The following is a 51,938-nucleotide window of genomic DNA, read 5'->3' as shown; positions in this document are numbered from 1 at the left end:
TGCGTTCTCCCGATCTTCGGCTGACGAAGGGCGGGGGGGGGGGGTGTCCACCTTTTCCCCGCGCGGTGGGGGACCGCCCCGCTCCGTGCCCGGCGGTGGGGGCCCCCCCCCCCCCCCCCGACCGGCCCGCTCCGCGGCCCGCCCCCCCAGGGCCCACCCCGCCGCTCCGCGGCGGACACCCGAAGACCGCCCCCGGGCGCTGCGCGCCCTGAGCAAGCGCCGCCGCCCGGCCCGCGCACCTGGTGCGGGCTGTTCTGATCCGCGCAGGCTATGACACTCGTTATGTCGCAGTGCAGGCTCGATTTATAACAGTCGTCATAAGGAGAGTCATGGCCGTCATCGCCGTGAACAGTTCGAAGGGCCGCCTGAGCCCGGAGCAGCGCCGCAAGCTGGCCGCGACACTGGCGGACGCCGTGCTCGTGCCCGAAGGCCGGCCAGTTCGCCCCGGCTGCGCGGGTCGGGTTCCAGGTGCACTTCACCGAGCGTGAGCCCGACGTGATGGCCATCGGCGGCCGACTGCTGGCGGATGCGGATGCGGATGCGGATGCGGATGCGGGGCCGGGCGCCGACGCGATGGTGATCGACGTGACGGTCATGGACGGCGACTGGCGCCAGGACGTCCGTACCAGGGCCATCGAGCGCGTCCTGGCCGCCATGGCCGACGCCTGCGGTGTGGCGGAGCCGTGGCCGACCTGGTGGGTGACCTTCCGCGTGATCGACGAGGGCAGCTGGGGTTCGCGCGGCGCCGTCCTGTCGGTCCTTTCCCTCCTCGACACCGGCGTGTTCACCGAGGAGAAGGCCAAGGCCGTCCGCGCCGCGCTCGGCGCATGGGAAAGCCGCCGGCGCCCCACCTCGGGGCGCCGGCGGCGCCGCGACGACTGGGGCCGACGGCCGCTCGGTCAGGTTCTGATCGTGGCGGCGATGAGGGTTTGAAGCTGTGCCGCAGTGCGGTCCAGGGGTTCGGTGCATCGACCCGCCGTTCGCCCTCGGCCACGAATGTGTCGCCCGCGTCACCGACATAGGCGACCACGTCACCGGTGTGGCCCCCCGGCGACCTGGTCGTGGTGCCCTGGTCCATCAACTGCGGCACCTGCGAACACTGCCGCGGCGGGCTGACCGCCCACTGCACCTCGGTCCCGCACATGGCCGTGTACGGCGCGCCGATCGGCGGCAACTGGGGCGGACTCTTCTCCGACCCGGTCCGCGTCCCCTACGCGGACGCCATGCTGGTCCCGCTGCCGGCCGGCCTCGACCCGGTCGCCATGGCCGCGGCCAGCGACAACTGGTCCCTTTCCTGGCGCCTGGTCGCCCCACACCTCCGGACCCGGCGGGGCGCCCGGGTCCTGGTCATCGCCCGCGGCAGCATCGGCCTGTACGTGTGCGACATCGCCCGCGACAACGTACGCGCGCACATCCGCGACGCCCTGGACCTCGCCGCCTCCGGGAAGGTCTCACCCGAACGCGTCGTCTCGCACGTCCTGGACTGGGAGCAACTGCCCGACGCGCTGCCGGAGCAGCACCTCAAACCCGTCTTCGTACGCGGCGCTCAGCTGCGGCCCGGGGCGCGGCGGTAGGGGGAGGAGCGGCGGGTGTGCAGGGCGCGGCGGACGAAGTGGGCCGTCGTCAGGGAGACGCCGTACAGGCGGGCGATCTCCGGTGCGGAGGGGACGGGAGCGCGCAGGCGGGCGATGGCGTCGGCGATCGTCAAGTAGCGCGGGGCGGTGCCCTCGTGGGGCGTCCTGCGCGGGACGGCGGGCCGCCGGGGGACGGGGGGTGTGGGCACGGTCCTCCTCCGGGGCTCGTTGGGCGTGTCTCATTGCGGGTGCGACGTTCCTGTTCACTCGCAGCCTCGCGTCGGGCGTGCGGCGGTCGACAGGGCCTTTGGTCCTTTGTGGGCGGGTCGAACGGTCCTCCGGGCGCGGGCCGGCTGGAAATGCAGACACCGTGCGCGCGGGCAAGGGCCGTTGGGCCCGTGCACGGGGATTTCGTAGGTCCTCATTCCTCTGGCCGATATTGGCTGTGGGATTCGTTGCGAAGCGGAGGGATCCAGGCTCGTTGGTTCCTCTGAATGACCTGCTCTGACCAGGGATGTCACACCCTTCGCTCGTCTCCTGCGGGTGCTGTGGGGTACTTCAGGAGTGCTGTTATCGTCCTGCTTGACATTCCCGCGTCACTCGAACATCCGTGGACATTCGCCCCCTCCGGGTCGTCGAAAGTCCCGGAATCGGGCCGCGGTCGGCGATCGTTGCCCCGGTGGTGCTCTTGTGACAGGAGAGCGCCGGGGGCGGCGTCAGACACTCGAGGGCGCCCGTGAAGATCATTGCTGTTGCGACGCAGAAGGGAGGCGTCGGCAAGACCAGTTCCACCGTCAACATCGGCGCGGCCCTGGCCCTGGCGGGGCAGCGCGTGCTCATCGTGGACCTCGACCCCCAGGCGCAGGCCGGCACGGCCCTGGGGCTGAACCTCTCCAGCGAGGACCAATTGGCGCGCTCCCTCGGCTGGGTCATCCAGGGCCGGCTCCAGGGCATGCGGATGGACCTGGCGTCGATCTGGTTCGACCGCAGCGAACTCGTCGCCGAGTTCGACGGCGCGGGCTCCGTGCACCTGCTCGCCTGCGAGGAGTCGACGATGACGGCGGCTCAGGACCTGATCCACAAGAAGGGCTACCAGGCCACCCCGGTGCTGCGGCGGATGTTGCTGGAGGTGGCCTCCGAGTTCGATTTCGTGGTCATCGACACCCCGCCGGCCGTGTCCTCCATGTCGGCCACCGCACTCGCGGCCGCCGACCACGTGCTGACCGTGTGCGTGCCGGAGTACCCCTCGCTCAAGGGGGCCGCCGCGACGCGCGGCACCGTGCGGTACGTCAAGGACCGCACGGGCGGGGAGTGCGACCCGCAGTACCTGGGCGCGATCGTCAACCGCTCCAATCCGCCGTCCAAGTGGCGCATGCAGGAGGTCAACATCCGCAACGGAATGCTCGACGCGGACCTCGCGCCCTTCCGGACCGACATACGCCTGGACAACCGCATCAGCGACTCCTTCGCCTTCGGGGTCCCGGCGGTCGTCCGCTTCGCCAGCCACGCCCCCGGGAAGATGTACGGCGACCTCATGTGCCAGGTACTGACCCGGATGCGCCAGCCCCGCGACGCGTGGGAGACCCCCGCGCGCATCGAGGGCGTCGAGAGCGAGGCCGCCGGTGTCTGAGAAACCCGAGCCGCAGCGGCAGGCGCCCAAGGAAGTCCGGCGCAAGACGCCGGCGCACTTCCGGATCGCCGGATCCTCGCTGGTGGCGGACCTGTTGACCGGGGCGGAGGAGGTGGCCGACCGGTCGTTCCTCGGCGCGGGCGGCGGGCAGTGCGTCGGGCCCCGGCCGGAGGGCGTGGCCGACCGAGCCGCGGATCGGGCGCCCGCGCCCGCACCGGCTCCCGTGCCTGCACCGGCACCGGCACCCGCACCCGATCCTGCCTACTCCGGGGCCTGGGCCCACGCCGCGGTGCACGAGAGCTTCGCCGATGCCAGGCTCCGCTCCGCGAAGTGGAAGTCGTACGGATTCCGGATCGCCCCGGAGGTGCTGACCCGGCTCAAGGCACGAGTGAACGCGGACCGCCGCGCGACCGGCAACGCCAACCTGGCGATCGGCCACTACGTCGACGCCGCGCTGCGGCACATGCCCCACGAGGTGTCCGAACTCATCACCATGGCAGAGGACTTCGGCGCCGGACAGCTGTGGGACTCCGAGAAGACCCAGCCCTCCACCTACCGCGTGGGCGAGTCGGCGTACGCGCTCGCCGCGGGCCTGAAGGTGATGCTCCAGGAGGCCGACTACGGGCGGCGCGGCACCCTCGTGGTCTCGGCGGGAGTGGAGGCGTTCCTCGACGGCCTGGACGCCCAGGGACCCCTGTCGAGGCCCGAGCGCCGCCGCCGCTGAATTCTCCTTCCGCGGACCGGCTGCAACGATGGATATCTCGATGGATATCCTGACGGGTATTGCGCTGAAACCAACGATGTTTCGGTCGATCTGTCGAACTATCCGTGTAACTGAATTCCGATCCTTGTAACACTAGAAAGCAGCTGCGGTGATCCCCGGAAAATGCCCGCCAAAACGGCTGTGGGGCTCTAGTGACGCGAGGTCCTTATCCTTTGCTGCGGTAATATGATCCGCGTATCGATCCGCAGACTTGTGACGGAGAAACCGCTCCATGTCCCTGCACACCGAGAAGAAACTCAGCACCAGCGCGGTCGCGGCCGCCGCCGGCCTCAGTGAGTCCTGGGCCTGGAAGGCCAGGGATCAGGGAGTGCTGAGCGAGCCCCACTTCGAAGAGGACATCGTCGCTCTTCGCGTCTACGCCTTCGTCTCACAGATCGGCTGGCCCGGCACCCGTCGGCCGCGCAGCGCCCGGCAGGACCTGGAGCTCTGGCAGCAGTCGGCCGTGGAGGCCGCGCGCCAGGCGGCCACCGACACGGGTACGACTCCCGACACCGCGCTGTGGGTGCTGGAGGACTCCGTCCACCTCATCACGACGCCCGACCAGCGGGCCGCGTTCGACCTGAAGTGCCTGGGCGGACGGGTCGCGTTCCGGATCCCGGTCGGCCTGTGGATCTCGGAACTGCCCGATGCCGTGGCCATGTTGTCCGCGCGGCGGCGCCGCAGTGCGCGCAAGCCCGGCGGTATGTCATCCCGAGGCGCCTGCAACGAGGGGTCGGGATGACATAGGCCAGGCGGCGGCAAGGCCGCCGGGGAGGTGCCGCCGGCCGGGGTGATTCGCACTCACCTCGCGCGGCAATCCCCTGACACCGGAGGGGTCCAGCCCTCCGAAGGGAACGGTCCGACCGGCTGACCGCCGGGTCCGGGCTGCTCCGTCATGCCCTCGTTCACGCAGAAGGCCTCGTCATTTTGCACTACATCCATGCCTTTTTCCAGTTTGACCTCCTATGGTCAACCCTGTTGCATGCGCCCGCGCCCGGGCGGTGCTGCCGGTGAACGCGGTCGAGGAGTTGTGGGTTCCCGAGCCGCAGCAGTGGCTCTCGGGGACCGCCGGCCGGACCGCTCCCGACGGCTATTCCTGGCTCCAGGCCGTGCACTGGGTCGCTGACTCGGGGCTCTACCGGCCCCGCCGTGCGCACGGCCCGCGCTTCGGTGAGACCACGGTGCGGATCGCCCGCGAGCTGAGCCGGCTGTCGCCCTGCCGTCCCGGAGTGGCCCATCTGGAGCGCGTGCTCGGCGTGAGCGAGCGGACCGTCCAGTACCACTTGCAGATGCTCCGTCAGGCCGGGTTGCTCGCCTACGTCCGGCGCGGCAGCCGGGTACGAGGGGTGGGTGCGCGGGCGAGCGAGTTCGCCCGGATGATCCCGGAGGGCTTCGACCGGGCGCTCGGGATCCGTACGGCCGGGGAGGGCGTCCGGCGCCGCATGGTGGGGATCGACGGAGGCGGGCCCGGGCGGGAGCGGATCGCCGTGCTCGCGCGGAAGGCGGCGCGCACGCTCAGCCGCCGGGGCGGCGGACGTCGCGGCTCCGCGCGGCGCCGGGACGCCGGCCGCCCCCGCGGAGATGTCCGTTGCACCCCAATGTGGGTAGCTTCCTCTCGTCCTTCCGGTGCGGGTGGTTCTCTCCTTCCCCCTGAGGCCGAGCTCGCGGGCGGGAAGCGGATCGGCGAACGGGCTTCGGGGCGCGGCAGCAGGCTCAACAGCGTGGGGCGCAGGCACCAGCTGGCCGGAGAGCTCATCCGTGAGATCGGCTGGCTCGGGCGCTGCCAGGTGCCCCGGATCGCCTGGATCGTGCGCCACGTCGCCGACGCCGGGTGGACGGCGGCCGAGGTGCGGGCCTGGCTGCACCTGCGCGGCGAGGCGGACGCCGTACGGCGGCCCTCCGGGCTGCTGGCGACGCTCCTGGCCGGAGCCGAGCGGCTGTTGGACACCCCGGCCAAGCGCGCGGACGCCGTGACCGCCTGGCGGGACTCGCCCGCGGCGGCCCGGCGCCGCCAGGCGTCGTGGGCGCCCGCGCCCTGCGGGCCGCGCGGGCTCGCCGTACGCCGCCTGGTGGCCGCGGCCCGCAACGGCCGGACGGCGGGCACCGCGGCCTCCGGCGCCGTGGAGGCGGCCCCCGTCGCGGGAACGCTGACAACGCTGTCAGACACCGACCGCACAGCCCTGCGGGAGACCGCTCGGGGCGAGTTCCTGCGCGGCGAGACCACCCTGATCGCCTCGGCCGTACGGGCCTGGGGGCGGGCGGCGGCCGAGGAGTTCTACGGTGCGGAGCTCGTGCACCGTGCGTCCCGGCTGGCCTCCGGAACCGGGCTGATGGCGGTGGGCAGCCGTGCCTGACAGCAGCCGCGACCTCGCCCGGGTCGTCCTCCAGGCGGCCCGCGCCGCCGCCCGGGCCGGGCGTGACCCCGAGTCGGCCGCCCGCGGTGCACGGGCGCCGGGCCGGGCGGTGCCCGGCGGCCGGGACCCGTACGAACTGGGGCTGGTCGTCGCCGTCGTGGTCGCGGAACGGGCCTGGGACACCGCGCTGCCCTCGGACTGGGTGCTCGAACGGTGGCCCGCGGTCGTCCCGGAGCTGGCCGCACACGTACGGGCGGTGGCCTTCACCGAGGCCGAGGGCCGGCTCGACCTGCTGCCCGACTCCCGGGCGTACGCGGTCCAGCTGGGTCTGACCGCGGACCAACTGGCCGTCCGCCTCAACCGGGCGCTGGGCGGCGAGGTGGTGCGGGCGATCCGCGTCCTGTTCCCGGGCCCCGAGGGAGTACGGGCGCCTCCCGAGCCTCCTCCCGAGCCCGCCGGTCCGCCGGGCCCCGCCCCGGCCGCCGAGCCGGCGCTCCGCTCGGCAGGTTACCTGCGGGCCCTGGAGGCCCATCGGGCCGCACGCGCGCGGCGCCGCCCCGGCTGATGCCCCAGGTGCCTCAGGGGCCTTCGATCTGGATCCGGGGTGCCTGGTCGTGCCAGACGCAGAACACCGAGATCTCCTGCGGCCCCTTGGTGAAGGTCACCCGTATGTACGTGCTCTGGTGCCAGGTCTGCATCTGCCAGCCCGAGGCCGGCGTCGCGGAGACCAGTGAGGCCGAGCTCTCGCCCATCTCGAACACCGCCCGGCCGCCCGCGACGCTGACGGGTTCGACCTTGCCCGTGGGCCGATCCGGCGGGGGAGTGGTGCCCGGGACCGGCTTGCCCCCGTCCCCGCCCCCGGGCGTCCGCGGCGGCGCGGCGGGCGGGGTGCCGCCGCCCGGCGGACGGGTCTGCGGAGTTCCGGACGGCGGAGGGGTGGAGTGCCCGCCGGCACCCGGGGACGGTGGCGGCGAGGAGACGGGCGGCGGCGGGCCGGAGGACTTCCCCTCCGACGGCGGCGGCGCGGGATCCTGCGAGCCGCCGAGCACGATCGCGCGCGGGGCGTCGCCGAGCGGGCCGGACATGACGCTGCGTATGCCCCACCAGGAGACGGCGACGGCGACTCCCATGGCCAGCAGCCAGACCGATCCGTGCATGAATCCTCGTCGCATTTTCTGGAGCCTATCCGCGACGGTTCACAGTCGGCAAAAGAGGATACGGGAATTCGCGCGGCCCTCCAGGAATGCGGTGCGGGAATGTCGCGTAGACTCCGGGCCATGGCAAGTGTGCTCGTAGTCGAAGACGATCCGGCAGTGCGTTCGGCGCTCATTCGGCACCTTTCCGATGCGCGGCACACCGTCCGCAGTGTCGGCACGGCATTGGAAGCACTGCGGGAAGTTTCCTCGCAATACCTCGACGTCGTCATTCTGGATCTGGGACTTCCCGATCTCGACGGATCGGAGGCCCTGAAGATGATGCGGGGCATCACCGACATCCCCGTGATCATCGCGACCGCGCGGGACGACGAGGCGGAGATCATCCGCCTGCTCAACAGCGGTGCGGACGACTACCTCACCAAGCCGTTCTCCGTCGAACAGCTCTCCGCCCGGCTCGCGGCGGTACTGCGCCGGTCCCGGCCGGTAGCGGTCGAGCAGGGCGAGGAAGGCACCGGGCTGATCCGGGTCGGAGAGCTGCGCGTCGACCCGATGCGCCGCAAGGCCGTCCTGGCCGGGACGCCCCTGGAGCTCAGCCGCCGGGAGTTCGACCTGCTGGCCTTCCTCGCGCAGCGGCCGGGCGTGGTCGTCTCCCGCCGCGCGCTGCTGTCACAGGTGTGGCAGCAGGCGTACGGCGACGACCAGACGATCGACGTCCACCTGTCCTGGCTGCGCCGCAAACTCGGGGAGACGGCGGCCAGTCCGCGCTACCTGCACACCATCCGCGGCGTGGGCATCAAGCTGGAGCCCCCCGCCCCGGACGGACCGTGCGCGGCAGCGGTGGCCCACAGCGCATGAGATGGGCGCTGGTCCGGGTGTGCCTGGCGGTGACCGTGATGGTCGTGGCGGCATTCGCCGTGCCGCTGGGCGCCGCAGTGCAACAGATGGCCCGGGACCGTGCGTTCGCCGGCGCCGAGCGGCAGGCCGCCACCATCGGACCGGTACTGACGGTCACCACCGACCGCGGACAGGTGGAGAAGGCGGTCGCCTCCACGCAGCCGGGCGCCGAGTCCCGGATGGCCGTGCACATGCCCCGCGATCCGCACGGGGCGCCCGACAGCGGCTGGGACATCGGCGAGGGCCGGGCCCCCGCCTCCGACGTGGCCGCGGTCCGCGACAACGGCCAGGTGTCCCGGGCCGCCGTGCGGGGCGGCTGGGTGGTCCTGCAGCCGACGGCCCTCGGGGCCGGCCGGATGGCGGTCGTCGAGGTGTTCGTACCGCAGGACGCGGTCGGCGAAGGCGTAGTTACCGCCTGGCTGGTGCTCGGCGCGGTGGCGACCGCCCTGCTGATCGGCTCCGTCGCCGTCGCCGACCGCCTGGGCGTACGGGTGGTCCGGCCGGCCGAGCGCCTGGCGCGGGCGGCGCACGAGCTGGGCGAGGGCAGGCTCGCCGCGCGGGTCGTGGCGGGGGGCCCGGCGGAACTGCGGGCGGCCGGGACGGCGTTCAACTCGATGGCCGACCAGGTCGTCGCGCTGCTGGAGGCCGAGCGTGAACTCGCGGCGGACCTCTCGCACCGGCTGCGCACCCCGCTGACCGTACTGCGGCTCAACGCCGCCTCCCTCGGCGACGGGCAGGCCGCCGAGCAGACCCGGGCGGCGGTGGAGCAACTGGAACGCGAGGTCGACACCATCATCCGCACCGCGCGCGAGCAGCGGCCCCGTACCAGTGCGGCGCAGAGCGGCGAGATCCCGGGCTGCGACGCGGCGGAAGTGATCCGGGAGCGGATGGAGTTCTGGTCGGCACTGGCCGAGGACGAGGGCCGCGAGGCGCGCCTGGCGGGCGCGGCCGAGCCGGTGCACCTGCCGGTGGCGCGGGCCGAACTGACGGCCTGTCTCGACGCGATGCTCGGCAACATCTTCCGCCACACCCCGCTGGGCGCGGCGTTCGCGGTGGACGTGCACCGCGGGCAGGACGCCGTCATCGTCCTGGTCTCGGACGCGGGAGGGGGGATCGCCGAGCCGGACGCGGCGCTGAGCCGCGGCAACGACGGGGAGCGGCAGGGTTCCACGGGACTGGGCCTGGACATCGTGCGCCGGCTCGCGGAGTCCACCGGCGGCGACGTCAGCGTCGGCCGCTCGGTCCTCGGCGGCGCGGAGATCCGTGTCCGCCTGCTGCGCGATGCGCGCCAAGCCGATCGCGCGGCGCGTCGGCGCCGCCGTGCCGCAGGGCCGTCCTCGGCCGGGGCCCCGCCGAAGGGAGCTGCCGCGGCCCGTGTGCGCCGCACCCGGTCGGAGGCCGCCAAGGAGGCGGGCCCCGCGGCCGGTTCCGGCCCCCGCCGGGGCCGCCGCCGGGCCGCCCGCCCGTAGGGGGTGTCTGGCGGATGTCCGTGGCGTCGCGACGTCCGGCACGCGCTCTCGCCGCACCGGCCGAAAGCCCGAGTACGTCCAGTACGCGGGCTTCCGGTCGGCACGCCGAGAGCACGCACCGGACGCCACTCCTTCCCCCGCGGACACCCGCCAGACACCCCCTGGCCGGTCGGGCCGGGTCCGCAGGGGCGCCCCGAGCCTTGGCGCCGCGCGGTCGGCCCGTCAGGCGGGGGTACCGGGTTCCCGGCTGCCGGGCGGCGTGTTCGGGGCCGGGTGGCCCACCAGGCCCAGGGTGTACGCCACGACCGCGGCCTGCGTGCGGTTGCCCAGTTCCAGTTTGGCCAGGGTGCGCGAGACGTAGGTCTTCACGCTCGCGCCCGCCAGGTGGAGTTCCCGGGCGATCTGCTCGTTCGTCATCCCCATGCCGATGAGCCGCAGCACCTTGTGCTCGCTCTCGCTCAGCGCCGCGACCTTCGCCTCGACCCCGTTGACCTGCACCGGCATCCGGCGCGCCGCCTGGCGGACCAGGTTGCGCAGGAGTTCGGGGGCGAAGACCCGGCCGCCGGAGGCGATGACGTGCAGTGCGGAGAAGAGCTCCTCGCAGCGCAGGTCCTTGAGGAGGAACCCGCTGGCCCCCGCGTCGAGCGCTTCGAGGACCTGACTGTCGCTGTTGTAGGTGCTGAGCACCAGGACCTTGGGCGGATCGGGGAGCTCCACCAGCTTGCGGGTGGCGCACACGCCGTCCAGGTTGGGCATGCGCAGGTCCATCAGGGCGATGTCCGGGCGGTGCAGCTTGGCCTGGATGATGGCGTCGGCGCCGTCGACGGCCTCGCCGACCACTTCGAAGTCCTCCGAGGACTCGATCATCATCCGAAGACCCGACCGTATGATCGCCTGATCGTCGACGATGATCACTCGAATGGTCACAGTGCCGGTTCCTTCAACTCGTGCGGGGGCAGCGGTATGACGGCCCGCACCTCGTAGCCCCCGCCCGGCACCGGTCCGGCCACGAAGCGGCCGCCGGCCGAGGTGAGCGCCCTGCGCAGCCCCGCGTGGCCCAGGCCGCCGGAGTCGTGGGTGAGCGGCCGCTGGAGCGGGCGGCCGTTGCGGACGACAAGATTCACCGTACCGTGCCCGTACTCCAGAGCGATCCGGACGGCGGCGCCCGGAGCGTACTTGGCCGCGTTGGTCAGCGACTCGCGGCTGACCCGGTACAGCAGCCCCTCGCCGGCCGAGCCGATGGCGCACGGGGTGCCGCCGACCTCGTACCGCGCGTCCATCCCGATCGCCCGCATGTTGCGGGTCAGTCCCTCCAGGAACTCGTGGCAGCTCAGGCGTCCGCCGAGCGGTTCCTCCTCGTCGTCACCCTCGCGCAACACGCCGATGACACCGCGCAGCTCCTGCATGACGGTGATCGCGGCCTCCTGGATCTCCTCGAAGTCCCGGGCCACCTCGGGGGGCAGGCCCTTGCGCCGCTGGGCCGCCCCGGCCCGCAGCACCAGGTACGTGGTGTGGTGGCCGACGGTGTCGTGGATCTCGAAGGCGAGCCGGGTGCGCTTCTCCATGATCGCGAACCGCGCCGCGTGATCGGTGGCGGCCTCCGCCCGCGCCAGGCGCTCGCGCAACTGCTCCCTCAGCCCGCGCTGGCGCCGCACGAAGGCACCGTAGACGGCGGGCGCGACGAAGTTCAGGACCGCGACGTAGACCCGCCAGTTCGGGTCGTCGATCAGCCCGCCGGTCAGCGACCGCGTGCTCAGGAACGCCAGCGTCGCGGCGCCCACGACCAGCGCGCGGTGGCGCCGCCCGTACAGGCCCACCGCGTACGAGGCGGCGATCATCGCGGTGCCCTCGTCGGAGGCCAGCGTCGCACCGAACGCGACGGCCACGCAGAGCTCGGGACGGGTGCGCCGCCACATCAGAGCGCCCGCGGCGAGCAGGGCACACAGGCAGCTGACCGGGTAGCTGTGGAACAGGCCGGTGCGGTAGACGGTGGACAGGGCGATCAGGGAAGCCGCGGCGACGAGGGCGGCCAGCGCGGCGTCCATGACGCGCTCCCGGTGCACGGAGGGCGTGTCGCAGAGCGTCAGGTAGCGCAGCCTGCGCCTGATGAGCCTGTAGGTGTGGGCCGTCATGGGGGTCACTCCGCGTGGACGGTGGCGGGCTCGGTCACCACGAGGTCCGCCGGGAGGGCCACGACGACGGTGGTGCCGTGCGGCGAGGAGTCGAGGTAGACGCGGGCGCCGTACAGGGCGGCCAGGCAGTTGACCACGTACAGGCCGGAGCAGTCCGAGCGGACCCAGTCCACGGGCAGCTCGCTCTGCAGGGCGACGTTGAGGGTGTCGAGCTGGCCGCCCGGGATGCCCGCGCCGAAGTCGCGTACGCGGACGACGACTCCGCCGTCGGCCGACCGCTCGGCGGACAGGTCCACGGAGCGGTCGGGGGGCGAGAACTTCAGGGCGTTCTCGATCAGCTCGGCCATCATGTGCGTCAGGCCGTGCACCGCCCGCGCCCGTACGAACACCTCCGGGACCGCCGGGTCGACGTCGGCCCGGGTGTAGTCCTCGACCTCGGCGGCCGCCGCGCGCAGGACGTCCACGAGCGGGGCGTCCTCCCGGTACATCCGCCCGGGATCCTCGCCTGCCAGGGCCAGTACGGTCTCGCCGTGGCGGCGCATCCGGGTGGCGAGGTGGTCCAGGTGGAACAGCGCCTCCAGGGCGCGGGGTTCGTGCTCGGACATCTGCAGCCACGACAACACGTCCAACTGCTGGTGGACCAGGACATGGCCGCGGCGGGACATCGAGGCCAGCTTGGCGTGGACGGCGGCGCGCAGGACCGCCTGCTGCGAGGTCTGGTGGACGGCCTCCTTGACGACGGAGTCGAAGGCGCGGGCCAGGTCGCCGACCTCGTCGTGCGCGCCGAGGTCGACGGGGGCGACGTCCAGGGTCAGCCGGGCCGGGTCATGGGTGTTCGACATGCGGCGGCCCAGTACGGGCAGTTCGTTCTGGGCCTTCAGGGCGGCCCGGCGCAGCCGGTGCAGGCGCCGTACGAGCCGGCGTGCCGCCAGCGCGGCGACCACGGCGCACACCACGAGCGCGGCGATGACCGCGGTGATGCGCGTGAGGAGTGCGCTGCGGGCGTCCGCGTGTGCGGCGGCGGCTCCGCGCAGCGCCTCGTTGAGGAGCCCGGCCTCGATCTCGTGCATCCGGTCCAGGACGCGGGAGCTGCACGGCACCCAGTCGGCGGGTGCCGGGCGGCGGCCGGCCAGTGCGCCCGCGACGGGGCCGGCCAGGCAGCCGTCGTCCAGGGTCGTGTCCGCGCCCGGGTCCGAATCGGCGGCCGCCGCGCGGTACTCGCCGAGCATGTGCCGGCGCACCCCCTCCTGACCGGTGAGGAAGGCCTTCTCCTCGTCGGTGAGCGAGGCCGTCGTCAGCGGGGAGTTGAGCAGCGAGCGCTGCGCCGACAGGGCGGAGCTCCCGGCGGCCAGGCTGTACGGGGCCCAGGACGCGCCGGAACCGCGCGCGCCCGGCCCGTCGGCCGGTACCAGCACGTCGACGGCGTCGATCACCGAGGCGTACTCCTCGATCGCGGGCAGCAGCGCGGAGCGCCGGGCCATGTCGCCGCCGCGCGCCTTCGCCAACCGCTCCAGCGCCTGACCGGCCCGCTCCAGCCGGCCCTCCAGGCGCGGGTCGGCGGCGCTGCGGGCGGAGGCCGTGCGGAAGTCGGTGAGGGCCGAGTCGGTGGCCGCCCGCCGGCTGCCCACGTCCTCGTTGGCCTTGCCGCCGGCCAGGGAGTAGGCGTCCCGCTCGTTCTCCAGGCCGCGCGCGAGACCGGCGGCCGCCACCGAGAGCAGCGCGTGCTGCTCGGCAGTGGCCGCCGCGGCGACCCGCGCCCGGCCGTCTTGCGCCTGCGGGAGGGCGAGCGCGAGGGCGAGGGTGACGGGCAGGGCCAGTACGAGGGCCAGTTGGGTGCCCAGCCGCCGGTGGCGCAGCCAGTTCATGCTCATGGGTGTGTCCGTCGGGTCATGGCGTCCGGGCTAGCCTGGCTGGAGGAAGAAGCGGCCGAGGTGCTCGCGGGTCTCGCCGTCGAGGAGGGCGGAGATCTCCGCGGCCAGCACGGCCGCGACGTACGTGATCTGGCCGGTGTCCGTACCGGAGTCGGCGAGCAGCACCAGCCCGGTGCGGTCGTCCACGGGCGCCATGCACAGGTGGTGGCGCTGCATGGTGACGACGGCGGCGCCCAGCCCGCCGCTCTCGTACGCCTGGGCGGCGGCCTTGGTGAGCGACATCAGACTGGACGACAGGGCGGCGAGCCGCTCGGCGTCGTCCTTCGGGGCGGCGGCGTCCGCGCACAGCACCAGGCCGCCGGCCGACAGCAGTACGGCGCGGCGGATGCCGGGGGTGGCGGCGCAGCGGTCCTGGATGGCGCGGGCGATGTCCGCGGCCCGGTGCGAAGCCGGCTGCATGGAGAGCGGGGGCGGCGGCGGGGCTTGAGTGACGGCCATGGGGGAGTCCCTCCGTATCGGGGGTCGGTCACAGGGTGGCGGTGGCGGTGGCGGTGGCGGTCGCGGTCAGGCGGCCCGCGGGCGCGGCGAGCCGGCGCTCCAGTGCGTGCTCGACCATCCGGATCAGCACCTCCCGCACCGCGCCCCGCTGCCGGGCGTCGGTGAGGACCACGGGCACGTCGTCACCGATCCGCAGGGCGCCGCGGACCTGCTCCGGGCTGAACGGCTGGCGCCCGTCGAAGGCGTTGAGCGCGACGACGAACGGGACACCGCACTCCTCGAAGTAGTCGACCGCCGGGAAGGAGTCCGCCAGGCGGCGGCTGTCCGCCAGGACGACCGCCCCGATCGAGCCCGTGACCACGTCGTCCCACAGGAACCAGAACCGGTCCTGTCCGGGCGTGCCGAAGAGGTAGAGGACCAGGGAGTCCTCCAGGGTCACCCGGCCGAAGTCCACGGCCACGGTGGTGGTCCGCTTGGCGGGCACCCGGGCGATGTCGTCCATGCCCTGGGCGGCTGTCGTCATCACGGCCTCGGTGCGCAGCGGCGGGATCTCGGAGATGCTGCCGATGAGCGTGGTCTTGCCGACCCCGAAGCCGCCCGCCACGACGATCTTGGCGGAGGACGGGCCGGCGGGGACGGCACCGCGGCTTCCGGTGGCGAGGACGGGCGGTGGCTCAGATGCTGTGAAGTCCACTGAGGACCCTTTCCATCAACGCGGTGGTCGGCTGTTCGCCGGCGGGATCGATGACCGAGACCAGACCCGTGCCGCACAGGTCCGACAGGAGGATGCGGGCCACCCCGAGCGGCACTTCCAGCCGTGCCGACACCTCGGCGACCGAGGTGGGCCGGGCGCACAGGGCCAGGATCCGGTCGTGCTCGGGCTGTCCGGTGCCGGCCTGCGCGCGGCGGCCGGTGACGACCAAGGCCTCCAGGGGGAGTTCCATGCGGATCACGGTGCGCCCCGCCGTGATGGTGTAGGGGCGGGGGGCGATCGGTGCGGGGCCGGCGGGTCTGTGCGGCTCATGCGGCGACCGTGGCATGGTCCCTCAGCGTGGAGCGGAGCTCGGCGGTCAGGACGTGGCCGACGCGTTGGACGAGCCGGGTCATCTCGTAGCCCAGGACGGCCCGGTCGGTGCCCTGGTCGGCCGCGACGGCCAGCAGGGAGCCGTCGGAGACCGCCACCACGGCCAGGACCCCGTGCCGCATCTCCAGGACGGTACGGCGTACCGGACCCGACCCGTGGAGCGAGGACGCGGCGAAGGCCAGCGCCGCCAGGCCGCTGGTGATCGGGGAGACCAGTTCGGGGGCGGGTGCCCGGGCGGCCGAGCACCGGGCCAGCAGCACCCCGTCGGCGGATACGACGGCCACGTCGAAGACGCCGGGCAGGTCGGTCTGGAACTTCTGGAGCAGCCATCGGAATTCGCGGACCTGGTCGGCGGCGGCGCCGCCGTGGGACTGCTGATGGGGGCGTGCGGCCTCGATCGCGTACATCGGGCTCATGGGTCTACTCCTCCTCCTTGTCGTTCTGCTTCCGCGGCCCGGTGCCGGGTTCGGCGGCCTGGGCGATGCCGTTGTCCAGCCCGCTCATCCGGCGCAGGATCTCCGCCGGGTCGGGGAACGCGGCGGCCTCCGGTGCGGGCGCGGGGGCGGTGATGCTTCCGGCGCGCGGACGGCGCCGGCGCACGGGCAGGCCCGCGCTGGTCGACTCGTGGACGCGGGGATCCTGGGACGGCTGCGGCTGCGGCTGCGGCTGCGGGGCGGCGCGGTGGGCGGTCGCGGTCGTGTCCGGGTCCACCGCCCGGATGGCCAGGGTGGGATGCTCCTCGCCCGCCTGGTGCGCATCCGGCCGCGGGGCGACGGCATGCCCGCGGACGACGCGCCGGCCCGGTGCCGGTGCCGGGCCCGGGCGGCGGCGCGGCGCGGGTGCCGGCGCCTGCTCCAGCGCCGGCGGGCCCAGCAGCGCCTCCGGCAGGACCAGCGCGGCCACCAGCCCGGCGGGGGAGTTCGGGTAGAGCCGTACGTCCACCCCGTGCTTGCGGGCCAGGGCCCCGACGACGTACAGGCCCATGGACTCGCTGAGGTCCGCCCGGCCGTCCGCCGACCGGTGCAGCACCTGCCCGGCGGCGGCGAGCTGCTCCTCGCCCATGCCGATGCCCGAGTCGCGGATCTCCAGCAGCACGCGGCCGTCGGGCATCCGCTGGCCGCTGACGACGACCCAGGTGTCGGGGCTGGAGAAGGAGGCCGCGTTGTCGAGCAGCTCGGCGATCAGGTGGACCAGGTCGTCCGCCGCGTACCCGACGATCGCCACGGGCGGCACCGTCCGGTACGTCACCCGCTGGTACTCCTCGATCTCCGAGGTCGCCGTCCGTACCAGGGGCAGTAGTTCGGTGCTCTCGCGGCGCTCGGCGGTGATCTCCGCACCGGCCAGTACCAGCAGGTTCTCGCTGTTGCGCCGGATCCGGGTGGCCAGGTGGTCGAGGTGGAAGAGGCGGGACAGCCCGTCGGGGGACTGCTCGTGGCCCTCCAGCTCGGTGATGACGGCCAGCTGGCGCTGGATGAGGCCCTGGTTGCGCCGGGAGAGGTTCTGGAAGAGCTGGTTGACCTCCTCGCGCATGGCGGCCTGCTGCCGGGCGAGCCCGACGGCCTCCAGGTAGACGCGGTCGAAGGCGCGCGCCACGTCGCCGATCTCGTCGCGGGTGCGCGGGGCGAGGACCTTGCCCTCCAGGGCGGCGGGCAGTGCGCTGCCCCGACTCAGGTGGCGGGTCACCTCCGGCAGGTGCTCGTCGGCCACCTTGGCGGCGGAGCGGCGCAGCCAGCCCAGTCCGCGTACGAGGTGCCGGGAGGTGGCGAACACCAGGGCCGAAGCCAGCAGCAGCACCAGGGCGGCGAGCACCACGTCGATGACGACCTGTTCGCGAGCGCGGTCCTTCTGCTGCGCGGCGCTGGCCAGCACGCGCCGCTCCACCTTCTCCTGAAGCTGCGTCAGCTGTTCGCTGACCCGGGTCAGGTCCTCGTACCAGGTCTTCGGCAGCGCCTTGGCCAGGTTGGTCTGGCCGGTGGAGGTGCCGAGGGCGGAGATGGCGGCGGTGAGGTTGCGGGCCGGCTCGTCGGCGAGGATCCGCTGGAAGGCCTCGGCCTCGTGCGGGTCTGCGTACAGGCCGAACTCCATGCCGGTGATGTCGCGTACGAGCTGGGAGGCGAGGATGTTGCCCTGCTGGCCCGTGCTCAGGGAGCCGGACTGCGCCGCGCTCGCCAGGACCGAGCGCTGGCTGGTGACCATCACGTTGTTCAGGGCGACCGTGTAGAGGGTCCAGCCCGCGCCGCGGGCCTCTTCGCCGATGCCGCCGACCTGGTTGTAGAGGCTGGCGATGGAGACGATGACGCCGCCGTAGTCGTGTTCGACCTCGGCGGGGGAGCCCTGTGCGTCGGCCATCCTGCGGATCTTCGCCAGTGATTCGAGGCCGGCGCCCGTCACCTTGCGCTGGCGCTCCATGCCCGAGTGGGCGGGGAGGTCCGCGAGCTCCTTCAGGAACTGCCGTGCCCTGGCGTCGGTCTCGTCGCGGCCCTTGGCGTCCGTGCCCCGGGGGTGGGCGCGCGGGTCGACCGCGAGGTCCCGTTCCTGGGCGAGCGCGGCGATGAGGGCCGTTCCCGTGCGGCTGGTCTGCGCGATCCGCTCGGTGTCGCCGTACTGACCCGCGGTGCGAAGGGCGTCGTCGATGCGCAGACCGGCGAAGCCGAGGGCCGCCAGCAGCGGGACGAGGACCACGATCAGCATGCGGGTCGGCACCCGGAGGTCGGCGAGTACGCGCTTGCGCCAGGGCAGGGGCGGACGGAGGCCGGCTGATGTCACGGGAGGACCTGGTTTCGGGGGAGTGGAATAGGGCCGTCCCAGCGTACGTAGGAGGTGTACTCCTTTTACCTGACCAAAAGGCTACCCTCGTCGGCCAAAAGTTGACTTCGGGAGCGAAGGGGGCGGCCGCACTGCCCAGTCGGAGAAGTGTGCCCGGATAACACAGACTTGGTGCAGGGACAAGGTTCTTGTGGACTGAATCGGCTGCCGGAAGTCCCGAATGGTAGAAGTCCCGAAACGGAGGCCGTGATCATTCTTTCGGCGGGGCTGCTCGCCTTCGGCCTGACCCGATGAATTCTGACGAGGGATCAGGAAAAGCTTTCCTGTGTCCTGGTGGAAGAATTCAATGGAGTCGGCCGGGTGAGATCCTTCGGCCCTGGTGGGATGGGCTAAAGTCCCCTCAGGTCGGGAGATAGCCGAGATGTTCCTCCCAGAGCAGCTCCGGGGCCTCCGGTACGACGAAGTCCGTCGTCGGAGTTCCCAGATCTGCCACCACGGCGTCGTAGACGGGGGTATCGCTCGCGGCGGCAGCGGAATGCTGTCCGCGGCCGCTGCCGCGGCCCGTCAGGCTGTGGGAAACGTGCATGGCGTCGGCTCGGCCTTCTGTCGGGGAGTGGAAAGAGGCGGCATCGCTTCTTCGGTCCACACCATAACTCGGTTGTAGGGTTAAGGTGTTTTAAGAATTCATTACGTGACTCATAAGTCGTGATGCGCGAACATACGATCATGAACTTGACGGCAGAACTCCACGGCGCGGTTACGGACGTGAGGCAGGACGAGTGCCGAAGTGCCGTTCTCATCGCGGATGGAGAAGCGGTATTCCGTACGGGACTGCGTCGCGTACTCGAAAGCCTCGGCCGGTACGAGGTGGTCGCCGAGGCCTCCACCGCCCAGGAGGTGGCGCGGCTGCTGCGCAGCACCGAGCCCGAACTCGTGGTCATGGACCTGGCTCTGGCCCGGCAGGTGGGCCTGAACTCCGACCGCTTGGGCGGACTGCTGCCCCGGCCGCCCAAGGTCGTCCTGCTCACCGGGGACGGCGGTCACGAGGGGCTGGAGGAGGCCCTGGACGCCGGTGCGCGGGGGTTCGTCACCAGGCAGTTGGACGCGGGTCTCCTCGACGCCGTCCTCGGCCACGTCCTGGCCAACGGGTGCGCCATCGCGCCCGAGGTCTTCGGCGGTCTGATGGACCGGCCGGCCGCGTCCCGGGCGCAGTTCGCCCGGTCCCACCACCGGATCGGCCTGCTCAACGACAGCGAGCGCCACGTCCTGGAACTGCTGGGCCACGGCTTCGAGAACGCGCAGATCGCCGAGGAACTCCACCTGTCCCGGGCGAGCGTGAAGACCTACGTCTCGCGGCTGCTGAGCAAACTCCACCTGGACAACCGCACTCAGGCGGCGCTCATCGCCAACGAGACCGGCCTGACGCTGGCGGGGCGGGTGTAACGCGGGTAGCGGGTAGCCTGTGCGACCGATGGCCCATTGAGACTTATTTACTGACAAAGGCGGTGATCTGACATGCCCGGCCGGCCCAGGCCCGTTCCCACGCCAACACCCGTGGTTGCGCCCGCGCCCGCTGCGCCAGCGCCCGCGGGGCCCGCGCCCGGCGACGGCGAGACGGTGGTGCTCGACCTGGGTGGGCTCACCAGCCGGCGGCGCCCCTCGCGCGCCCAGCGCTGGCGGATCCCGATGGCCGCCGCGGGCGTCCTCGCGGCCGTCGGAGCGGGCCTGCTCGTACTCGGCGGCAACGGCGACGGGCTCGCCTCCCTGATCGGCCCCGCCGGACGCGGCGCCGGCGCGCCCGACGCGCTCCCGGAGGCCGGTTCCGAGGGGCCCGGCGCCGAGCACTCCGCCGACGGCTCGCACGGGCCCGGCGCCTCGCCGTCCACCTCCGGAGGGCGCGCCGTCCCGCCCGGCAGCGCCGACCCCTCGCGGGCGCAGTCCCCGTACCCCCCGCGCACCGGCGCCGACGGCCAGGGCTCCGCGACCCCCGGCAGGCCGCCGGGCGGCGGCTCCTCCTCCACGTCCGTCCCGCCGGATCCCTTCACCCCGAGCCCGCCGCCCACCCCGGACGGCACCTTGCGCCCCGGCGACCGCGGGGCCGAAGTGCGCACGCTCCAGCAGCGCCTGCACGGGCAGGGGTTCACGTACATCACCGTCAACGGCGTCTACGACGACGAGACCCGCCGCGGCGTCGCCCAGCTCCAGAGCGACCGGGGCCTGTCCGGCGACCCCTCGGGCATCTACGGCCCGCACACCCGGGCGGCCTTCGGTCTGGGCTGACTGTTTCGCGCCACCCGCCCGGGGCGGCCGCACGCGCGGGGTCGGAGCCCCGCGAACACGCACGCCAGGGCGTGAAGAACCGTTGCCCCTTACACCGAGATGCGCGTACGGGCGTGCGAGACGCCTGGGGCGGATGAGGTCGGTAGATATGGGGGTTAAGCGCGAAAGAGTGGTATCACGACCGATTCCGCCCTTCATGGGCGGCGCGTCCTTCGAAAGGATGGACCGCGACAGCAGGCCGCCCGCCCGTCACGAGCGGGCGGCCCTCCGGTCGCCGAAGCAGAGGGGTACCACCATGTCAGTGCGCAAGACCCTGGCGATCACGGCCGCGACCGCGGCCCTGTTAGCGGGGCCCGTCCTGTCCGCCCACGCCTCGACCGCCACCGTCCCGAACGCCCAGCAGAGTGCGTACAGCACGCAAGTGCGGGCGGCTGGACTCACCGAAGTCCAGGCGGGACAACTCCAGCAGCAGGTCGACGCCGTCCTCGCCAAGGACCCGCAGGCCCGCCAGGTTTCCGCGAACAAGCTCACCACCGCCGGCGGCAGCATGGTCCTCGCCGTCCCGGGCCGCACCGAAACCCGCGACCTGGCCGCTCCGGACGCGGCCCTGGCCTGCAACAACGGCCACCTGTGCATCGTCGACGGCCGCGGCGTCAACTATGACTACTACCGGTGCGGCTACTACGACTTCGACGGCGTCGGCAACGGCACCTTCAACAACAACCAGACGTCCGGCACCCGGGCCCGCTTCTACAACTACGACGGCGGCGAACGCTGGTCGAACGTGGCCAAGGACACCGGCACGGCCAACTGGGACCCCGTCTTCCATATCCGGCCCTGCTGACACCCGCCCCACCGGCGCCCCCTCCCACCCCGGGACGGGGGCGCCCGTCGTCGCCGGACTCAGTCGGCCGGCAGGCCGAGCTCGTGCGCCAGGACGGCCGCCTGGGTGCGGTTCTCCAGGGCCAGCTTCTGCAGCACGCGCGAGACGTGCGCCTTCACGCTGGACACCGAGAGGTAGAGCCGGCCCGCGATCTGCGCGTTGCTCAGGCCCGCCCCGATCAGGGCCAGTACGCGGTGCTCGGACTCGCTGAGGCCCGCCAGGAGTTCTTGATGGCGGTGCGGCCGCGCGGCGGCGGCCGAGCCCCGGGAGGCCTGGGTGACCAGGAAGCCGAGCATTTCGGTGGAGACCAGGCTGCCCCCGTTCATGATGCTCTCCATCGCGAAGCGCAGTTCCTCGGGGCGGATGTCCTTCATCACGAACCCTCGGGCGCCCGCTTCCAGGGCCTCCAGCGCGTGCTCGTCGACGGCGAAGGTCGTCATCGCGATGACGGGCGGCGGGTCGTCCATCCCCATCAGCCGCCGGGTCGCCTCCACCCCGTCGACGCCCGGCATCCGCAGGTCCATCAGGACCAGGTCGACGTCGTGCTCCCGGACCTTCGCCACCACCTCGGTGCCGTCCTCGGCCTCGGCCACGACCCGGTACCCCGGCAGGGACTCGATGATGCAGGTGAGCCCGGAGCGGGTGATCGGCTGATCGTCGACGATGAGGACGCCTGCGCCCATGCGCGCGGTCCCTTCTGTGGGGGTCGGGGGAGGAGTAAGGAAACGGGAGGATCGGACATTCGGATCAACTGTTATCAGGATTCGGCCTCTTCGGCGAGTGTGGAGCGGCAGTTGAGAGTGACGTTGATCACCCTTTAGGCCCAGTTAAGGAACTTAAGGAGCTCATGTCCGAAAAGTACATAAATATCGGTAATTGACGTTGTGTTCGTGTGTGGGGGAGGGTCGGAGCCAACCACCCCGATCCCCCCTTCTTCCCCTGTCCGACCGGGAGTTGTCGCATGCGCACGACCGCAGTCCTCGCCGTCGTCGGAGCCGCCGCCGGTTCGCCGGCTCCGCTTCCCGCCGCACCCGCCCCCGCGGCGCCACGGTGCGGAGACGGCAACCCGCTGGGGGCCGCGGGTGCGTACGTCGAGTTCGTCGAGGGAGACTCCACCCGGTACTGCGACTCCGAGGGAGCCGTCGCCGTCGGCGGCAGGCTGAACGCCAACCAGGTCGTCATCGCCAAGGGCGAGGGCGTCTACCGGTCCTGGGCACAGGTCCAGGGCAACGGCACGGTGGCCCGCCCCGAAGGAGGCAGGGCGCTCCTGCTGACCGGCACGGACGCCGAGCTGAACGTCTTCTCCGTCAACGCCTCCGACCTCCAGCAGACCGACCGGATCTCCCTCAAGGTGCCCGCCGGCTCCACGACGCTCGTCAACGTCCTGGGCAGCTCGTACGACATGATCGACTCGCCCCTGTACGGAGTGGAGCTGTGGGACCCGCAGACCGGCAGGTTCGTGCTCGCCCCCGACGCGGCGGTGGAGCTCGGCGGCAAGGGCGCGGGGCCGGGTCACGTCAACGGCGGCGTCATCGCCAAGCGGCTGACCTCGGTGCCCGGTGCGGAGACGCACCAGATGACCTTCGCCGGCTGCCTGCCCGCCACCGGTGGTGGCGGGGGTGGTGGCGGGACCGCCCAGCCGATCCCGCCGGCGCCCAAGCCCACCCCCGTCGCGCCCCAGCCGTCCACGCCCGCGACCGGCTCGCCCGCCGGCGGGACGGGCGGCAAGGGCGGCGTCTCGGCCACGCCGTCGGTGCCGCCCGGCAAGGCCTCCTCCACGGCCCAGCCCCAGGGCGCGAGCGGTCGGCTCACCGCGACCGGCGGCGGCGCCGACTCCCGGATCGTGCTCGGCGCGGTCGCCGCCCTCGCCATCGGCGGAGCCTGCGTCGCCTCGGCCGCCGTACGCCGCCGCGCGTCCCGCCGCTGAACGGTCCTCGGCCGCCCCCTCTCCTGTTCCCACTTCCCCCGATTCCCCCCACCCCCCTCATCCGAAAGCTGAACCGCATGCGCAAGCGCACCGGCATAGCCCTCGCCACGGGACTGGCCACCGCCGGACTCATGGTCCCCGTCTCCGTCTACGCCACCGACGCCTTCACCAACGCCTCCGCCTCCTCCGGCCAGGCGGTCAAGGTGGGCCTGACCGGAACCACCTGGTGGCTCAGCGGTAGCGTCAAGATCCCCGGGGTGCAGCCCGGCTGGAAGCTGGAGTTCGAGGTCCCGTCCGGCCCGATGCCGCAGGTCTACACCGGCAAGACCGAGATCTCCGGCCGCCACGTGACGGTCACGGGCGACACTTACCAGGGCGGCGAGTTCACCTTCGGCGTCGACCTCGGCGGCAAGCAGTCCTCGTACGAGCTGAAGAACTTCAAGCTCAACGGCAAGGCCGTCGACGCCCAGGGCGCGTCATGGAAGGACGGCGACGGCGGCTCCAAGCCGCCGGTCCCGCCGACCCCGCCGACCCCCACGCCTCCGACGCCGACCCCGACCCCGACGCCGCCCACCCCTACGCCCACCCCGGACCCGGGCGGGCTGAAGCCCGGCGAGAGCTGGGTCTCGGACAAGGGGCTGAAGCTGACGGCCGAGTTCAAGGACTGGGGCACCTCCGGGCAACTGGACTTCACGATCACCAACACCGGGACCAAGGACATCGCCTCCTGGTCCGCCCTCTACGGCCTGGAGGCATGGCTGCTGCCGGGCAACTCCTGGGGTGACGGGAACGTCGCCGCGCAGAAGGAGCAGAAGCGGCTCCAGATCACCGGGAAGGGGGCCCTGAAGGCGGGCGCCTCGGCGAAGGCGTCCGTGGCCACCACCCAGCCCGGCCCCGACGGCCGCCCCCCGGTGGACGCGGGCAAGCCCGCGTCCGCATGGCGCGGCGCGAGCCCGTTCATCGACGCCGCCGCCTACCCGGTGCCCGACCTCGCGCAGATCTCCAAGGACACCGGAGTCAAGCAGTTCGTCCTCGGCTTCATCGTCGGCGACAGTCAGGGCAAGGGTCTGCCGCGCTGGGGCAGCGACGCCATCACCCCGAGCCAGCACCTGGCCAGGTCGATCGCCGACCTGCGTGCGTCGGGCGGGGACGTGGCGATCTCCTTCGGCGGCGAGAACGGCCACGAGCTGGCCGTGGACCACAAGTCCGCGCAGGAACTGGCCAAGACCTACCAGGGCGTCATCGACCGCTACGCCATCAACAAGATCGACTTCGACGTCGAGGGTTCGATCCAGACCAACGCGGCCGCCAACAAGCGGCGCGCCGAGGCCGTGAAGATCCTCCAGGAGAACGCGAAGAAGAACGGCAAGCAGCTCCACGTCTCGCTGACCCTGCCGAGCCTGGCCACGGGTCTGGTCCAGGACGGCAAGAACGTGCTCAAGTCCTTCACGGACGCGGGCGCCCAGCTCGACGTGGTCAATGTGATGGCCATGATGATGGGTCAGTCCGTGCCCGACATGGGCAAGTACGGCGACGCCGTCATCTCGGCGGGCGAGGGCCTGCACAAGCAGTTGAAGGAGTTCTTCCCGAACAAGTCCGAGGCGGACCTGTGGCGGATGGTCGGCATCACGCCGAACATCGGCAAGAACAACGGTGACGGCGGCCAGGGCGTCGGCGACAAGGGCGTGGTCACCGTCGCCGACATGAACAAGATCCAGAAGTTCGCTGCCGAGAAGAACATCGGCATGCTGTCGATGTGGTCGGTCGGCCGCGACCAGCAGTGTGCGGGCGGCGCCGTCCAGTTCGACAGCGGATGCAGCGGGGCCCAGCAGCAGAAGTACGACTTCTCCAAGGCCGTCTCCCAGTACAAGAAGGAGTGGCAGCTCGGCAAGTGACCGCCGGCGCCGCCGCGCCGTTGCCGGAGAGGACCGGGTGTCATCCATCGGGGACACCCGGTCCTCTCCGGTCCACTGGCGTTGCGTCAGGCACGGCGTACGTTCGGTCCTGACGAACCCGCACCCCAACGAGCCCAGTGAGTGAGGAGCCGCGCCCATGCCCCCAGCAGCACGAGTGGGTGACATGCACACCTGCCCCATGCAGTCGCCCGCCGTACCGCCCGTCCCCCACGTCGGCGGCCCGGTCATGCCGCCGGGCGCGGTGAACGTGCTCATCGGGGGCCTGCCCGCCGCCGCGGTCGGCAACATGTGCACCTGCGTGGGCCCGCCGGACAGCATCGTCAAGGGGAGCGCGACGGTCCTGATCGGCGGCCGGCCGGCCGCACGCATGGGGGACACCACCGCGCACGGCGGAGTCGTCGTCGCCGGCCTGCCCACGGTGATGATCGGCGGCTGACGGCCACCTCTGCCACCGCGGTCACCTCCATGCGTTGTCAACCTTCGCCGGGAACCGTCCACCCGGGCCGACGGCCGCAACACCCGCCCCTGCCTAGGGTCGAAGTGGGCCGGTCCGGCCCGCGGCCCCGGGGCGGTGCATCCCGCGCCCCGCGGCCCCGCCCCGCGCAGCGAAGGAAACCGCCCCCGTATGACGCCGACGTCCACCCCCACGCCCACGCCGCTGTTCGGGCAGCGCCTCGACGTCGTGGAGGAGCGACTGCGGCGACTCTACTTGCGCCACGAGTCCGGCGATCCGACGGACCTGGACCCGGACTACGGTCCGGACGGTCTCGAAGGCCTCGAAGGCACGGAGACGGACGACGGGCACGGTTCCCCGGACGGCCCGCGCGCCGCATCGGCCGCGCCCGGATGGCCCGACGCCGGGCAACTGGCGGAACTCGACGGCCAGGGCGACCGGCTGGCCCGACTGGTCCGCGAGTTCGGCCTCACCGAGCGCGAGACCGACATCCTGCTCACCTGCCTCCTCCCGGAGATCAACCCCGTCTGCGGCACCGCGTTCCGCTTCCTGAGCGGGCGGACCTCCTCCCGCCCCACCGTCGCCGTCGCCCTCTCCGCCCACGGCATCACCGTGCCCGAAGCCGTCGCGGCCGGCCTGCTGCGGCCCGGCTCACCCCTGCTCGACGCGGGTCTGCTCGCCTACGAGGACGCAGCCGAGGCCTTCCCCGACCGGCTGCTCAACGTCCCCGGCCGCCTCGTCGACTTCCTCGCCGGCCGCGACGGCGGCCCCGAAGCGGGCGGAGCCGCCTGGCTGCGGGTGCTGCCCCCGCACCCCGAAGCCGCGCACGGAGCCGACCCCGACCGCCTCGCCGCCCTCCACGAAGCGCTCGCCACCGACCCCGGCCGCACCCGCTACCTGCGCCAGGGCATCCGCGGCGAAGCCCTCCCCGCCGCCTGCGGAGCGCTCGCCGCGCGTGGGCTCGTACCGCTGCTCCTGGACCCCGAGGCGCTCGTCGCCGCCGCCACCGACACCGCGCCCGCGCTGCTGGCCGAACGGACCGCGCTCGAGGCCCGGCTGCTGGGCGCCGCCGTACTGCTGCCCGTACCGCCGCCCGGAACGGCGACCCCCGAACACGTCGACCTGCTGCGCCGCGTCGCCGCCCGCCTCGACGCGGCGCCGCCGCCGCTCCTGCTCTACGGGGCCCAGCCCTGGTCCGCGTACGAGTGGGACGCGCCGATGCCCGACGAGACCGACCTGCGCTCCGCCGCGGCACGCCATCCGCGCGACCAGCTCGGCTCCGCCGCCTCCGCCGCCGTGGAGCGCGTGCACCGCGGCTGCGCCCTGCGCGCCGCCACCCCCGCCATGCCCGAGGTACGGGCCGCGGCCCGGCTGCGCTCGGCCGCCGAACTCGGCGCCCTGGCCCGGCACATCGATCCCGCCGTCGGCTGGGAGGACCTGGTCCTGTCGCAGGCGGTGCGCCGCCGCCTCGACATGCTGGTCGCCCGGGTGCGCCACCGCGAGGAGGTCTTCCAGGACTGGGGCATGCGCCGGGGCGGCGGCCGCGGCCAGGGCACCGCAGCCCTCTTCGCGGGCGAGTCCGGTACCGGCAAGACCATGGCCGCCGAAGCGCTGGCCCACGAGCTGGGCCTGGACCTCTACGTCATCAGCCTGCCGTCGATCGTCTCGAAGTACATCGGCGAGACGGAGAAGAACCTCGAACGGGTCTTCTCCGCCGCCGAAACCCTCGACGCCGTCGTCCTCTTCGACGAGGCCGACTCGATGTTCGCCAAACGCGGCGAGGTCAAGGGCTCCAACGACCGGCACGCCAACATGCAGAGCGGCTACCTCCTGCAACGCCTGGAGGCCTTCAACGGGCTGGCGATCCTCACCACCAACCTCCGCTCCAACATCGACTCGGCCTTCACCCGCCGCTTCGACGAGGTCGTCCACTTCGAGAGCCCGGGCCCCGACGTCCGCGCCCGCCTGTGGCACTCCCTGCTCGGAGCCTCGGCCCCCGACGACCTCCCGATCGAGACCCTCGCCCAGGCCTACGACCTGGCGGGCGGCAGCATCCGCGCCTGCGTCGAGAGCGCCGCCTTCGAAGCGGTCGCCGCGGGCCGCAAGGTCACCGGCGAGGACCTGCTCGCCGGCATCGAAACGGAATACACCAAACTGGGCCGCCTCTTCGGCCGAACCGGCTGACGCCGAGCCGGAAACGTTCACGCCACTGCACCACCGGCCACGGGCCGGTGGTGCAGTGGGAGCTCAACGGGCGGTCGTGGCCGCGCCGCCGCTCACTACTCCTTCACATGGACCCGGACTTGAGTGCCCTTGGGCACCGTGACCGAGTGGGTGTTCGCCCAGCGGGGGTTCGCGGGCGCGGTGGCAGTCCCCTGCTCCGTTTCCTGATCTCCCAGTACCGTGGTGATGCGCAGCTTGGCCGTCTGCCAGTGGGAGACGTTGAACCGGAGCCTGTCCCCGCTGGCTTCGATCTTGGCGAGCAGGTTCCCCGAACCCTGACGGTCGTCCCATATCGCATAAAGGTTGGGTTCATCCAGCTTGACGAAGCGCAGCGCATTGGCCGCCTTGAACCGGCCCTCCCCGATGACGCTGATGCGCTCGAACATCTCGGGCGGGAGCGGAGTGGGCTGCCGCCGGTACCAGAGGGTCCGTGCCGCCCAGTCCCCCAGTTCCTGGGGTGAGAGCGCCGGGGTGTATTCCAGGCGCCCCGGCCACGGGATCAGGGCACCTGCCTGCTCCAACGCCTTGTACGCCTTCTTCGCGCTCTCGATCGCGATGTGGTAGATCTGGTGCCCGTGCAGGTACTTGGGCTGGTCGGCGTACATCCGGCCGACCGTGATGGATGAGATCCTGTCGCCCAGGTCCTTGCCGAGCGCGCGGTGCTTGTGGGCGAGGCGGACCTCCTCGGCCTGCGTGAAGGCGTAGCTCTCCTGGACGAGCCGGTTCATGACGCGCTCCTCATCACTGGTGAAGATGACGTCGCGACGCCAGGCGGTCCCGCCGAAACGCCTGTCGAGCTCTCCCCAGGACCAGTACACGGCCTCCATGAAGCCACGGGCCACCCACCGCGCCGGGTTGTAGTTCCCGGAGGGGCGGACCCGGTTGAGGTGGTCGTTCTGCCACTGCTTGATGTCGGCGAGCTTATGCGTGTCGAAACTGAAGGCCGCCGTCAGCTTCTCCACCAGTTTCGCCTCGGGAGTGTCCACGAAGCCCTGGTGGAAGGCCATCACAGGGAGCTTGAGCACGGCCGCCTTGCGCAGGACCCGCTCGGCCTCGAAGCGCTTGCTTTTCTGGAGGTCGTCGGCTGCTTCGAGGAAGCGCATGCCGATGGCGTGCTGGGTGCCTTCGACGCGCTGGTTGAAGGATCCCAGTGCCATGGTGAACTTGTGCACCACCACGGGCATTCCGGGGACGTTGCGGAAGGTGCTCTGGATCCATCCGGTGTCGACCCCCTTCAACTTCCCCGCGCTCTCGAGGTCCGCGTAGGAGGAGTTGGGGTTCCTGTTCAGGTAGTTCGAGTCCAGTCCGTTCTTCTCCGCCATCTCCGCGTGCGCGGAAACCGATCCCTGCATCAATACCGAGGCGATGTACACGGCGAGGTCCGGCGAGATCTTGAAGGTGTTCTTCAGCGCCTTCGAGAGCTCTGCCGGGTTCTTCGCATTGGCGATGACGCTCCGGAGGGCCTGCTCCTTCTGCTTCAGGGTCTCGACGACCGCGTTGAGGTCCATCGGGTCGTACCCGAGGGCGGTGGCGGCGTGCACCATCGGCTCGTTGTCCCCGGGAACCGCGGCGCCGAGACCTCCGGACAACGTGCCGAGGAGGTCCGCGCCGGCCCGCAGGGTCCCCGCTTCGGTGTTGGGCCGGCCGACCGCGTCCAGCTTCGCGGTGAAGGACTTGGGCACACGCGGAACCTTGGCGTAGTTCTCGGAGCGGTAGTCCCCGCCCGATATCTCGTTGCCGAACTCGGAGATCGCGCTGCGCTTTCCGCGGCCGCCGCGGACGGTACCCGAGGTGGATTCCGTGACGGGGGCCGTGGCAGGGGCGGTGGTCGGGGCGGCCGTGGCGGCGGCCTCCGCGGGCAGTGGTGTGTTGGTCGGGGGGTTGGTGAGGGGGCGCGCCCAAAGGCTCTTGTGGCCTTCGAGGATGGCGCCGGACCGCTTCTTGTAGGGCGTGACCTGGTGACGGTTTCCGGTCACGATGCGGGCGAGGTCGGTGAGGGACTCCCGTGCCGGCCGAGCGGCGGTGGCGGCGTCGTAGTAACTGGTGTGGGCCCGCTCCGCGTTCTCCTTCCAGCTGAGGGTGGGGTCGGGGGTGAACTCGGTCCTGAGACGGGTGACCCTGCCGGACGGGTCGTATTTGATGTGGGTGGGGTCGATGCTGAAGTAGTTGAGCTTGCTGATGGTGTCGTCTTTGTGGGAGGCGGCGAAGATGCTGGTGGCGGGGATGTTGAGGTGCTTGGCGCGGCGGCCGGTGCCGGGGCTGCCGAAGAGGACGAGGTAGTCGGCTTCTCCGCCGCCGAGGGGCTCGCTCTTGTAGCCGGCGCGGGCCTGGTTGACGGAGCGCATCACGGTTGCCTTCGCGGGGGCGTACACGTAGGCGGCAGCCGACAGGAGCGAGGGGTCGGCGGCCATCTCGGCGATGGGCAGCGTCTTCTTGACGCCTTCGGTCACCGCCTGGGTCCAGGTGCCGCCCTGCATCCGCTTCTTGGCGGCGGCGGTGAGGGGGAAGAGGGAGACGACCTGGCGAACGGTTTCGCGGGTGGTTCCGACGAGCGCGCCCTTGGCCCCGTCGGAGATGCCGCCGTGCTCGGTGCGCCGCATGAGGGCGTAGCCGGCCACGACGCTGCCGTAGCTGAACCCGTTGATGGTGATCTCGGGCTGCTGCGACAGGCCGGCGCTCTGGCGGGCGGTGCTGTTCCTCCAGAGGGCGCGCCAGTGGGCGAGGTCGATGTTGAGAAGCCTGGAGCCGTCCTTGGCGGGCTGGTCGTTGCTGACCTCGCCCTTGCCCTTGCGGATGTCGCGGGGCGCCTTGTAGCCCTGCCAGGCGATGACGGCCACCTTCGCGGCGGGGTCGACCTTGCCGCATTCGTCGTAGACGGTGCGGGCGCGGCGGACGAGTTCGTCGAAGTTCGAGGGATCGCTGCCCATGCCGGGGACCAGGACGGCGACGTGCGTGGCGGTCTCGATGTCGCCGACGGCGACGGCCATCCGGCCGACGCCCTCGAACTCCGGCTCGTAGGACAGGACGTGGCACGGCAGCCCGGCTCCGGCGGAGAGGCCCTTGACGAGGTGGTAGGCGTTGGCCCTGCGCAGGTCGCGGGGTGCCGCCTGCTGCGCCACGCCGGTCATCCGGGTCACGGCCTGGAGCGGGTCGAACTCGCCGCCCTGGAGCGCGTCGGTGATGGCGGAGCCGGCGGCCTCCGCGTCACGGCGGGAGACTTGCGGCGTGACCTGGCCGGGGCCGGCCGGGCCGGGCGCCGGCCGGTCGAGATCCGCGGCCAGCTCCTTCCTGTTGGCCGTGTCCGCCTGGTTGAAGTCGTGGGGCTGGCCGGCGTCGAGGGAGAGTTCCGGTGCCGTATCGAACTCCTCCGCCTGTGCCAGAGGTGCGCTGGGTATTCCTTGGGGCGCAGCCCAGACGCCCAGAGCCGCTTCCGCCCCTGTCGGTAGGGAACTGCTGTGGGAGGACGGGGGAACGGGTCGCTGTACGTGCCTCCGCTCTGGGCCGGGGGACGACTGCGCGGGGGCGTAGGGACCGATGGTCATGTCGTGGCTGTCCTAGCTTCGGACCGCGAAAGCGGAGGGAGGCCTATCACTTGGCGCTGCCAACCTACAAAGGGGCAGGTGCGTCGCCCCACATACTTCGAGTACAGCCATCTGCCAAAGGTCGACAGTCCGGTGTCGGCAGTCCGGTCCAGCGCTCCGCGTCACACCCGGTGCGGACCACCCGGGCGGGCCAGGTCGTGGAGGGTCTGCGCCAGCAGGAGGCGCAGGTACGTCTCCTGGCGGCGGCCCAGGCCGACCCGGTTCGCGAACTGGTGCGCGGCGCCGCCCAGCGCGTAGTGCGCGGCTATCGCCGCGTCCGGGCGGCGGCGGGGGCCCGGCCAGACCGAGTCCGGGTACAGCTCCGCCAGTCCGGCGGGCGCGTACGAGCCCTCGGCGGCCAGCGCGGTCAGCCGCGCGGCCAGGGCCCGTACCGAGTACGACCAGGCGGCGGCCGGGCCGGTGCTCCGCGGGGCGGCGTCCGGGGTCCACAGGCGGCGGGTCTGCTCGCGCAGGCTCGCGCCCCGCGCCCGGTAGGTGGCCTGGGCCTCGCTCGCGATCCGGCGCCGCTCGGACGGGCGCGGGCGCGTCAGGATCACCTGGGGATCCGTCAGCCGGGCGCAGTCGGCGATGCTCAGCCCCGACGCGGCGAGCGCCATCGTCAGGTGCGCGAGCACCACGTTCATCCGGGCCTGCCGGGCGGCGGTCCCCGCCAGCAGGGACAGCGCCAGGTTGCTGGACTGGGCGAAGTGCCGCTCGACGGCCGTGACCGCCTCGCCGTGGCCGTACCAGTCGGGCTCGCGGACGTACGGGACCTCCTCCAGGGTGTCCGCGGCCCGTACCGACCGGGCGGTGGCGTCCAGGCCGTGCGCGCGGGCGTACGCGGTGACCGAGGCGGCGTACGACGAGGCCATGACGGGCGCCGCCGTCGGATGCGCGGCCAGGTGCGCGGACAGCCGCCCCTCGGCGGCGCGGCGCACGGCGCCGCTCTGCACGGGGTGGGCGGGCAGCAGCCGCAGCCGTACGTGCGGTCCACCCTCCCAGGAGCGCTGGAAGAACCAGCCGCGCAGCAGCCCGGCCTCCTCCAGCCCGCGCACCAACGGGGTCACGGCCCGGGACAGCAGCAGGTCCTGGTCGCCCCAGTGGTAGACGTGCAGGCTCACCCAGTCGTCGGCGGCGGCCCAGCCCCGGCTGGGCAGGGGGCCCTTGTGTCCCGGGGGTCCCTTGGGACCCGTGTGTCGCCTGCTATTCACTACATCGCACCTCCGGTCCGTTGATCTCCACGTACAGCGGGCGGCTCCCCGCCTCCCCGCCGCCGCCCGGCACCACCCGGGCGAAGTCGGCACCCAATCTAGGCGCCGGATTTCTCCGGATGCGGGGCAGAAGATGACGATGTGTATCCGCCGGAGGACTTCCGGCTGCCGCCGATCTCCTCGACGTTGCGCCGGGGCCGGGCCGTGCCCCGCGGCCGGGGCGGGCGGTGCGGACGCTCCTCCCGCGCGGTCGGCGGTTCGAGCGCGGCGGCACGCAGACCGAACTCCCGGACCGGTTCGGTGGTTACCTTCGAGTCCGGCGGACCGACGGGCACGGTCACCAGCAGATCGAGCACGGGCCGCGCCGGGGTGCCCAGACCCGACCAGAGCTTCGCTGTGGGCGACTCGGCCCCCTCGGGAACCTCGCGCAGCGCGAGGATCGGCCGCTCCGTCAGCGAGCTGCCGGCGTACGCGGACGGGACGGGCGTCAGCCGCTCGGTGGCCACGCACCACTCCAGCAGCGTGCCCAGCAGACGGTGTTCGTCGCGCGGACTGTGGCCCCACACCGTCAGGGCGTACCCCAGCCGGAAGGAGCGGGCCGGCTTGCTGCGGCCGACGACGATGCCGTTCTCGTCGATGACGTTGCTGTCTCCCGACTGCCGCTTCTTGCCGTCCTCCTCGATGCTGTGCAGGAAGAGGTTCAGGCACAGCCCCGAGCGCCGGGCGGCCCAGTCGGAGTTGGGCGTCTCGAAGGCGATCTCCGCGTTCACCCCGCTCAGCGGGCCGGCGCGCAGTTCGCGCTCCAGGGTGTCGTCTACGTGCTGGACGATGCTCATAGGGCGGTCAGCTCCTCCAGGGGATCCTGCGGGACGGGCGCGGTGCGCGCGGTGGGGTCACGGCTTGGGGTCGGTCTTGACGTCTTCGGCGTTCGGGCCGGTGAGCGGGATCAGCTCGCCCACGATCAGCGCGGTCGCCGTACAGGTCGTCGGCGCGGCCGGAGGGGCGGCCGGCGGGGCGGGCGGCGCCGAAGGAGCGCCGGAGGCGGGCGGCGGGGTGACCGGGGTCCCGGAGGGCGGGGCGGGGCAGTCCAGTTCGAGGCTGAGCTTCTCCTTCTCCTTGGGCGACAGCGTGGGCGGCACGGTGACGTCCTTGACGCTGTTCACCCCGACGCTCGCCAACTGCACGCCCGCCGCCTTGAGGAAGAGGAAGCCGGTCGGCGGACCGCCCGCGGTCAGCTGCACGCTCTTGATCGCCAGCCGGTAGCCCTTGGGGATCGTGTACTCCGCGATCGGCCGGCCGGTCTTGGTGTCGGCCACCAGGGATTCCTGGAAGTCCTTCTTCTTCGGGGCCCCGGCCGAGTCCCGGTCCTTCTTCTCCTTCTCCGCCTTCTCCTCCTCCTGCTTCTTCGCGTCGGCCTCCTTCTTCTGCTCCTCCTGCACCGCCTCCACCTGCGAAGGGCCCTTGGCGGACTCGGTGTCGGCCTTCGGCTTCTTGCCGCCCACCGGGGAGATCCACAGCACCGCGAAGGCGACGAGCGCCGCCACCACCGCGATCAGTGCCTTGAGCACCGGCTTGGGCAACAGCGGGCGCTGCCGGTGGGTGAAGGAGGCGCAACCCTGCTCCGCGTGCTCCTGCTCGACGTGGATCACGACCGGCCAGTTGGCGGCCGTACCGGTGAACATCGGGTTCAGCACCCGCGTCAGCAGGCTGACCCGGGCCTGCTCCCCGGGCTTGAGCACCAGCCGCGAGCGCCGGAGCGACACCTTCAACGGCGCGTCCTTGGCCTCCGGCGCGACGCGCAGCCGCACCGTCGCCGTCGCGTTGCCGGTGTTCTCCACCACGACCAGGTTGCTGCTCCACAGGGCCCCGCCGACCCGCAGCCGGTCCGGCTCGATCTCCGCGTCGTGGAACTCACCGACCTGGATCTCCGCCTCCGGCACGGCCACCGCGGCCGGGTCCTCCACGGAGGCGACCCGCACGGCGAAGGTGAGCGGACCGGGCGCGAGTTCGCTGTCCCGGGGCAGCGAGACCGGGATATTGATCTTCTCGTGGTTGCCGGGGTAGACCGACAGCTGCCCCAGATCGGGCTCGGCGTCCGGCCACCACGCGGGCGCCCCGACCAGCCGCAGCCGGTACGCGTCCACGATCCGGCTCTCGTTCCACACCCGCAGGTGCGCCGTGAGGGCCTCGCCCGGTGTGATCACATCCTCGGGGACGGTCAGTTCGGCTCGTACGCTCATGCTTCCTGCCGGCTGAAGAACTGGATCTCGGCCATGGCGACCGGCATGTTCGGCTTGAGGCCCTTGTGCACGGCCTCGATCTTCACCTGGACCGACATCACGTTGTCGATGCCCAGGTCGAAGCGCTGGGGGCCGGGCTGGCCGCCCAGCTTGATCTCCTTCTCCACCTGGCCCTGGTCCGTGGTGGTGACCGTCACCGTGATCTTCGCGGGGCGGCCGGTCTCGTAGAACTGGCCGGGGGCCTTGGACGCGCCGTTGACGATGAGCAGCGACGTCAGCCGGAACGGCGCGTTGAACTGGGCGGTCCAGTACTGGCCCACCGCGTCCTGACCGGTGCCCTTGGGCGCCCAGGCCTTGTTGTCCACCCCGTCCGAGGCCAGGTTCGCCTCGAAACCCTTGGCCGCACTCGACGCGGACACCTTGTCCGGCGCGACCGCGTACTGGGAGAGGAACCGGTCCTTGACCAGCGGTACGGCCCGCTGCGCGGCCGCCGCCGCACTGCCCATCGACATGCCCGCCGTCAGGCACAGCGGCAGCGCCACGGCCAGGACGCCCCAGCGGCGGTCCCAGTGCCAGACGTCCGGACGCTCCAGGTACTCCTGGCGGATCCGCTGCCAGCGGGTCGGCTCCGGCGGCTCGGGCTCGGGCCGCAGCAGCGACCCGCAGGGGTGGCAGAAGGTACGGGTCTCCGCGTTGGGCTCGCGGCACTCGGGGCACAGCAGCAGGTGCGGGATCCCGCCGGCGGGAGTCGCACCGGCCGGGGGCGCCTCGGGCAGGGTGGTCCACAGCACCACCTCGCCGCTGATCACCTGGGTCCGCTCGGCGGCGGACTCGGCCGCCGGGGTCACGTACCCGACCGGGGCCGCCGGGTACCCGACCGGCGCGGCCGCGTATCCGACGGGCGCGGCGGCCGCGGCACTGGACTCCGCCGGGCGCCGCGCAGGCTGCGGCCGCGCGGGCGCGGTCGGCGCCTGTTCGAACAGCGGGTCGGGCCGGAACAGCTGCCCGGTGAGGTCGGTGGTCCGGCCGCTCCGGTCCCGGCGCAGTCCCTCGGGCCAGCCGCCCTGACCGGTCGGCGGCGCGGGCTCGTACGAGGTCCCGTACGCCGTCCCGTACGAGGGCGCGGGCTGCGGGTGCCCGGCTCCCTCGGCGGGGTACGCGGAGCCCGTACCGGCCGCAGGGCCGGGCGCGGCGGAGCCGTACGGGTCGCCACCGGCCGGAGCGGGGTCGCCGCTGCGGCCCCGGTGCGCCCCGCGACCGGCGGTACGGGCATCGCCGTCCGGGGCAGGTGTCGGGGCGGGTGCAGCAGCGGGTGCAGCAGCCGGTGCCGGAGCGGGTGCCGGTACCGGCGCCGGATCCGGCGTCCCCGGGTCCACCACCCGGTTGCCCCCGGTGAGGTCCCACCCCATGTACGCGCCGCAGGACACGCAGAACATCTCACCGGGGTAGGCCACGACCCCGCAGCCCGGGCAGATGTCCTGTTCCGTCTGCACGTGCCAGCCGCGCCGCCCCGACTGGGCCGACCCCATCAGTACGCGCCCCCCGCCGTGCCCCGCACGAGCAGCGGGTCCCCGTCGTCCTCGACCACGACCCCGGCCGCGACGTGCGCCGGGATCCACTCCCGCAGCAGCTCCGCCACGTCCTCGGCGACTGCGGCCCGGCCGCGCGACATCCCGTACGGCAGCAGTACGCGCAACTGCGCCCGGGCCGGGCCCGGTACCGGCACCGACGGGTCGTCGGGCCCGGCGGCGCAGTGCGTGCCGCCCGACTCCGTGAGCTCCATCCGCCCGCCCAGTACGTAGCGCACCAGCAGGTCGAGTCCGGTCCGGGTGCCGCGCAGCCCGTGCAGCCGGTGGCCCAGCAGCAGCGCGTTGCGCCGCCCCTGCGAGCCCACGCAGGCGGGCAGTTCGGTCAGGCTCCAGTCCAGCATCCAGGTGACGAAGGCGTCCGGCGCGGTGCGCGGGTCGAAGTACGCGTCCAGGCAGTCCAGCGCGGTGATCAGCGGCGCCAGCGCGTCGTCGAACCCGGCGAGGTACCGGTCGGCGAAATCACCCTGCCGGTAGCTCTCCGGCAGGATCGCCCGCAGCGACCTGCTCCCCGCCACCAGCGGCGGCACCGCGGCGACGGCCTCCGCGACCGCCCCGTACACCGGTGCCCCCAAGGGCAGTTGCTCCATGTGTTCAGTCCCCTCCCTTGTCCAGTTCCCGATCCTCGTGAAGACGGCTTCGACTACCGGGCGTTCTTCACGGCGACCTGGTGGCGGAAGGAGAGGAAGAGCGTCGCGGGCCCGATGTCGATCCGGTCGGAGGCCGGCATCCGCTCGCCGGTACCGATGTCGGCGGGGTACATCTCCAGCTTCACCACCGACTCCACGTCCTCGCAGCGCGCGGCCACCGCGTACAGGTCGCTCAGCCGCAGCGCCCGGCCCAGCGGCCAGCCCGACCGGCTCCCGGCGCCGGAGACGCTCCCGGTGCCGGATGCGCCGCCGGTGTCCGAGTCCGCGGCGGGCAGCGGGCTCAGGCACTCGTACAGCGCGCGCAGCACCCGCTCCTTGACCTCGGCGCGGTCCGCGCCCTTGGCCGCCTCCACCTCGGCGACGACCGTCACACCCTGGTACGCGGGCCCGCTGACCGACACCAGCACACCCAGCGGACGGGCCGCCTCCACGGCGCGCGCGGCCGCGGCCAGCATCGCCTCGGAGGGCACCAGCTCGCGCCAGCTGTCCTCCTCGCGCACGTCGCGCACCCGGGGGACGAGCAACACCCGTACCAGGCCCGCGTGTTCGGAGCCCTCGGGCTCGGCCACGCACTCGACCCGGCCCGCGTCCCGGCAGGCGGCCGCGGTGATCGACTCGTAGTCCTTCGCGGTGACCGCCCGGTCATGGGTCCGCAGCCAGTGCCCGGCCCGCTGCTTGAGGCCGTCCACCGATTCCACGTCCACGCCGCCGGTCGCCGGAATCCGGTTCTCCACCCGGGAGACCAGGGCGACCGGCGTGCGCAGCACGGTCAGCGTCGACGCCGCCACGTTGCCGCTGCGGCCGCCGCCGCGCCGGTAGCCTCCCGCGGTGATCCGGGCGCCGATCTCGGGCACGGCCCCGTACTGGCGCACCTCGCCGTCCGGCCGGCGCACCGCCGGACCGAACCGGACGGTGCCGCTCACCTCGTCGACGGTGACGTGCCGGTCGCGCGGCCCCGACTCGGCGAAGGAGGGCACCGCCTTCCACACCTGCCGTCCCGTAGCGCTCTCCACCGCCACCGCGCGCAGCGACCCGGCTACCACCGGGGTGCGGTGCACGGTGAAGGCCTGCCCGGGAGTCCCGTCGGAGACGCCCAGTTCATCGCGCGGGATGCCCTCGCCCTCCACCGCGCCCGTCGTCCCGCCCGTGGTGTAGGCCTCCAGGGCCGTCACCGTCGGGGACGAGGAGTACGACGGCCGGCCCGGGCCCGCGTCGACGATCCGGCAGCGCAGCCAGGCCGCCCGGCGGCGTCCGAGGAGCGAGGCGGTGTGCCCGTCGGGCACGTGCAGCACGATGTCGCCCGGCCGGTTCAGCCCGCCCGTGGCGTCGCTCTCCACCTCGCAGGGCACCCAGCCGTCCCCGCACCACGCCTCCCACACCCGCGGCGGCCGCCGCGGGTCCACGCCGACGCCGTCCATCCGGCACTCCACGCGCAGCGTCACCGCGCAGCGCGGGGCCGCGTTGTCCAGCCCCACCAGCAGCGCGTCGCCCGGCACCGGGGGCTGCGCGAAGCAGGTGACCGGCTCGCCCGACAGGAACCGCTCGGTCACCAGCTCGGGCGCCGCCCCGGCCCCCGCCGACCCGATGTGCGCCAGGGCGGTCGGGACGATCGTGAGCTCCCGATCGACGGTGAACACGCGCGCCGGAGTACTGCCCGTACGCACGGTGGCCACCTCGGTCCCGGGCTCGACGACGACCGCCGCGGCCTGCGGCGCGGAGAGCGTGAAGGTCAGCTCGGTCGCGGCCGCCTGAGGGGCCGTCAGCTGTACGCCGAGCAGGTCGAGGAAGCCCAGCTGGACCTTTTCGGGGATCCGGTTCACCCGGTACGAGAGCTGGTCGACCATCTGGGCGAACGCCTCGACCAGCGCCACGCCGGGGTCGGACACGTTGTGGTCGGTCCACTCCGGGCAGCGGCGCTGGATGAAGCGCATCGCGTCGTCGACGAGGTCCTGGAAGCGGCGGTCGTCCAGGTGGGGGCTAGGCAGAGACATCGCTCTCCCTCCTCTGTGGCTCGGTCTGCTGTCCCGCGGTGTCGCGAGTGGGGATCAGGTAGAAGGGGTGGACCAGGTTGCGCGGGCTGTTGGCACCGGTCAGGTGGTACGCGACGTGGATGTCGATCACCTCCTGGTGGTCGGCGGTCCGCACCACGCGCACGTCGTCCACGACGATCCGCGGCTCCCACCGCTCCAGTGCCCTGCGCACCTCCTGCGCGATGGTGGAACCGGTGGTGGAGTCGAAGGAGTCGAAGACCCGGTCGCGGATCGCGCAGCCGAACTCCGGCCGCATGGGCCGCTCACCCGGTTCGGTGGCCAGGATGAGCCGTACGGACTGCTCCACGTCGGCGGGCCCGGCGGACATCGACACACCGCCCGACGGGCTCACGCCCAGCGGGAAGGACCAGCCGCGGCCGAGGAAGAGGTCGGACACGGGATCAGCCGCCGATCTTCGGGGCGGGGAGGTGCGACACGGGTTCGGCACCTGCGCGGACCGCTGCGTGGACGGCTGCGTGGACGGCTGCGGACACGGTGTCTTCTCCTCTCGGGGAACGGAAGGGGGAAAGGGGAGCGGCCGACATCAGTTGATCTTGACCATCGGGGCCTTGAGCTCGGCCATGGCCGCACCCGAGAACTCGGCCTTGGCGCCGTGCGCCTTGAGCTGCGCCGACGCGTTCACCTCGACGGTCGCGCCCTTGACGGAGACGTCCTTGGCGGCCTTGATGACCACCGACTGACCGGACAGCTCCAGGGGCCCCGTACCGGCGTCCACCGACACTCCCTTCGCCCCCTTGATCTGGACCTTGCCCTTGCTGTCGATGGAGACGACGGTCCTGCTCGCATCGAGCTGGATCCTCAGCTCGCCCTTGCCGCCGGTGGTCAGGGTCGCGCCCATGCCGGAGCCGTCCGCGTCCTGGAGCTCCAGCCGATGGCCGTTCTTCGTGGCGAAGGTCCGCAGGTTGGCGCTGCCCTTGCCGCCGTCGACGAGGGCCATCGTGTGGCCGACCTTGTCCAGGGGGTCGTCGACGCCGCCCACCACGAGCGGACTGTCCAGGCAGCCCTGCTCGAAGACGACCGCCACCACGTCGTCCACCTCCGGCAGGACGACCCCGTGGCCGCGACTGCCGCTCAGCTGAACGGTCTCCGCCCAGGAGGTCTCGTACTCCTTGCCGAGGGACTCCAGCTTGACCCGCACCCGGCCCCGCTTCTCCGGGTCCTTGATGTCGATGACCTTGCCCCGCACGAACCCCTGGATGCGCCGCAGTCCGTCCTCCGCGTCACCGGGCTCCCCGGCCGCCGTCCGGTCGACGCCCTCGTCCACCGTCAGTTCCGTGCGGTACCCCTGCACCGGATGGAACTGGTGGCGGACCTTGGTGACGGTGAACCTGCCCTCGAACTGCGCGCCCAGGCCCGTCAGTTCGACTGCGGACCGCAGCCGCAACCGCGGCTCTCCGTGCACCACCGCGTGCAGGCGCACCAGTCCGGCCGCCACCTCCTCGGCCATGCTCTCGGCCACGGCGGCGGCCTCGGCCTGGTCCCTGCGGTGCAGCCCCGTCAGCGCCATGGGCGCGTAGTGGGAGGACGAGACGGGAGACTTCCAGTGCGAGTCCCGGCCCGGTGTGTGGACCGAGCTGATCGCCACCTTCTTGTCCCGGTTCCAGCCGCGCACCTCCACCGACGGGACTTGGTGGCCCAGCGAAGCCGCCAGCCGGACGTTCACCAGGTTCTCCCCGAACCGCAGGACCACCGAACCGCCGGCGGGCTTCCGGCGCTTGCGGAAGTGCAGCTGCCCGTCCCGGAAGTACAGGTCCCGGCCGTTCTCCCGGGCGAGGTGGCTCAGGAAGTCCCAGTCGGACATGGAAGGCTGGCTGAGGTACGCGTAGGGGAAGCGGGTGTCGTCGACGGAGCCGGCCGTCACCGCCACCCCGGCCCTCTTGGCGACCTCCTCCACGATCTTCCCGGCCGTCATGCCGGGGTACGCGGCCGTCCGCCGCCCCCGGCGCAGCCGGTGCGACAGGTCACGGGCCCTGACGACGGTCATGACCCCGCCGGTGTGCCCCGTCTGGCCCGAGGCTTCGGTGGAGGCGCGTGCCTCGCACTCGGTGACCTCGCCGGAGAAGAGGGACACGGGGCCAGACGGGGTGATCGCGGTCAGCTCGACCGGACTGCCCAGCGCGATGCGGGACTTCTTGAACAGCGACCCGTTGCGCGGATCCCGGAAGCCGATCTCGGCCTTGGCGGACGTACGCCCGTCCTCCTCCACGGTGGCCCAGGCCAGGACGTCGGCGATCTCGGGCAGGAACGGCGTGCCCGCCACCTTGATGTCGAGCCCGGCGGTGTGGCGCCCGGTCATGTGCGTGTCCTTACTCGTACGGAGTGACGTGTACGGGGGTCAGTACTCGGCAGGGCCGGGCAGCAGGAGCGTGCTGCCGGGCCGCAGCTTGGAGGGGTCGTCGATCCCGTTCAGCTCGGCGATGCGCCGCCAGTCGGTGGCCCGGCCGGTGTGTCGGGCCGCGATCGACTGGAGGGAGTCCCCCCGTACGACCATGCAGAGCTGCCGGGACGAGGGCGAACCGGGTGCCCACTGGAGCGCGGGATCGGTCGGGTGCCCGGTCAGATGCCCGGTCATGCGCCCGGTCATGCGCCGACCTCTTCCAGGACGAGCTCGCAGACCGCGCGCAGCGGCTTGCCCTGGTCGGAGAAGCGCGTGATCTGCACCGACACCTTCTTCAGGATCATCCACTCGAACGTCGGCACCTCGCCCCACAGGAGCTTGATCCAGGGGGGCGAGGACTCGTTGGCGTGGATGGTGGCCTGGTCGGGTTCGCACCAGGTCCTGAGCGTCTTGATGCGCTCGCCGACGGAGTCCTGCTGATCCTTGGCCTGGGGGTCCTTCGGAGCCTCGTCGAACACCAGGGTCATCGTCAGGGTCTGCGGCTGGCTGCCCAGGAACTCCGGTACGGAGGTGTGCCGCGCGAGGCGCGTGGGATGCCGTACCCACTGCGTCTCCTTGACCAGGCTCAGCTGGGTCGGGTTGTACTGGAGCTGCATCTTCTTCGGGTCGGACCCGGGTACCTTTTCGCTGCCGATCGGCGGCTTGTAGGCGAGCAGGGTTGCTTTCCTCACGGCTTCTGGCCCCCTGCGGAGATCGTCGGGAAGGTGAAGCCGCCGTGGACGAACTCGATCTCCTCCATGGCGGTCCGGGGCGCGTTGGTGTCGAGCTCCGGCCCCCGCCACGCGACGGGGTGCAGGCGCAACAGCTCGATCACGCTGATCGGTTTGCCCGCCGCGTCACAGAAGGTGATCTTGCCGGTGCGGGGTTTCGGATTGTTCAGACTGTCGATGACCCACTTGCAGGTCCGCGCCGTGCGCGAGGAGACCGGCCGGGAGACGACGAAGGGCTTGTACCTGATGCGAGTCGGCAGGTAGTAGGGGGAATCGTTGACGCCGCCCTCGTACAGCTCGTCGCCCTCCATCCAGAGGGAGAGCCCTGAAAGACCGGTGAAAATGGAGAGCTCACCTTCGGAATCCGGGAACGCCAGGGTGAAGTTCGCGGATGAGATGGGCTGTTCGATCACGATGATGCCTCCTCTTCGGGGGATCGGATTCCCGGCGGGATGCCCCAGGGAGGGGCGGTTCCCGCGTGCGCTGCTCCGGTGGTGTCGTGCGGCCGTGGTGCCTGCGGCGCTGGCGATGTCCGCGAGGCATGTGCGGCAGCGATCGGCCGGAACACGGCGTGCCCACCCGGGAGTTCCGCTGCCTGCGCCGCCGCTGTCATCGCGATCGGCAGGAACACGGCGTGACCCTCGGGGAGCGCCGAGGGCTCCGGGTCCGGCGCCGGCCGCATGAGCCGAGGGCGCCCCGGCGGCCCGAAGGACGTGAGGATCCACGAGCACGGGAGTGTCGGCTCGCCCACGAAGAGCGGGCCGCGGGGGCCGACGGCGCCGGGTGCGCGGAACGGGCCCGTCACGACGGACCGGAGCTTCCCCTCCGGGGCGGGGGTCTCCCGGGCGGGGGTTGCGCTCCGGGGCACGTACGAGGGCGCCGTCCCCGTACCGGTGCCTGCGGCAGCCCCGGCGAAGCGGAGCGGGGCCGCGCCGGGGGCGCTGCCCGGCCCGCCGGGGGCGGGGTGCTCGGCTCGGCGGCCCGGCTCGGCCGCCGGCAACGGCTTCGGCGCCGTGGCCGTGGCCGTACGCCACTGTGCCCGTACCGGCGGGGGAGCGGGCTCGTGGCGCTCCCGCTGGGCGGGCGAGTTTGGCGCGACGGCGGAGCCGTGGTCACGGGGCGCCCGATCGGCCGTGACCGGGTGTGCCGGGGCCCCGGCGGTGTCGGGTGTGCCGGGTCGGGCAGGTACGGCGGAGCGCGCGGGGAGGCGCGTGGTTCCGGGATACCGGCGGCCACGCGGTGCGGCGTTGCTCCCGGCACGGGGCTCGGAGTCCGCGTCCCCCGCCACGGGCCCACCGGGGTGCGATTCGGCGGCTCCGCGTCGGCGGGGCGCGGGCAGCGTGGACCGCTCGTCGGCCGTGGAGACAGAGGTCGCCGACTCGGGGTCCGCGGCGGAGGCCGCGGCACCTGGCCCGGAGGTAACGGCGACACGCTCCGGAAGCGTGCGACTGTCGGCCGACGGCTCCACGGTGGTGGACGAGTCGGCACGGGCCTGCGCCCGGCGGGGAGCGACCGGGTGACGGTGGTCTGCCGCGGCCCCGGGCCGGTCCTGCGGCATGGTCGCGCGGGGCTCCGGGCTGCCGTTCCCGGCACGGCGCGGCTCGCCGCGGAGGCGTCGCCGTACGGCGGTCACGGCTCCGGCCATCCACCGCACGGAGCGCAGCCCGTACGTGACGTCCGGGGCGTGCGTGGTCGTAGGGGCGGCCGGAGCGCTCGGGCGGGCGGGGTCGGCGACCGGACGGCTGTCCGCGTGCGCTTCCGGCCGCCCCTGCGGCGGAGCGGAGGTCCCGCCCGCACCTGACGGGCTGGTGGCTGCCGCCTGGCGCTCAGGTGCCCGTACTGGGTGGTGCGGAGCGTCTTCGGGGGCACGGTGCGGCTCGCCGCCGGTCCCGGCTCGCGCGACCTGGAGGAAGGAGCGGAGCCCGGACGGGCGGCCGGCCTCGGCCGCAGTCCCGACCGGATCCGGAGCTGCCGATGCCCGGACGGAGTCATGCGCGTCCTCGGCGGAAGCACCCGGACGGTCCCTGACGGGCACGACGGTGTCCGCACTCCGAACCACAGCGGGTTCGGAGGTCTCAGGGTGCTGCACACCGCGTACCGAGGCCATGCTCGGCGTGCCGCGCAGCGCAGCCGGCGACGCAGTACGGGCGTTGAGCGCGGGGCCGCCTTCGGCGGTGTCCTGGGCGGTGTCCGAGGGGGTCGTCCGCACGGTGCGGGGTTCGGGCTGCGAAGCAGCGGGCGCGGTCCGGGGGTTGGGGCGCGGCGCGGGAGTCGAAGGGGTGGTCTGCGCACTGTGCGGGGCAGGCTGCGTCGGGGCGCCCGCAGTGGCGCCCGGCGCGCTGGCCACGGGAGCGGTCTGCGCGGTGCGCGGGGCAGGCCGCAACGGAGCGCGCGTGCTGGACACGGTGTCCTGGGCAGTGCCCGCGCGGGCGGGCTGCGGGGTTTCCTTGCCTGCTGTCTGCGAGTTGACCGGGGTGGGGCGCGAAGTAGTGGGCGCGGGGGTCGTCGAGGTGGTCTGCGCTCCGCGCGGGTCAGGGACCGAAGCGGCGGGCGCGCTGCCGGGGTTGGGGCGCGACGTGGTGGCCGCGGTGTCCTGTGGGGATCCCGCGGCGGTGGGTGCGGGGGTCGTGGGGGTGGTCTGCGCTCCGTGCGGGTCAGGACGCGAAGTGGCGGGCGCGCTGCCGGGGTTGGGGCGCGACGTGGTGGGCGGGGTGCGGTCAGGGGTGTCCGCGCCACCACCCTGCGCGCCAGGCGCCGGGCTGGTGGGCACGCGGACGGCGGTCGCGCCCTGCGCAATGCGGGACGTCGGGTTGGCTGCGGTGGGCTGCGCGGTCTCCGGGGAGGCGGTCCGGGCGGCACGCCGGGCCGGGCGCGACGCGGTGGGCGCGGTGCCTTGCTGGGTGTCGGCCGGGGTGCTGCCCGTGGCGGTGCCCTCGGCGGTGGGCACGGGGGCCTGGGTAGTGCGGGGGGCAGACTGCAAAGCGCGGGTGCTGGGCACGGGGTCCGTGGTCGCGTCCTGGGCGGTGCCAGCGGGAGTGGTGGGCACGGGGGGCGCTGGGGTGGTCTGCGCCGCGCGGGAGCCGGGGTGCGACACGGAGGGCGCCGTACGCGGGTCGCGGCGCGACGGAGTAGACGGGGCGTCCTGCGGGGTGCCGGTAGAGGTGTCCGTGCTGGTGCCCTGTGCGGCCGACGCGGGGGCGTTGGGCACCGGGAGCTGCGCAGTGCGCGCGGCGGGGCGCGAACGCGTGGGCGCGGTGCGGGCGACGGTGCCCTGTGCGGCACGTGCCGGGGTGGTGGGCATGGGGGCCGCCGGCGCGGCAGCGGGCGCAGCGCCCTGTGGGGCACGTGTCGGGGTGGTGGGCTCGGGGGTCGCGGGCGTGTTCTGTGCGGCGCCCGGCTCAGGGCGCGAATGCGTGGGCGCGGGGTGTGTGTTGGGCTGCGACGCAATGCCCTGCGGGGTGCCGGACGAGGGGTCTGCGGCGGTGCTGTGCGGGGCGGGCGCCGGGGCGCTGGGCACGGGGGTAGCCGGAGGGGGAACGGGCGCAGCGCCCTGTCGGGTGCCGTGAGGGGTGGCCGTGGCGGTGCCCTGTGCGGCACGTGCCGGGGTGGGGGGCACGGGGGTCGCAGTGGTTGCATGGGCAGCACCCGCCGCGCTTGCCGGTGCTGGGCCTGCGGGGTTGACCTGTGCGGTGCCCGCCGGGGTGGTGGGCGATGTCGGGTCCGGCGTGGACGGCTCGGGGGCGGGAGTGGCAGGGGTGCTCTTGGGGCGGGGATGGTGAGCGGTTCGGGGCACGGTCAGCGGCGCGGTCGTAGCCGACCGCCCGTGCACCGCACCGTCTGTGCCCTGCCGCCCGTGGACTGTGTCCGTGCCTTGCCGCCTGTGCGCCGTATCTTCCGTGCCCGGCACTTCGTGCGCTGTGCCGTCCGTGCCCGGCTGTACGTGCACCGAGTCGACCGGCGTAGGCCGCCCGTGGACCGTGCCGTCCGTGCCCGGCTGTACGTGCACCGAGTCGTCCGGCGTAGGCCGCCCGTGGACCGTGTAGTCCGTGCCGGGCAGTCCGTGCGTGGTGCCGTCCGGCGTAGGCCGCCCGTGGACCGCGTAGACCGTGCCCGGCAGTCCGTGCGCGGTGCCGTCCGGCTTCGCCGGTCCGTGTGCCGTGCCGTCCCGGGTCGGCTGGACGTGCGCTACGGCGTCCGCGCTCGGCCGTACGTGTGCCGAGTTCACCGGCGTCGGCTGCACGTGGGCCATGCCGTCCGTGCCCGGCAGCCAGTGAGCCATGCCGTCCGGTGTCGGTTGGACGTGCGCCGCGCCGTCCGGCTTCGGCAGTTCGTGTGCGGTGCCGTCCGGCGTCGGCTGGACGTGTGCCATGCCGTCCGTGCTTGGCAGTTCGTGCGCCGTGCTGTCCGTGCCCGGCTGGACGTGCGCCGTGTCGTCCCGGCCCGGCCGTACGTGCGCCGTGCCGTCCGTGCCCGGCAGGTCGTGACCCTTGGCATCCGGGGTCGGCGGGACGTGCGTCGGGTCGGCCGTATTCGCGGGTGCGGGTGCGGGTGTGGGCGCCGGGGGCGGCGGCGTGGGATCCGGGGCGGTGGTCGCGGCGCGCGACCCGCGGCGGAGGCGGGCCGCGGTCCAGGCGCGGGCGAGGCGGGCGGACAACATTTCCCGCCGTGGGCCCTCCTGCTCCGGTGTCGGGTGGGCGTCCGGCGGGGACGTGGTCCGGCCTTCGGACGGGGAGGCCGTGACCACCTCCGCCGCCGACGGAGCCCCGGCCGGGGTGCTGTCCACGGTGGCCGGGGCCCGCCAGTGGAGCGGCACGGCGGCACGCTGGGCCTGCTGGGCGCCCACATGCAGCCATGCGCTCGGTTCCGCGTCGAGGCGGAAGACCAGGGGGGCTTCACGGTCGATCAGGATGGTCTGCTCGCCGACCAGCCGGTGGTCGCGGAGCGACGCCAGGCCGTCGGTCGCACGCCCGGGATCGGTGACGGTCCGCACGTCCGCCGTGATCCGGCGGATCGGCTCCGGCAGGACGACCGGCACCCGGCAGACCGCAGGCTCGGGCCCCGCGCCCGCGTCCGCGCCCGCGGACCACGGCGTCGTGCCGCTGACTCCGTCGGCCCGGTGCATGCGCTATTTCCTGTCGTCGAGAAGCTGATTGATGTCCGCGATGCTCTGGATGTACGCACGCCGCTGGACGTGGTCCATATCGAGCAGTTCGCTGTGGGACCAATGGAAGTGGTAGGCGATGTACGCGATCTCGGAGCGCAGGTCCGCCGCCGCGTACACCTTCATCCCCCCAGGCGGCTCCCCATGTCCACGTCGAATTCGTGTCGGCACTCCGGACAGGCCGTCGACGCCACCGGAGTTCCGTCGAGATTGATCTTCTCGTAGAACTTCTGCAGGAAGGCCAGGTCGACGGCGAAGAAACTCCCCACCACTTCGGGGTCGATTTTCTCCAGGGTGCCCAGGCTGGTGATGATCTGGCTGAGGAGCACCACCGACAGATACGCGGGATTCTGGCGGACCCGGATATCACTCAGTGAATCCAGCTCGTCCCGGGCGGTCGCGAGCCGCATGACGCCCGTCCGGTGGGTCTTCCCGCGCTGGTCCACGTACCCGCGGGGAAGGGTGAACGGGAACTCGGCCGGGCCCGCCGCAGGCAGGGAGTCCCTGCCTGCGGCGGCCGGTACGTCCGGGGGCGCGGGCGTCGACGAGGCGGTTCGGGCATCGGGGCCGGTGCGCCCCTCCGACAGGCGCCCCCTTCTCACTTGGGCAGCCGCTCGTCGAAGCCGAGGGTGACCTTCCCGTTGTCCTTGTCGTTCGGCGGGGTGAACTCCATCAGGACGACGCCCTTGAACTTGGCCTCGCGGTGGATCTTCCCGAGCTGGTACTCAATGATCGTGCAGTTGCCCCGCTTGGCTCCGGGGCCCTCGTCGGCCCACTTCTGCAGTGCGTCGCTGACCGGCTTCACGGTCGGAGCGTTGGGGTCGACGATGTCCCAGTATTCGAAGGTGCAGTTGTCGAGCTCCTTCGGCTTGACGGGGTGCAGGACGCTCGTGGACTTGTCCCCGACGTGGAGGTTCTTCCGCTCGTACTCGTACCCGTACGAGGGGACCGTCGGATTACCGACGATCGTCTTGATTTCGTGGCTGTCGATCTTGATCTCGTAGCCCGAGGCGTCCGCCATTTTCTCTCCTTGTTAGGCGTGTGGATGTGCGGATATACGGTCTTTGAAAATGGAATGTGAGGGCCGCTGTTCGCCGCCTATTCGCCCGACATCGAGTCCTGGGCGATCCGGAAGATGACGAACTCGGCCGGCTTGACCGGAGCGACACCGATCTCGCAGATGACCTGACCCGAGTCGATGACCTCGGGCGGGTTGGTGGTCGCGTCGCACCGGACGTAGAAGGCCTCGTCCGGCGTGCTGCCGAAGAGGGCGCCGCTCTGCCATTCGGTGGTGAGGAACGCAGCGATGTTGCGGCGGATCGTCGACCACAGGCGCTCGTCGTTCGGCTCGAAGACGGCCCACTGCGAGCCCAGGTAGATCGACTCCTCCAGGTAGTTGAAGAGGCGTCGGACGTTCAGGTAGCGCCAGGCCGGGTCGCTGGAGAGGGTGCGGGCACCCCAGATGCGGATGCCGCGGCCCGGGAAGCTGCGGATGCAGTTGATGCCCGCCGGGTTGAGCTGCTCCTGCTCGCCCTTGGTGATCTGGATGCCGAGGTCGAGCGCCCCGCGCAGCACCTCGTTGGCGGGGGCCTTGTGGACGCCGCGGGCCTCGTCGTTGCGGGCCCACAGGCCGGCGACGTGACCGGACGGCGGCATCAGGAAGCCCTCGCCGGTGGACGGGTCGGCGACCTGGATCCACGGGTAGTAGAGCGTGGCGTACTTCGAGTCGAAGCCCGCCTCGTTCTGCCGCCAGTCGTGTACCTCGGTGGGGCCCATGTCCGGGAGCGGGTCGAGGATGGCCATGCGGTTGGCCATGTTCTCGCAGTGGTTGATCATGGCCATCTGGATGGCCTTGACCTGCTCGCGGCTGACGCTGCCCGCCTGGTAGGCGGCCATCAGGTCCGGGGCGACGACCATGGTGATGTCGTCGATGGCCTCCAGGCCGGACAGGCCGGAGCGGTCGTTGACCTTGCCGACGTACTTGCCGACGACGTCCTTGGCCACGATCTCGCCGCTCGCCGCGTTGCCCTTCGGGCCGGCCGGGAGGGCCAGCGAGGAGGAGTCGGGGAGGGCCAGCGCCGCGCCGGTGGCGGCCGGGGCCTCCTCCACCATGACGTACTGGGAGCGCTCCTTGACCTGCGTCACCACGTACGCCGGGGAGGACTTGTCGGCACTGACGTCGAAGGTCTCGGCGGCGGAGCCGTCGACCTTCACGGTGAAGGTGAAGGTGTCGCCGTCGGCGCCGGCACCGCTGCCGGCGTCGCCGTCCTTGGCGCCGGCCTTCGCCTTGTCGGCCGCGGTGCCACCGGCGGCCGGACGCTTGGCCTTCGGGTCGACGGGCTTCTTCTGCACGTCGACCGAGATGTCGCGGCCCGAGGCGGCCGGCAGCGCGGCGACCCGGAAGCCGCCGAGCACCTGCGCCGGTGCGGCGGTGACGGACTGGGCGGCGCCCTCCACCGCGTTCTTGCCGGAACCGCCGACGCGGACGACGTAGCAGGTGCCGCCACCGTTGGCGAAGTAGCCGTAGACGGAGTGCGCGAGGTAGGAGCCCTCGATGAACTCGCCGAAGGTCTTGGTGAACTGACCCCAGTTCGTGACGCGGACCGGCTCGTTGAGCGGGCCCTGCTCAGCGAACCCGACGAAGGCGGCCACTGCCGTTCCGACGCCCTCGACGGGGCGGGAACCGCCGACGGTTTCTTCAACGAATACGCCGGGGGACAGGTAGGTTGCCATCCAGCACTCCTTCTTGGTGAGTTATCACGAGGGGGTGAATCCTGGGTGGTTCGCACTTTCCGTCGTGGGGGAATGGAAAGGTCTACCCGTTCGCCGGGTCCGTGGATTCTGTTCAGGATCATGGCCAGTTGTTCGACGCCGTGTCAAACGGAAGCAATAGATATGGAAGTTCGCCGGGAATTTGTCATCCCAGGTCTGCGGCGGATCAACCTTTGGCCTACGGAGGTCGCATTCCCCGCCGGCGCGACGACAGAATTCCGTTGAATTCTCGACGATCAACCCGGGAGGTGACGAGTCAACTTTCGCCCCCCGTACGGGAGGTCCCGGCTGCCGAGACTGGAGGGCCGGCGCGTGCCTGCGCACCTACGAGCGGACGACCGACCTTGAGGAGGACGGCGGGTGACTACCCCCGACGCGGAGGGCCAGTACGAGGCCCTGGAGAAGTTCGGTACCGATTTCACGGCGGCGGCCCGTGACGGCAAGCTGGATCCGGTGATCGGCCGTGACCAGGAGATCCGCCGGGTCGTCCAGGTCCTGTCGCGCCGTACGAAGAACAACCCGGTGCTGATCGGTGAGCCCGGCGTCGGCAAGACGGCCGTGGTCGAGGGCCTGGCGCAGCGGATCGTGAAGGGCGACGTCCCGGAGTCGTTGAAGAACAAGCGGCTGGTCTCCCTGGACCTGGGCGCGATGGTCGCGGGCGCCAAGTACCGCGGCGAGTTCGAGGAGCGTCTGAAGGCCGTTCTCGCGGAGATCAAGGACAGCAACGGCGAAGTCGTCACCTTCATCGACGAACTGCACACCGTCGTCGGTGCCGGCGCGATCGGCGATTCGGCGATGGACGCGGGCAACATGCTCAAGCCGATGCTGGCCCGTGGTGAGCTGCGGATGGTCGGTGCGACCACGCTGGACGAGTACCGGGAGCGGATCGAGAAGGACCCGGCGCTGGAGCGCCGCTTCCAGCAGGTCCTCGTCCCGGAACCGTCGGTGGAGGACTCCATCGCGATCCTGCGCGGGCTGAAGGGCCGCTACGAGGCCCACCACAAGGTGGTCATCAACGACAGCGCGCTCGTCGCCGCCGCGACCCTCTCCGACCGCTACATCACCTCCCGGTTCCTCCCCGACAAGGCCATCGACCTCGTCGACGAGGCCGCCTCGCGCCTGCGCATGGAGATCGACTCCTCCCCGCTGGAGATCGACGAGCTCCAGCGCTCCGTGGACCGGCTGCGCATGGAGGAGCTCGCGCTGAAGAACGAGTCCGACCCCGCCTCCCGCGAGCGCCTCGACAAGCTGCGCAAGGACCTCGCCGACAAGGAGGAGGAACTGCGCGGCCTGACCGCCCGCTGGGAGAAGGAGAAGCAGTCCCTCAACCGGGTCGGCGAGCTGAAGGAGCGCCTGGACGAGGCCCGCGGCCAGGCAGAACGCGCCCAGCGCGACGGCGACTTCGACACCGCCTCCAAACTCCTCTACGGAGCGATCCCCGCCCTCGAACGCGAGGTGGAGGAGGCCGTCGAGGCGGAGCGAGAGGCCTCCCGCACCCTCGACCCCGACGACCAGATGGTCAAGGAGGAAGTCGGCCCGGACGACATCGCCGATGTGGTGGGCGCCTGGACCGGTATCCCGGCCGGGCGGCTGCTGGAGGGCGAGACGCAGAAGCTGCTGCGGATGGAGGACGAGCTGGGGCGCCGTCTGATCGGCCAGGGCGAGGCGGTCCGGGCCGTGTCGGACGCGGTGCGCCGTACCCG

At 72.4% G+C, this 51,938-nt stretch carries 44 protein-coding genes and 2 pseudogenes; 17 read left to right on the top strand and 29 right to left on the bottom strand.

Annotated features, from left to right (window positions below):
* The first annotated feature begins 468 nt into the window (after nt 1-468).
* Both ACZ7GJ_RS28820 and ACZ7GJ_RS28815 read left to right on the top strand, forming a co-directional pair.
* A complete protein-coding gene (locus ACZ7GJ_RS28820) occupies nt 469-933 on the top strand; it encodes a tautomerase enzyme (RefSeq protein WP_470755827.1) in 465 nt (154 codons plus the stop codon).
* Between the two features lie 34 nt (nt 934-967).
* A pseudogene (locus ACZ7GJ_RS28815) lies at nt 968-1,574 on the top strand (alcohol dehydrogenase catalytic domain-containing protein); the annotation flags it as partial.
* Here ACZ7GJ_RS28815 and ACZ7GJ_RS28810 read toward each other — a convergent pair.
* Nucleotides 1,547-1,783 carry a hypothetical protein gene (locus tag ACZ7GJ_RS28810; RefSeq protein WP_470755826.1) on the bottom strand — a complete coding sequence of 79 codons (237 nt, stop codon included), beginning with the start codon at nt 1,781-1,783 and terminating at the stop codon, nt 1,547-1,549. The pseudogene ACZ7GJ_RS28815 and the gene ACZ7GJ_RS28810 overlap by 28 nt on opposite strands.
* A 527-nt stretch (nt 1,784-2,310) precedes the next feature.
* Here ACZ7GJ_RS28810 and ACZ7GJ_RS28805 point away from each other — a divergent pair.
* The 5 genes from ACZ7GJ_RS28805 to ACZ7GJ_RS28785 all read left to right on the top strand — a co-directional run bounded on the left by ACZ7GJ_RS28805 (nt 2,311) and on the right by ACZ7GJ_RS28785 (nt 6,886).
* Nucleotides 2,311-3,204 (top strand): ParA family protein, encoded by an 894-nt coding sequence (locus ACZ7GJ_RS28805; protein WP_470755825.1) that lies wholly within the window; start codon nt 2,311-2,313, stop codon nt 3,202-3,204.
* Nucleotides 3,197-3,928, top strand: coding sequence for a hypothetical protein (locus ACZ7GJ_RS28800; protein WP_470755824.1), 732 nt, complete (start codon nt 3,197-3,199; stop codon nt 3,926-3,928). The genes ACZ7GJ_RS28805 and ACZ7GJ_RS28800 overlap by 8 nt, the downstream gene beginning before the upstream one ends.
* 271 nt (nt 3,929-4,199) lie before the next feature.
* Complete coding sequence (locus ACZ7GJ_RS28795; protein ID WP_470755823.1) at nt 4,200-4,709, top strand: hypothetical protein; 510 nt, start codon at nt 4,200-4,202, stop codon at nt 4,707-4,709.
* Between the two features lie 223 nt (nt 4,710-4,932).
* Nucleotides 4,933-6,321, top strand: a complete 1,389-nt coding sequence (locus ACZ7GJ_RS28790; protein WP_470755822.1) for a hypothetical protein — start codon at nt 4,933-4,935, stop codon at nt 6,319-6,321.
* Nucleotides 6,314-6,886: a DciA family protein gene (locus ACZ7GJ_RS28785; RefSeq protein WP_470755821.1), complete on the top strand. Its 573-nt coding sequence runs from the start codon at nt 6,314-6,316 to the stop codon at nt 6,884-6,886. Before ACZ7GJ_RS28790 ends, ACZ7GJ_RS28785 begins: the two co-directional genes overlap by 8 nt.
* Before the next feature lie 13 nt (nt 6,887-6,899).
* Here the strand turns inward: ACZ7GJ_RS28785 and ACZ7GJ_RS28780 are convergent, their stop codons facing one another.
* Entirely contained in the window at nt 6,900-7,493 is a 594-nt protein-coding gene (locus ACZ7GJ_RS28780) for a hypothetical protein (protein WP_470755820.1), read from the bottom strand.
* 105 nt (nt 7,494-7,598) lie between these two features.
* Here ACZ7GJ_RS28780 and ACZ7GJ_RS28775 point away from each other — a divergent pair, with 105 nt between their 5' ends.
* The gene (locus tag ACZ7GJ_RS28775; protein WP_470755819.1) at nt 7,599-8,333 is read left to right on the top strand and encodes a response regulator transcription factor; all 735 of its coding nucleotides are present in this window, start codon (nt 7,599-7,601) and stop codon (nt 8,331-8,333) included.
* A complete protein-coding gene (locus ACZ7GJ_RS28770; RefSeq protein ID WP_470755818.1) occupies nt 8,330-9,841 on the top strand; it encodes a sensor histidine kinase in 1,512 nt (503 codons plus the stop codon). Before ACZ7GJ_RS28775 ends, ACZ7GJ_RS28770 begins: the two co-directional genes overlap by 4 nt.
* Before the next feature lie 222 nt (nt 9,842-10,063).
* Here the strand turns inward: ACZ7GJ_RS28770 and ACZ7GJ_RS28765 are convergent, their stop codons facing one another.
* From ACZ7GJ_RS28765 to ACZ7GJ_RS28725, 9 genes are all read right to left on the bottom strand, one after another.
* Entirely contained in the window at nt 10,064-10,768 is a 705-nt protein-coding gene (locus tag ACZ7GJ_RS28765; protein ID WP_470755817.1) for a response regulator, read from the bottom strand.
* Nucleotides 10,765-11,973 (bottom strand): sensor histidine kinase, encoded by a 1,209-nt coding sequence (locus tag ACZ7GJ_RS28760; protein ID WP_470755816.1) that lies wholly within the window; start codon nt 11,971-11,973, stop codon nt 10,765-10,767. Before ACZ7GJ_RS28760 ends, ACZ7GJ_RS28765 begins: the two co-directional genes overlap by 4 nt.
* Nucleotides 11,974-11,978: 5 nt before the next feature.
* A complete protein-coding gene (locus tag ACZ7GJ_RS28755) occupies nt 11,979-13,844 on the bottom strand; it encodes a sensor histidine kinase (protein ID WP_470755815.1) in 1,866 nt (621 codons plus the stop codon).
* Between the two features lie 30 nt (nt 13,845-13,874).
* The gene (locus ACZ7GJ_RS28750; protein WP_470755814.1) at nt 13,875-14,342 is read right to left on the bottom strand and encodes a roadblock/LC7 domain-containing protein; all 468 of its coding nucleotides are present in this window, start codon (nt 14,340-14,342) and stop codon (nt 13,875-13,877) included.
* Nucleotides 14,343-14,370: 28 nt separating this feature from the next.
* Nucleotides 14,371-15,036, bottom strand: coding sequence for a GTP-binding protein (locus ACZ7GJ_RS28745; protein ID WP_470755813.1), 666 nt, complete (start codon nt 15,034-15,036; stop codon nt 14,371-14,373).
* Nucleotides 15,017-15,286, bottom strand: a complete 270-nt coding sequence (locus tag ACZ7GJ_RS28740; RefSeq protein ID WP_470755812.1) for a DUF742 domain-containing protein — start codon at nt 15,284-15,286, stop codon at nt 15,017-15,019. Before ACZ7GJ_RS28740 ends, ACZ7GJ_RS28745 begins: the two co-directional genes overlap by 20 nt.
* Nucleotides 15,287-15,362: 76 nt before the next feature.
* Nucleotides 15,363-15,842 (bottom strand): roadblock/LC7 domain-containing protein, encoded by a 480-nt coding sequence (locus tag ACZ7GJ_RS28735; protein WP_470755811.1) that lies wholly within the window; start codon nt 15,840-15,842, stop codon nt 15,363-15,365.
* Nucleotides 15,843-15,846: 4 nt separating this feature from the next.
* Entirely contained in the window at nt 15,847-18,192 is a 2,346-nt protein-coding gene (locus ACZ7GJ_RS28730; protein WP_470755810.1) for a sensor histidine kinase, read from the bottom strand.
* Nucleotides 18,193-18,592: 400 nt separating this feature from the next.
* Nucleotides 18,593-18,778, bottom strand: a complete 186-nt coding sequence (locus tag ACZ7GJ_RS28725) for a hypothetical protein (RefSeq protein WP_470755809.1) — start codon at nt 18,776-18,778, stop codon at nt 18,593-18,595.
* A 140-nt stretch (nt 18,779-18,918) separates the two neighbouring features.
* On the opposite strand from ACZ7GJ_RS28725, the gene ACZ7GJ_RS28720 reads away from it, so the two are divergent.
* The 3 genes from ACZ7GJ_RS28720 (at nt 18,919) to ACZ7GJ_RS28710 (ending at nt 21,316) form a co-directional block, all read left to right on the top strand.
* Nucleotides 18,919-19,635 (top strand): response regulator transcription factor, encoded by a 717-nt coding sequence (locus tag ACZ7GJ_RS28720; protein WP_470755808.1) that lies wholly within the window; start codon nt 18,919-18,921, stop codon nt 19,633-19,635.
* A 111-nt stretch (nt 19,636-19,746) separates the two neighbouring features.
* The gene (locus ACZ7GJ_RS28715) at nt 19,747-20,472 is read left to right on the top strand and encodes a peptidoglycan-binding domain-containing protein (RefSeq protein WP_470755807.1); all 726 of its coding nucleotides are present in this window, start codon (nt 19,747-19,749) and stop codon (nt 20,470-20,472) included.
* A gap of 295 nt (nt 20,473-20,767) precedes the next feature.
* Nucleotides 20,768-21,316 carry a hypothetical protein gene (locus tag ACZ7GJ_RS28710; protein ID WP_470755806.1) on the top strand — a complete coding sequence of 183 codons (549 nt, stop codon included), beginning with the start codon at nt 20,768-20,770 and terminating at the stop codon, nt 21,314-21,316.
* Nucleotides 21,317-21,375: 59 nt separating this feature from the next.
* Here the strand turns inward: ACZ7GJ_RS28710 and ACZ7GJ_RS28705 are convergent, their stop codons facing one another.
* Nucleotides 21,376-22,038, bottom strand: coding sequence for a response regulator transcription factor (locus ACZ7GJ_RS28705; RefSeq protein WP_470755805.1), 663 nt, complete (start codon nt 22,036-22,038; stop codon nt 21,376-21,378).
* A 278-nt stretch (nt 22,039-22,316) separates the two neighbouring features.
* Here ACZ7GJ_RS28705 and ACZ7GJ_RS28700 point away from each other — a divergent pair, with 278 nt between their 5' ends.
* From ACZ7GJ_RS28700 to ACZ7GJ_RS28685, 4 genes are all read left to right on the top strand, one after another.
* Nucleotides 22,317-23,282: a choice-of-anchor A family protein gene (locus tag ACZ7GJ_RS28700; protein ID WP_470755804.1), complete on the top strand. Its 966-nt coding sequence runs from the start codon at nt 22,317-22,319 to the stop codon at nt 23,280-23,282.
* A gap of 77 nt (nt 23,283-23,359) precedes the next feature.
* Entirely contained in the window at nt 23,360-25,177 is a 1,818-nt protein-coding gene (locus tag ACZ7GJ_RS28695; RefSeq protein WP_470755803.1) for a chitinase, read from the top strand.
* A 157-nt stretch (nt 25,178-25,334) separates the two neighbouring features.
* On the top strand, nt 25,335-25,634 hold the full coding sequence (locus tag ACZ7GJ_RS28690) for a PAAR domain-containing protein (RefSeq protein WP_393818494.1): 300 nt from the start codon (nt 25,335-25,337) through the stop codon (nt 25,632-25,634).
* A 189-nt stretch (nt 25,635-25,823) separates the two neighbouring features.
* Complete coding sequence (locus ACZ7GJ_RS28685) at nt 25,824-27,836, top strand: ATP-binding protein (RefSeq protein WP_470755802.1); 2,013 nt, start codon at nt 25,824-25,826, stop codon at nt 27,834-27,836.
* Nucleotides 27,837-27,931: 95 nt separating this feature from the next.
* Here ACZ7GJ_RS28685 and ACZ7GJ_RS28680 read toward each other — a convergent pair whose 3' ends face one another.
* From ACZ7GJ_RS28680 to ACZ7GJ_RS28600, 17 genes are all read right to left on the bottom strand, one after another.
* Nucleotides 27,932-31,417 (bottom strand): alpha/beta hydrolase, encoded by a 3,486-nt coding sequence (locus ACZ7GJ_RS28680; RefSeq protein WP_470755801.1) that lies wholly within the window; start codon nt 31,415-31,417, stop codon nt 27,932-27,934.
* A 161-nt stretch (nt 31,418-31,578) separates the two neighbouring features.
* Nucleotides 31,579-32,667, bottom strand: a complete 1,089-nt coding sequence (locus ACZ7GJ_RS28675; protein WP_470755800.1) for a lantibiotic dehydratase C-terminal domain-containing protein — start codon at nt 32,665-32,667, stop codon at nt 31,579-31,581.
* Nucleotides 32,668-32,765: 98 nt separating this feature from the next.
* On the bottom strand, nt 32,766-33,503 hold the full coding sequence (locus tag ACZ7GJ_RS28670; protein ID WP_470755799.1) for a Pvc16 family protein: 738 nt from the start codon (nt 33,501-33,503) through the stop codon (nt 32,766-32,768).
* A gap of 57 nt (nt 33,504-33,560) precedes the next feature.
* A complete protein-coding gene (locus ACZ7GJ_RS28665) occupies nt 33,561-34,907 on the bottom strand; it encodes a COG1470 family protein (protein ID WP_470755798.1) in 1,347 nt (448 codons plus the stop codon).
* Nucleotides 34,904-36,436, bottom strand: coding sequence for an NADase-type glycan-binding domain-containing protein (locus tag ACZ7GJ_RS28660; protein ID WP_470755797.1), 1,533 nt, complete (start codon nt 36,434-36,436; stop codon nt 34,904-34,906). The genes ACZ7GJ_RS28665 and ACZ7GJ_RS28660 overlap by 4 nt, the downstream gene beginning before the upstream one ends.
* Nucleotides 36,436-37,083, bottom strand: coding sequence for a hypothetical protein (locus ACZ7GJ_RS28655; RefSeq protein WP_470755796.1), 648 nt, complete (start codon nt 37,081-37,083; stop codon nt 36,436-36,438). The genes ACZ7GJ_RS28660 and ACZ7GJ_RS28655 overlap by 1 nt, the downstream gene beginning before the upstream one ends.
* Nucleotides 37,084-37,136: 53 nt before the next feature.
* On the bottom strand, nt 37,137-39,134 hold the full coding sequence (locus ACZ7GJ_RS28650; protein WP_470755795.1) for a putative baseplate assembly protein: 1,998 nt from the start codon (nt 39,132-39,134) through the stop codon (nt 37,137-37,139).
* Nucleotides 39,121-39,570, bottom strand: a complete 450-nt coding sequence (locus ACZ7GJ_RS28645; RefSeq protein ID WP_470755794.1) for a GPW/gp25 family protein — start codon at nt 39,568-39,570, stop codon at nt 39,121-39,123. The genes ACZ7GJ_RS28650 and ACZ7GJ_RS28645 overlap by 14 nt, the downstream gene beginning before the upstream one ends.
* 147 nt (nt 39,571-39,717) lie before the next feature.
* Complete coding sequence (locus ACZ7GJ_RS28640; RefSeq protein WP_470755793.1) at nt 39,718-41,490, bottom strand: VgrG-related protein; 1,773 nt, start codon at nt 41,488-41,490, stop codon at nt 39,718-39,720.
* Nucleotides 41,491-41,529: 39 nt separating this feature from the next.
* Nucleotides 41,530-41,778: a LysM peptidoglycan-binding domain-containing protein gene (locus ACZ7GJ_RS28635; protein WP_470755792.1), complete on the bottom strand. Its 249-nt coding sequence runs from the start codon at nt 41,776-41,778 to the stop codon at nt 41,530-41,532.
* Nucleotides 41,775-42,263 (bottom strand): CIS tube protein, encoded by a 489-nt coding sequence (locus tag ACZ7GJ_RS28630; RefSeq protein ID WP_470755791.1) that lies wholly within the window; start codon nt 42,261-42,263, stop codon nt 41,775-41,777. Before ACZ7GJ_RS28630 ends, ACZ7GJ_RS28635 begins: the two co-directional genes overlap by 4 nt.
* Nucleotides 42,260-42,715 (bottom strand): phage tail protein, encoded by a 456-nt coding sequence (locus tag ACZ7GJ_RS28625; protein WP_470755790.1) that lies wholly within the window; start codon nt 42,713-42,715, stop codon nt 42,260-42,262. Before ACZ7GJ_RS28625 ends, ACZ7GJ_RS28630 begins: the two co-directional genes overlap by 4 nt.
* Complete coding sequence (locus ACZ7GJ_RS28620; RefSeq protein ID WP_470755789.1) at nt 42,712-47,424, bottom strand: hypothetical protein; 4,713 nt, start codon at nt 47,422-47,424, stop codon at nt 42,712-42,714. Before ACZ7GJ_RS28620 ends, ACZ7GJ_RS28625 begins: the two co-directional genes overlap by 4 nt.
* Before the next feature lie 3 nt (nt 47,425-47,427).
* Entirely contained in the window at nt 47,428-47,589 is a 162-nt protein-coding gene (locus ACZ7GJ_RS28615) for a DUF6760 family protein (protein WP_422517370.1), read from the bottom strand.
* Nucleotides 47,586-47,909 (bottom strand): hypothetical protein, encoded by a 324-nt coding sequence (locus tag ACZ7GJ_RS28610; protein WP_470755788.1) that lies wholly within the window; start codon nt 47,907-47,909, stop codon nt 47,586-47,588. The genes ACZ7GJ_RS28615 and ACZ7GJ_RS28610 overlap by 4 nt, the downstream gene beginning before the upstream one ends.
* A gap of 152 nt (nt 47,910-48,061) precedes the next feature.
* Nucleotides 48,062-48,484: a hypothetical protein gene (locus ACZ7GJ_RS28605; protein WP_470755787.1), complete on the bottom strand. Its 423-nt coding sequence runs from the start codon at nt 48,482-48,484 to the stop codon at nt 48,062-48,064.
* 77 nt (nt 48,485-48,561) lie between these two features.
* Nucleotides 48,562-50,196 carry a phage tail sheath family protein gene (locus ACZ7GJ_RS28600; protein ID WP_470755786.1) on the bottom strand — a complete coding sequence of 545 codons (1,635 nt, stop codon included), beginning with the start codon at nt 50,194-50,196 and terminating at the stop codon, nt 48,562-48,564.
* 387 nt (nt 50,197-50,583) lie between these two features.
* On the opposite strand from ACZ7GJ_RS28600, the pseudogene ACZ7GJ_RS28595 reads away from it, so the two are divergent.
* A pseudogene (locus ACZ7GJ_RS28595) lies at nt 50,584-51,938 on the top strand (AAA family ATPase); the annotation flags it as partial.

The organism is Streptomyces sp. NPDC037242 (genome assembly GCF_055604165.1).
The sequence above is the reverse complement of the archived record's forward strand: the minus strand, read 5'-3'. Positions and strand labels throughout refer to the sequence as shown.

What these genes read in the sequence shown, in the direction of transcription:
- ACZ7GJ_RS28795 (WP_470755823.1), top strand. Translation starts at nt 4,200, where the DNA reads ATGTCCCTGCACACCGAGAAGAAACTCAGCACCAGCGCGGTCGCGGCC.
- ACZ7GJ_RS28775 (WP_470755819.1), top strand. Translation starts at nt 7,599, where the DNA reads ATGGCAAGTGTGCTCGTAGTCGAAGACGATCCGGCAGTGCGTTCGGCG.
- ACZ7GJ_RS28750 (WP_470755814.1), bottom strand. Translation starts at nt 14,342, where the DNA reads ATGGCCGTCACTCAAGCCCCGCCGCCGCCCCCGCTCTCCATGCAGCCG.
- ACZ7GJ_RS28620 (WP_470755789.1), bottom strand. Translation starts at nt 47,424, where the DNA reads ATGCACCGGGCCGACGGAGTCAGCGGCACGACGCCGTGGTCCGCGGGC.
- ACZ7GJ_RS28720 (WP_470755808.1), top strand. Translation starts at nt 18,919, where the DNA reads ATGAACTTGACGGCAGAACTCCACGGCGCGGTTACGGACGTGAGGCAG.
- ACZ7GJ_RS28605 (WP_470755787.1), bottom strand. Translation starts at nt 48,484, where the DNA reads ATGGCGGACGCCTCGGGCTACGAGATCAAGATCGACAGCCACGAAATC.
- ACZ7GJ_RS28690 (WP_393818494.1), top strand. Translation starts at nt 25,335, where the DNA reads ATGCCCCCAGCAGCACGAGTGGGTGACATGCACACCTGCCCCATGCAG.
- ACZ7GJ_RS28710 (WP_470755806.1), top strand. Translation starts at nt 20,768, where the DNA reads ATGTCAGTGCGCAAGACCCTGGCGATCACGGCCGCGACCGCGGCCCTG.
- ACZ7GJ_RS28665 (WP_470755798.1), bottom strand. Translation starts at nt 34,907, where the DNA reads ATGAGCGTACGAGCCGAACTGACCGTCCCCGAGGATGTGATCACACCG.
- ACZ7GJ_RS28615 (WP_422517370.1), bottom strand. Translation starts at nt 47,589, where the DNA reads ATGAAGGTGTACGCGGCGGCGGACCTGCGCTCCGAGATCGCGTACATC.
- ACZ7GJ_RS28640 (WP_470755793.1), bottom strand. Translation starts at nt 41,490, where the DNA reads ATGACCGGGCGCCACACCGCCGGGCTCGACATCAAGGTGGCGGGCACG.
- ACZ7GJ_RS28705 (WP_470755805.1), bottom strand. Translation starts at nt 22,038, where the DNA reads ATGGGCGCAGGCGTCCTCATCGTCGACGATCAGCCGATCACCCGCTCC.
- ACZ7GJ_RS28685 (WP_470755802.1), top strand. Translation starts at nt 25,824, where the DNA reads ATGACGCCGACGTCCACCCCCACGCCCACGCCGCTGTTCGGGCAGCGC.
- ACZ7GJ_RS28635 (WP_470755792.1), bottom strand. Translation starts at nt 41,778, where the DNA reads ATGACCGGGCGCATGACCGGGCATCTGACCGGGCACCCGACCGATCCC.
- ACZ7GJ_RS28670 (WP_470755799.1), bottom strand. Translation starts at nt 33,503, where the DNA reads ATGAGCATCGTCCAGCACGTAGACGACACCCTGGAGCGCGAACTGCGC.
- ACZ7GJ_RS28790 (WP_470755822.1), top strand. Translation starts at nt 4,933, where the DNA reads ATGGTCAACCCTGTTGCATGCGCCCGCGCCCGGGCGGTGCTGCCGGTG.
- ACZ7GJ_RS28755 (WP_470755815.1), bottom strand. Translation starts at nt 13,844, where the DNA reads ATGAGCATGAACTGGCTGCGCCACCGGCGGCTGGGCACCCAACTGGCC.
- ACZ7GJ_RS28600 (WP_470755786.1), bottom strand. Translation starts at nt 50,196, where the DNA reads ATGGCAACCTACCTGTCCCCCGGCGTATTCGTTGAAGAAACCGTCGGC.
- ACZ7GJ_RS28680 (WP_470755801.1), bottom strand. Translation starts at nt 31,417, where the DNA reads ATGACCATCGGTCCCTACGCCCCCGCGCAGTCGTCCCCCGGCCCAGAG.
- ACZ7GJ_RS28780 (WP_470755820.1), bottom strand. Translation starts at nt 7,493, where the DNA reads ATGCGACGAGGATTCATGCACGGATCGGTCTGGCTGCTGGCCATGGGA.
- ACZ7GJ_RS28660 (WP_470755797.1), bottom strand. Translation starts at nt 36,436, where the DNA reads ATGGGGTCGGCCCAGTCGGGGCGGCGCGGCTGGCACGTGCAGACGGAA.
- ACZ7GJ_RS28770 (WP_470755818.1), top strand. Translation starts at nt 8,330, where the DNA reads ATGAGATGGGCGCTGGTCCGGGTGTGCCTGGCGGTGACCGTGATGGTC.
- ACZ7GJ_RS28740 (WP_470755812.1), bottom strand. Translation starts at nt 15,286, where the DNA reads ATGGAACTCCCCCTGGAGGCCTTGGTCGTCACCGGCCGCCGCGCGCAG.
- ACZ7GJ_RS28725 (WP_470755809.1), bottom strand. Translation starts at nt 18,778, where the DNA reads ATGCACGTTTCCCACAGCCTGACGGGCCGCGGCAGCGGCCGCGGACAG.
- ACZ7GJ_RS28700 (WP_470755804.1), top strand. Translation starts at nt 22,317, where the DNA reads ATGCGCACGACCGCAGTCCTCGCCGTCGTCGGAGCCGCCGCCGGTTCG.
- ACZ7GJ_RS28695 (WP_470755803.1), top strand. Translation starts at nt 23,360, where the DNA reads ATGCGCAAGCGCACCGGCATAGCCCTCGCCACGGGACTGGCCACCGCC.
- ACZ7GJ_RS28655 (WP_470755796.1), bottom strand. Translation starts at nt 37,083, where the DNA reads ATGGAGCAACTGCCCTTGGGGGCACCGGTGTACGGGGCGGTCGCGGAG.
- ACZ7GJ_RS28735 (WP_470755811.1), bottom strand. Translation starts at nt 15,842, where the DNA reads ATGAGCCCGATGTACGCGATCGAGGCCGCACGCCCCCATCAGCAGTCC.
- ACZ7GJ_RS28650 (WP_470755795.1), bottom strand. Translation starts at nt 39,134, where the DNA reads ATGTCTCTGCCTAGCCCCCACCTGGACGACCGCCGCTTCCAGGACCTC.
- ACZ7GJ_RS28760 (WP_470755816.1), bottom strand. Translation starts at nt 11,973, where the DNA reads ATGACGGCCCACACCTACAGGCTCATCAGGCGCAGGCTGCGCTACCTG.